We start from the raw sequence: 56,147 nt of genomic DNA, 5'->3' as shown, positions 1-56,147 counted from the left end.
ACCCTCGGCCGCAACGCCCACCTGGCCGACGTGGCCCAGGTCAGCGCCGACCTGCACGAACTACTGATGGAACGCGAGCAGCCGGCCACCTCCGGCGCGGAAGGACACTGATCATGCGGGTGTCGGTCTTCACCGAGCCGAACCGTGGCGCCAGCTACGACACCCAGCTCCGGTTCGCCCGGCTGGTCGAGGCATGCGGCTACGAGGGCTTCCTCCGCGCCGACCACTACCAGTCGATGGGCGCCGACCCGGGCCTGCCCGGCCCGACGGACGCCTGGCTGACCCTCGCCGCCCTGGCCCGGGAAACCGAGCGGATCCGGCTCGGCACCCTGGTGACGTCGGCCACGTTCCGCCTGCCCGGTCCCCTCGCGGTGATGGTCGCGCAGGTCGACCAGATGAGCGGTGGCCGGGTCGACCTGGGCATCGGCGCCGGCTGGTACGAGCGCGAGCACACCTCGTACGGCATCCCGTTCCCGGCCGTCGGCGAGCGCTTCGACCGGCTGGCCGAGCAGCTTGAGGTGCTCACCGGCTTGTGGGCGACCCCGCCCGGCCAGACCTACAGCTTCACCGGCGACCACTACCGGCTGGTGGACGCTCCCGCCCTGCCCAAGCCGGTGCAGGTGCCCGGGCCGCCGATCATCGTGGGCGGGCGCGGCCCCAAGCGCACACCCGAACTGGCCGCCCGGTACGCCGACGAGTTCAACATGCCGTTCAAGTCCGTGGCCGCCACCGCCGCGGCGTACGACCGGGTGCGCGAGGCGTGTGAACGCACCGGACGGACCGAGTCCGGGCGCGCCCCGCTGGTGCTCTCCGCCGGGATCGTCGTCGCCATCGGCCGGACCGACGCGGAGGCCCAACGTCGGGCCGCGCCCCTGCACGAGAAGAGCGCGTTGCCACCGGAGGACCCGGTGGTCGGCTCCCCAGCGCAGCTCGCGCAGCGGATCGGTGAGTTCGCCGCGATCGGCACCACGCGGGTCCACCTACGCCTGATCGACTTCGATGATCTCGACCACCTTGAGCTGATCGCCGCCGAGGTGCTGCCCCAACTGGACGGAGCACGATGACCGACGTGATCGACGGAACCGAACTCGGCCCGGTGGGTCAGGAGATCGTGTACGAGAACGACCGGGTCCGGGTCTGGCACATCCGGCTCGAACCGGGCGAGCGGCAGCCGCTGCACCGGCACGACCACCCCTATCTGGTGGTGGCGATCGAGGGCGCCAAGAACGTCGTACAGACGGTCGACGGGACCCGGATCGACGCCGACGAGCCCACCGGCGGAGTGGTCTACCGGGACCCGGGCGCGGTGCACATGCTGACCAATGTCGGGGATACGACTTACCTGGCCCGGCTGGTCGAACTCAAGTAGACCCGCCGATGGCCACCGGCGTGCCGCGCGGCGCGCCGGTGGCGATCGGGTGTACCAGGTGCGTAACGTGCCGGACATGGCCTTTCGGACCTGGGGCAGACTGCTGCTCACGGCGCTCGGGGTGAGCGTGCTGGCCGGAGCCGGCCAGCTCGGCGTCGCGTACGGTTTCGGCGTTGTTCGCCTGACCGGCGCATTCACCGGTACGACAGTCAACCAGTGGCCGGCCCAGCTCGTCTGGGTGGGCTGGTTCGCCGCGAACGCCGCCGTCGCCGGCGCCGTCGTGACCGGACGCCTCGCTCGCCGCGACGCCCCGACGGCCAGCACCGGCCGGCAACTGGCGGTCGCTGGCGCGGCAGCGCTCGGCGCCACAGTCATCGCCCCGCTCTGCATGCAGCCCGCCCGCGCCGCGGAGTTGATCTCCGTCGACCCGGTCTGGGCGGTGGGCATCTGCGCCGTGGTCGGCGCGGTGATCGGGGCGGGCGGGGCGATCGCCGTCCTGTTCCGGCCCGAGCTGGGCTGGAACATGGCCGCCGTGGCCGGCACGGTCTGGCTGCTGGCGCTGATCTCCGTCCTACCGTCGCTCGGCACCGCCGGCCCACTGCCCACCGTCCGACTCGGCGTACTGGAACCGAGCTGGCTCGACGACGACGCCGCACAGCGGCTGGCGCTTCTCCTGCTGCCCACCGTGGCGCTGCTGGCCGGCGCGGCGACCGCCGGGCTGGCTCGCTGGCGGGGCCAGGTTCCACTTGTCAGCGGGGCCACCGGCGTGGCCGGTCCGGTGCTCGTGGCGTTCGCCTACCTGACCGCCGGCCCGGGCGACGCGGTGGACCGCTACCAGGCCAGCCCCTACTACGGCTCGTTGATCGCGATCCTCGCCGGGGCACTCGGCGCGGCCGCCGCCGCGCTGCTGCGCTGGCCTGCGAACACGCGTACCACCGAACCGCAGGCCATCGAGCCCACCGCCATCCTGCGCCCGCTGCCCACCGGCCCGGCGCTGCCCAGCGCCGCGACCGACCGGGACACCACCGAACGCCCCGACACGGAGACGACAAACGCCGAGCTGGCCACCGCGCAGCCCGGCGGCGTCGTTGCGGGTCCGTGGGCGGCGGGCGACCCCAATGGCGTACGCACCGTCCCGGCCCACTGGGACTGGCCGGCGGCCACCGCGAGTGGCCAGCACGGGCCGAGTCCCGCCACTCCCCCGTCGCCGGCTGCTCCTTCCGCTGCCGCCGCTCCTTCGTCTCCTGCTGCCCCTTCGTCTCTGGCCGCCCCGACTCCGGCCGCAGACTGGCTGACCGCACCGACCGGCGAGTTCACCGCCAGCGGGCAGACTCCCCCGGCGCGCCGGGACGATGTCCCGGCCACGACCGAGCCGACGACCGAGCCCTCGGCCAGCACCGACGTCAGCCACGTCGCCGACGCCACCCCGACCAGCACCACGGCCGGACGCACCGACGCCGCGACCCCGACGGGTGGCCGAGCGGACGACGAGCCGGCCGGCAGCGCGGCAACGGGCACGAGCGGCAGGCCGACCGGTAGCGGACGCACCACCCGCAGGTCCGCCGCCCTCCCGACCAGCATGGGTGCACCCGGCACCGGCACGGCCAACCCGGACGCGCCAAGCGCCCGCACACCCGGCACTGCCGCGCCCCTCCCCACCACCGGCAGCACGGCCCGAACCAGCGCGGCCGTGAGCACCGGCAGTGGCCCGACGGCGACCGGCACCTCCCCGACTGGCACGGGCGCTTCCATTCCCCCCACCGCCGCCACGGGCACGGCTCCGTCAGGCGCGGCGATGACGGGCACCGGCACGACCAGCGCGGGCACGACCAGCGCGGACACGGGGTCGGGCACGGCCAGCACGGGCACGGGGTCGGGCACGACCAGCGCGGACACGGGGTCGGGCACGGGCACTGGGGCGACCAACGCGGGAACGGCCGACCACGGCACGCCCGAGGCGCCACTGACGATCAAGCCGCGTCGGACCCGCAAGTCGAAAGCCAACCCGGACGCCACCGCTTCCGACACGGCTGTCGACAGGTCCCCTGTCGACTCGGCAACCACAAACGGGACGACCACCAACGAGACCGCCCCGGGGGCGACGGTCACCCGCGAGGCGACCACCGGCCTCGCCGCGACGGGCACCCGGCCGGGCAGGTCCGCCGAGAGCACCGGCTCCGACGCGGCCACCGACACTCCGGTGGCCAGCCAGGGGAGCCTGGGTGACCGGTCGAGCTTGACCTCCGAGGTCGCCTCGGCTGCTGTTCCCGGCACGGCAGCAGCCGCCCACACCACCGCTACCGGCGCGAAGCCTGCACCGGCCACCCCCGTCACCGACTCGAAGCGAGCACCGGCCACCTCGGCGAGCGCCAGAGCCGGCACGAGGCAGACGCCGGCCAACCCGGAGTCCCCGACCACGGCAACCGACGCCACACAGACACCGACCACCGCGACCGGGGCGACACACGCACCGACCACCGCGACCAGCACGACGCAAGCACCGGCCGTACCCGCCACTGCCACCGGCCACGCCGGTGCGGAAGCCACTGCCACCGGCCACGCCGGTGCGGAAGCCACTGCCTCCCCGCGCGTCCTGAAGGCCGACCCGGGCAGCGAAGCAGCACCGGCCGACGCGACCTCCCCGACCAGCGATTCTGCAGTCACCGGGGCTCGTGGCACCGACGGCGCACGGCCCGCCGCCGAGGACGTTCCCACCGCCGGGTTGTTCGGGGCCACCGCCGCCAGTGACCCGGACGCGGACCGCTGGACGCCCGCCCCGTCGGGCTGGCCGGTCACCTCGACCTGGACGGTGCCACCGCAGGCATCCGAGCCGGGTGCAACGGCATCGGAGGGGTCGAGCGTGCCCGGCGAACCGACCGGGCCGACGCCCAGGCCCCGGCATCGCGCACCCTTGCCGGACCTGAGCCGGGCCGGCACCTGGAACGCATTCGACACCTCTCGGCGCGGCAGGTCGGCGGGATCACAGGACAGCGCGACGGCACGGACAGCGCCGACCGAGTCCAGCGCGACGACAGCGCCCGCCGAACACCCGGGTCCAACGCAGTTCCCGGGCACGGTGGGCGCGCCCTCCGGTGCAACCACCACAGACGCCACCACCAGCGGCGCAACTACCAACAGCGCCACCACCAACAGCGCCGCCACCAACAGCGCCGCCACCAACAGCGCCGGCACCAACAGCGTCGCTGCCGCCGGCACCACCATGAGCAGCGCCACCACCAGCGGCCCCACCACCGACGGTGCCGCCGGCACGGGCACCGGCGATGTGGCAACTACCGACGCCACGTCGGCGGTGCCGACGCCCCCGGAGGTGGCAGAGCAGCCCTCACGGCGAGGGCGGCTCGGCGGGCTGTTCCGCCGCAACCGGTCCCGCGCCGACGAGGAGAGCCCGAATACGTCCGAGGCGGCGGAACCGCTCGCGACTCAGGACGAGGAATTCGTCGACTGGGTGGCCGGTCTGAGCAAGCCGGTGTCGGACAATGAGCCCGAGCAGGAGAACGGCCGCCGGTCGTTGCGCTCCACCGGTCGACACCACCGCGACTGACCAACCACGACTGGCTCCACCGCGCCGCGCAAACACACCGGCCGGTCACCGCCTGATCGACTCGGGTTCACGGAAACCGGGCTATCCCAGCGACCCGGACACCCCGACATCCATGAACCCGAGTCGATCACCCGCGACGCTCCGGGGATGGGCCCAAGTGGGTCAGGCGAGCGGTAGGTAGACCCGGCCGCCGCCGGAGACGAACTCCTCGGACTTGTCCTTCATGCCGCGGGCCGCGTACTCCTTGAGCTCTTGGGTGATCTTCATGGAGCAGAACTTCGGGCCGCACATCGAGCAGAAGTGCGCGGTCTTCGCCGGCTCGGCGGGCAGGGTCGCGTCGTGGTACGAGCGCGCCGTCTCCGGGTCCAGTGAGAGGTTGAACTGGTCCTCCCAGCGGAACTCGAACCGCGCCTTCGACAGGGCGTCGTCCCAGGCCTGCGCGCCTGGGTGCCCCTTGGCCAGGTCGGCCGCGTGTGCCGCGATCTTGTACGCGATCACGCCCGCCTTCACGTCGTCGCGGTCCGGCAGGCCGAGGTGTTCCTTGGGGGTGACGTAGCAGAGCATCGCCGTGCCGAACATGCCGATCATCGCGGCGCCGATCGCCGAGGTGATGTGGTCGTACGCGGGCGCGATGTCGGTGGTCAGCGGACCGAGCGTGTAGAAGGGTGCTTCGTGGCACCACTCCTGCTGAAGGTCCACGTTCTCCTTGATCTTGTGCATCGGTACGTGGCCGGGGCCCTCGATCATCACCTGGACGTCGTACGCCCAGGCGATCTTCGTCAGCTCGCCGAGGGTGCGCAGCTCGGCGAACTGCGCCTCGTCGTTGGCGTCGGCGATCGAGCCGGGGCGCAGCCCGTCGCCGAGGGAGAACGTCACGTCGTACTTCGCGAGCAGAGCGCACAGCTCCTCGAAGTTGGTGTAGAGGAAGTTCTCCTCGTGGTGCGCCAGGCACCACGCCGCCATGATCGAACCGCCTCGGGACACGATCCCGGTCACCCGGTCCACGGCCAGTGGCACGTACGGCAGGAGCACGCCGGCGTGCACCGTCATGTAGTCCACGCCCTGCTCGGCCTGCTCGATCACGGTTTCCCGGAACACCTCCCAGCTCAACTTCACCGGGTCGCCGCCGACCTTCTCCAGCGCCTGGTAGATCGGCACCGTCCCGATCGGCACCGGCGAGTTCCGCACGATCGCCTCACGCGTCTCGTGGATCCGCTTGCCCGTGGACAGGTCCATCACGGTGTCCGCGCCCCAGCGGGTGGCCCAGGTCAGCTTCTCCACCTCCTCGGCGACCGACGAGCTGACCGCCGAGGTGCCGATGTTGGCGTTCACCTTGACCAGGAACGCCTTACCGATGATCGCCGGCTCGCACTCCGGGTGGTTGACGTTGAGCGGGAGCACCGCCCGACCGGCGGCGATCTCGGCCCGCACGAGTTCCGGGTCGACGTTCTCCCGGATCGCCACGAACTCCATCTCCGGGGTCACCACACCGGCCCGCGCGTACGCGAGCTGGGTGGGCCGGCGACCGTCCACCCCGACGAGCGGTGTGCCCGCGCCCCGCACCGGCGCCACGTCACCCCGCTCGGCGATCCACGGCCCGCGCAACGCGGGCAGTCCCACCTCCGGGTCCGAACCCGGGCCGGACGTGTCGTAGAGCCGCACCGGCGGCAGGTCTCCGGTCAGCCCCACCTCCGCGAACGGCACCCGGACATCCGGCCGCGAACCCTCGACGTACACCTTGCCTCGTGCGTGCATGACAGCCTCCCTGGTGATCAAGCGGACCAGCCGAAGTGGTTCAACGGCCCGCGTCCCGCGCCCAGCTCCCAGCCCCGCGCGCCGGTCAGCGCACGGAGCACGTACTCCTTGGCGGCACCCACGGCGGTCGGCACCGGGTCGCCCAGGCCGAGCCGCACCGCGATCGCCGCCGAGAACGAACACCCGGTGCCGTGGGTGTGCCGGGTGGTCACCCGGGGTGCGCGCAACAGGGTGGTGACGCCGCCGCCGTGCAGCACGTCGACCGCCTCGCCCCCGTCGAGGTCCCCGCCGGTGACCACCACGTACTCCGGGCCGCCGGCAACCAGGGCCTCGGCGGCCACGACCATCGCGGCCACGTCGTCCACCGGGCGTCCGGTGATCGCCGCGGCCTCCGCGCAGTTCGGGGTCGCCACCCTGGCGTACGGCAGCAGCCGCTCCACCGCGCCCACCACGCCGAGCCGGTGACCGCTCGTGGCGACCAGCACCGGGTCGACGACGAGCTGAGGCAGCCGGCCGTCCTGGGCCGCCTCGGCCACCACGTCCGCGATCGCCGGGGTGCCGAGCATCCCCGTCTTCGCCGCGCGGACTGCGAAATCGGTGAGGACGCTGTCCAGCTGCTCGACGACCGTGCGCGGGGGCAACGGCAGCACCGCGTCGACACCCCGGGTGTTCTGCGCGGTGACAGCCGTGAGGACACTGGTGCCGTACGTGCCCAGCGCCGCGAAGACCTTGAGGTCGGCCTGGATGCCTGCGCCGCCGCCGGAGTCCGAGCCGGCGATGGTGAGGATGGTGCTCGGGGTCATCTTCCCTCGCCTGTGGTTGCGGTTGGGGGCTGCGGCCGACCGTGCCCACTCCGGGCGGTCAGGCTTGATCCCTGCGTGGGCACGGTCGGCCGCAGCCCTGACCTGGAGACCTTGGTGACCTCGCGCCGGGTTTGGGCCAGCACAGGGGTGACCGCCTCTTGAAAAGCGCTGGTCAGGGTGGCGGCTGTTTCGGCGGGGTCTTCTGCTCGCATGAGCGCGCCGAGCACTGCCACTCCGGTGGCTCCTGCTTGGACGCAGGCGGTTACCTGGTCCGGGGTTTCCACTCCGCCCAGAGCCAGCAGGGGTACGGGGCTGGCGTTGACCAACTTGCGTAGGCCGTCTGGTCCCAGGGGTGGGCCGTAGCCCGGTTTGGTCTTGGTGGGCCAGATTGGGGAGATGGTGGCGTAGTGCTCGGTGGTCAGCCGGTTCAGCTCGGCTTCGTCGTGGCAGGAGCGGCCGACGAGCGGGTGGGTTGGTGGCGGGTACGGGCCGGCGGCGGGCAGGTGCACGGCGTCGCCGCCGAGCGGGTCGGGGCCGGCCACGACGAGGGTTCCGCCGACGTCGGCGAGGATCGCGCGCAGGTCGGCGGCGAGGGCGTTGCGTTCGGCGCGGGGCAGGTCCTTCTCCCGCAGCACCACCCAGCGCGCTCCCCCGGCCACAGCCCCCGCGACGACCTGATCGAGCCCGCGGGAAGCGGCCAGCCGATCGGTCAGGACGACGACCCCCGACGGGATCTTGGAAGGAATGGGCCCCTCCAGGGGCAGCTTGCTTCCAAGATCTGTGGGCGGCACCAAGCCGGTCACAGGTCGGGTCTTCCCTCGTCGGGGGTGGAGGCTAGGGCGTGGAAGCGGCGGGCGATCCGGCCGGCACTGGCGGCCAGGCGTCCGGCCTCGACCGCGTACCGCATCGCGGTGGCCATCGCCACCGGATCGGCGGCCCGGGTGACCGCGCTCGCCAGCAGCACCCCGTCACAGCCCAACTCCATGGCCAGCGCCGCGTCGGACGCGGTGCCGATGCCGGCGTCGAGGATCACCGGCACGTGCACAACCTGCCGGATGAGTCGAATGTGGTGCGGGTTGCCGATACCGAGCCCCGAGCCGATCGGGGAGCCGGCCGGCATCACCGCGGCGCAGCCAACGTCGGCGAGGCGGCGGGCGAGCACCGGGTCGTCGCTGGTGTACGGCAGCACGGTGAAGCCGTCGGCGACCAACTCCTCGGCGGCGCGGAGCAGCTCCACCCCGTCGGGCAGGAGGGTCCGCTCGTCACCGATCACCTCCAGCTTGACCCAGGCGGTGTCGAACGCGTCCCGGGCCAGCCGGGCCACCTTCACCGCCTCGGTCGCGGTGTGGCAGCCGGCGGTGTTCGGCAGCAGGCGTACGCCGCACCGGTCCAGCAGCTCCAGCAGCCCGCCGGCTGAGCCCGGGGCCGTGCCCACCCGGCGCAGCGCCAGGGTGACCATCTCGGTGCCGGACGCCCGGATCGCCTGCTCCAACACGTGCAGGTTCGCGGCGCCGCCGGTGCCGAGGATCAGCCGTGAGGTGAAGGTCTCCCCACCCAGCTCGAACGACACGCCGCTCACCCGCCCTGGGCCGCGGTGAGCACCTCGACCCGGTCGCCGTCGCGCAGCACGCGGGCCGGCCAGCCGGTCCGGGGCACCACCTCACCGTTGACCGCGACCGCCACCCCACGTGGGTGCGGCACGATGTCGCGGACCAGGTCCGCCACGGACGCGCCAGCGGCGACGCTGCGCCCGGACCCGTTCACCGTCAACTCCACAGGTCCCCCTCCATCGTCGGTTCAGGTCCGCCCGACGCGGGGCCGCCGAAGCGGTCGGCCCGGAAGGGCGTGAGCAGCGGATCGGGTACGCCGCCGAGCACCAGGTCGGCGATCAGGTCGGCGGTGATCGGGGTGAGCACGATGCCGTGCCGGTGGTGCCCGGTGGCGGCCAGGACGTCCGGTCGGTCGGGCAGCGGCCCGAGGATCGGCGCGTTGTCCGGGGTGCCCGGGCGCAGCCCGGCGATCGCCTCGACCAGGTCGTACTCGGCCAGTTCGGGTAGCAGGTCGACCCCGGCGCGCAGCAGTCGCTGGACCGCGCCGGCGGTGACAGTGGTGTCGGAGCGCTCCTCGACGGTCGCGCCGAGCACGACCTCACCGTCGGTGCGGGGCACCAGGTAGACGTGCTCGCCGTCGGCGTACCCCCGGATCACGTGCCGGAAGCCCGGCGCGACGCCGTCGGGCGCGCGGAGTCGGAGGATCTGGCCCTTCACCGGCCGCACCGGCAGGCCGGTGAGCGCGGCAGCCCCGCAGCCGGCGGCGACCACGGTGACCTTGGCGTCCACATCGGACAGGTTTCGGACCGGCTGTGGCACGAGCACCGCGCCGGCTCGCTGCGCGGCCGCGCGCAGCGCCGGCACCAGCAGCCGGGGGTCGACCTGGTGGTCGGTGGGCGCGAGGGCGCCGCCACGCACCCGTGGGGCCAGCGCCGGTTCGCGGTCGCGCAGCTCGCTGGGGCGCAGCGGCGTCACCGGCAAACCCAACCCCTGCTGGTACGCCCACAGGCGACGCGCCTCGGCCAGGTCGTCGCCGGTGAGCCCGACCATCAGGGTGCCCTCGGTCCGGTAGCCGATCTCGACTCCGGTGGTCTCGGTCAGCTCGGCGGCGAACGTCGGCCAGCGGGCGGCGGACGCCAGCAGCAACCCGGTCAGCTCCCGTTCACCGAAGTACGCCTCGGCGACCGGGGAGAGCATGCCGGCGGCCACCGCCGACGCCCCCGAGCCGGGTACCGGATCGTGCACCACCACCCGGAGCCCTCGCGCGGCGCAACGCCACGCGATCGCCAGCCCGATCGGCCCCGCCCCCACCACTGCCACGTCCGGCCGGACCCGGTCGCTCGACGGCGGTGACGGGGACCGGCCGGTCAGCACGTCAGGGCCTCGATCAGCTCGGCGGTGGCCCGTGCCGGGTCGGCGGCGGCGGAGACGGCGCCGACCACCGCCACCCCGTACGCCCCGGCGGCCCGCAGCGCCGGCACCCGGGCGGCGGTCACTCCGCCGATCGCGATGACCGGGACGTCGACGGCGTCGACGACGGCGCGTACCCCGGCGGGCCCGATGGGATCCGGCAGGCCGGTCTTGGTGCTTGTGGTGTGGCACGGCCCGACGCCGAGGTAGCTGGCTCCCGCCGTGACGGCCTCGCTCGCGGTACCCGGGGCGCGGGCGGTGGCGCCCAGCACGCCGGTGGGGCCGAGCACCCGGCGGGCGGCGGCGACCGGCAGGTCGTCTGCGCCGACGTGCCCACCGGCGGCGCCCACCGCCAACGCCACGTGCAACCGGTCGTTGACCAGGCAGGTCGCCCCGTACGACACGCAGAGCGCCAGCACCCGCCGGGTCAGTTCGTACGCCTCGCGGTCGGTGGCGGAGTCCTCGACCCGGACCTGCACCACCAGCTCGGCGTGGGCCACGGTGAGGGCGGCGCGAACCACGGCGAGTGGGTCGCGACCGGGTCGGGTGTCGGTGATGAGATGCAATCGCCCCAGGGACGGCACGGCAACGCTCCTCCCTGCGCCGGCATTACCCGGATCAGGTTCGACGGTCGGGGGCTGTCAGCCCCCCTCTCAGCCCGGTACACCGGGCTCCCGTGGGTTACTTGCGTGTCACCGTACGACAGATCCGCCGGCCTGCCAAGGCGCGGGGGTCGGCGGCGGCCGGCGACCGGGCCACGCCAAAACGACCGAGATCCAATGGGGCACTTCATGCGGTCCTGTTCGGAATGTCGCCCCCCGTTGCAGAACCGTTACCCGTCCGCATCTTGCCCGACATCGAGCCAGCCGAATTAATTTGTTCAGCGATTCGACAAAATGTCGGTGGAGGCACCTTGGCAGGGTGTGACCACCGGCTCCATCAGGGACGGCCTTCGGCGAGCCGACTCCCGCGATCTCTGTCACTACGACACAGGAGGCGGCGTGTCCCGTTCTCGTCGTGCCCGTTTACCCATCACCGCAACCCTGATCTCCCTGGCCATGGCCTCGACCACCCTGTTCGGCGCGCCTGCCCAGGCGGCCGCCCAGGTCCCCCCACGGGATGCGAAAGCCGCAGCCCCGGTCAGCCAGGTGGCGCCGAAGGCGCCAAAGGCCGCAGCCGATCCCTTCTCCGTCCTCGTCTTCTCCAAGACCGCCGGCTTCCGGCACGACTCCATCCCCACCGGCATCGCCGCCATCCAGCAGCTCGGCGTGGCCAACGGATTCACCGTGGACAACTCCGAGGACGGCGCCGCATTCAACGACGCCAACCTGGCGAAGTACAAGGCGGTGATCTGGCTCTCCACCACCGGTGACGTGCTCAACGCCGACCAGCAGGCGGCGTTCGAGCGCTACGTGAAGGCCGGCGGCGGTTACGTCGGCATCCACGCCGCGTCGGACACCGAGTACAGCTGGGCCTGGTACGGCGACCTGGTCGGCGCGTACTTCGCCAACCACCCGCAGAACCAGCAGGCCACGGTCAAGGTGGAGGACCACGCCCACCCGTCCACCGCCGGTTTGCCGGACCGCTGGTCCCGGTTCGACGAGTGGTACAACTACCAGACCAACCCCCGGCCGGACGTCCACGTGCTGGCCAGCCTGGACGAGAAGAGCTACACCCCCGGCGCCGGCGCGATGGGTGCGGACCACCCGGTCTCCTGGTGTCAGGACTACGACGGTGGCCGATCCTGGTACACGGGCCTGGGGCACACCCGGGAGTCGTACGCCGAGCCCGAGTTCCTCTCCCACCTGCTCGGCGGCATCCGCACCGCGGCAGGTGTCGAGAACGCCGACTGCGGCGCCTCGAAGACCTCGAACTTCGAGAAGGTCACGCTGGACAGCAACACCAGCAACCCGATGGAGTTGGACATCGCCCCCGACGGGCGGGTGTTCTACATCGAGCGCGACGGTCGCGTGCAGATCGTGAAGCCGGACACCGGCAACACCGTCACCGCCGTCGACCTGGACGTCTTCACCGGTAACGAGGACGGCCTCATCGGCATCCGGCTCGACCCGGACTTCGCCACAAACAACTGGGTGTACCTGTACTACGCCCCGAACGACGGGGTCACCCGCAACCTGCTGTCCCGTTTCACGGTCACCGGCGACACCATCAACCTCGCCAGCGAGAAGCAGGTGCTGCGGGTCGACACCCAACGCAACACCTGCTGCCACGCCGGCGGCAGCATGACCTTCGACGGCGACGGCAATCTCTACCTGGCCACCGGTGACAACACCAACCCGTTCGAGTCGAACTCGTACTCGCCGCTGGACGAGCGGGCGGGCCGCCAGGACTACGACTCGCAGCGCACCTCCGCGAACACGAACGACCTGCGCGGCAAGGTGATCCGGATCCACCCGGAGGACGACGGGACGTACACCGTTCCGTCGGGCAACCTCTTTGCTCCGGGCACCGAGAAGACCCGTCCCGAGATCTACGCGATGGGCTTCCGTAACCCGTTCCGGATCGGCACCGACCCGAAGACCAACACGCTGTACGTCGGCGACTACGGGCCGGACGCCAACACGGACAACCCGAACCGGGGCCCCCGCGGCCTGGTCGAGTGGAACGTCGTCACGCCGGGCAACTACGGCTGGCCGTACTGCACGGGCACGAACGAGGCTTACAACGACTACACGTTCCCGTCCGGCCCGAGCGGCGCGAAGTTCGACTGCGCGGCGCCGGTGAACAACTCGCCCAACAACACCGGCCTGACCAACCTCCCGCCGGTGGTCCCGGCGACAGTCGACTACGGGTACGCCGGTGACGCGCGTTACCCGGAGATCGGTGGCGGCGGTGCCCCGATGGGCGGCCCGGTCTACCGGTACGACGCCGACCTCAACTCCAACCGCAAGTGGCCGGCGTACTACGACGGCAAGGCTCTGCTCGGCGAGTGGAACCAGAACAAGATGTACACCATGCAGGTGACCGCCGACGGCAAGTCGTTGGTGGACATCAACCAGCTGCTCACCGGCATGAGCATGATCCGGCCGATGGACTTCGAGTTCGGCCCGGACGGCGCGCTGTACCTGATCGAGTGGGGCAGCGGCTTCGGCGGCAACAACGACAACTCCGGTGTCTACCGGATCGACTACACCGCCGGTGACCGCGCGCCGATCGCGGCGGCGTCCGCCAACCCGACCTCGGGTCCGGCGCCGTTGACTGTCACCTTCTCCAGCGCCGGCTCCCGGGACCCGGACGGTGGCACGCTCACCTACGCCTGGACCTTCGGCGACGGGCAGACCTCCACCGAGGCCAACCCGACCCACACGTACGCGACGGCGGGCAACTTCACCGCCCAGCTCACCGTCACCAACCCCAAGGGTCGTACGGCGGTGGCCAACGTGCCGGTCACCGTGGGCAACACCGCCCCGACGGTCACCATCGAGTTCCCGCCGGACGGCGGGTTCTTCAACTGGGGCGACCAGGTCCGGTACACCATCAAGGTGACCGACCCCGAGGACGGGGAGATCGACTGCGACCGGGTGGGGCTGCAGGTGCTGCTCGGTCACGACGAACACGCCCACCCGCTGGAGCAGCACACCGGTTGCACCGGCACCGTCCAGACGTCGCTCGCCTCCGGGCACGGCGCCGAGGCGAACGTCTTCGCGGTCTTCGAGGCCACCTACACCGACAAGGGCGGTGCCGGCGGTGCCGGCGCCCTGACCGGCCGGCAGATCGAGGTCCTTCAGCCGAAGCAGAAGCAGGCCGAGTACTTCACCGCCACCGGGCGTGCCCCGGTGAGCACCGGCGGCGGAGACGCCGGCGTGCAGCGGGAGGCCGGCGCCGACACCGCAGGTGGCGGCCAGAGCATCGCGTTCATCGAGGACGGTGACTGGTGGTCGGTCGCCCCGGCGAACCTGACCAACATCACCGAGATCCGGTTCCGGGCCGCCTCCGCCGCCGCTGGCGGTCGGATCGAGGTCCACGCCGGTGCGGTTGACGGACCTGTGGTCGCCACGGCCGTCGTACCGTCGACCGGCGCGTGGCAGACGTACACGGACGTGAGCGCACCGGTCACCGGTGCCGCGAGCGGCTCGCTGTACTTCGTGGCGCGCGATCCGAACGGCGGAACGGGTTCGCTGTTCAACGTCAACTGGATGGACTTCGTCGGCCGCGGTGTCACCGAGAACGGGCCGCCGGCAGTCAGTGCCACGGCCACCCCGGCCACCGGCACCGCACCGGTCACCGTCGCCTTCGACGGCACGGCCACCGACGCCGAGGGCGACACCCCGCTGACGTACGCCTGGGACTTCGGTGACGGAGGCTCGGCGACCACCCTGGACGCCAGCCACACCTACACCAACCCGGGCACCTTCACGGCCACCCTCACGGTGACCGACAGCAAGGGCGCCAAGTCGTACGCCACAGTGCCGGTGCGGGTCGACGCGCCGGACACGTCCTGCTTCGGGGCGCGTTCGGACGACTTCAACGGCAACGCCCTCGACAAGGACCGCTGGACCAGCGTGATCCGGGAGAACCAGCTCTACTCGCTCAGTGGCGGCGCGTTGCGGCTGCCCACCGGCGTGGGTGACCTCTACGGCGCACGCAACGACGCCACCAACCTGGTGCTCCAGGCGGCCCCGACCGGGGCGTGGGAGATGACCACAAAGGTCACCCTCCCGGTGACGGCCAACTACCAGCAGGCCGGCGTTCTGGTGTACGGCGACGACGACAACTACGCCAAGCTGGACCTGCTGTACAACGGCAGCCGGCGGGTGGAGTTCATCCGGGAGACGGCGGCCACGCCTCGCAACGAGGCTGCCGACGCCACCGCCGCACCGGCGGGTGACACCGTGTACCTGCGGATCACCAGCGACGGGACGAACCTGACCGCGTCCGCCTCGGGCGACGGGCAGACCTTCACCCCGGTCGGCCGTTCGGCCGCGCTCGCCGGCATCACCAACCCGCGGATCGGGGTCTTCGCGCTCAACGGAGGCACCGAGGCGCCGGTTGTCGACGCCGCGTTCGACTCGTTCCAGGTCACGCCGGACGCCCCGGCCGGACCGGTCGACCCGTCGGACGAGTTCACCGGCAGCACGCTTGACAAGTGCCGGTGGGACGCCGTCACGCGGGAGGACCCGAGCGGTTACCGGGTCACCGATGGCGCACTGCGGATCGACGTGCCCAACGGTGACATCTACGGCACCGACAACACCGGGCCGAAGAACTTCATCCTCCAGACCGCGCCCTCGGGCGACTGGACCCTGGAGACGACTGTCGACGGCAGTCTGCTGAACGAGCAGTACCAGCAGGCCGGTCTGCTCGTGCAGGCCGACGACGACAACTACCTGAAGCTCGACTTCATCGCGGACAACCAGGCCGGCCAGGCGGTGACGCGGCGGATCGAGTTCCGCAGCGAGATCGCCGGGGTGGTCCAGAACCCGCAGCCCGAGGCGGGCAACCTGACCTCGGCGGTGTGGCACCTGCGGCTGGCCCGCACGGGCGACACGTTCACCGCGTCGTACTCGGCCGACGGGACGACCTGGACCGCGTTGCCGACGCTTACCAACAGCGCGGTCGGGGCCACCCCGAAGGTGGGGCTGTTCACCCTCGGCGCCAACCAGACGGCGTCGAAGACCGCCTCGTTCGACTACTTCCGGCTCAGCACGAAGGTGGCCGACGAGACCGCGCCGGTCACCACCTCGGCGGTTTCCGGCACCCCGACCGACGGGTGGCACACCGGGCCGGTGACGATCACGCTCACCGGGGCCGACGAGGCCGGCGGTAGCGGGCTCGCCGGTACGGAGTACCAGCTGGACGGGGCCACCACCTGGACGGCCTACACCGCTCCGGTGGCGGTCAGCGGGGACGGCGAGCACGAGCTTCGGTTCCGCTCGACGGACAAGGCCGGCAACGTGGAGGCGACGAAGACCGTCTCGGTCAAGATCGACGCCACCGCGCCGGTGACCTCGGCGACGTTCGCTCCGGCGAACGACGCCGGCTGGCACAACGGGACCATCCCGGTCGTGCTGGCCGCGACCGACGCCGGTTCCGGCGTCAAGACGGTGGAGTGGTCGCTGGACGGTGGCGCGTGGACGCCGTACTCGGCGCCGGTCGAGGTGACCGGTGACGGGCAGCACGAGCTGCTGTTCCGCTCGACGGACAAGGCGGGCAACGTCGAGACGCTGAAGTCGGCGGTGCTGCGCATCGACGGCAGCAAGCCGACGCTGCTGGTGTCCGGTCTCGCCGACGGCCAGCTCTACGGCGACAGCCAGGACGTCCGGGTGGCCTGGCAGGCCGTCGACCCGTCCTCGGGCATCGCCAGCGTGGTCGGTCAGCTCGACGGCCAGGCGTACGCCAGCGGCACTCTGCAGGCCATGTACGACCTGTCGCTCGGCCTGCACGAGCTGACCGTTACCGCGACCGACAAGGCGGGCAACAAGACCACCTCGACGGTCCGGTTCTTCGTCACCACCTCGTTCCGGGACATGCAGAGTCTGCTGGACCGGTTCAAGGCGACGGGGCGGCTCTCGACCAAGGCGCACAAGCAGCTGTCGAACAAGCTCGACGCTGTTCGCGCGTCCGAGGCGGCCGGCGACGACAAGGCGGCGGTCCGGCAGCTGACCGCGTTCCGGACGCTCGCCTCCGACGCCACGTTGGTGTCTGAGGCGGAGGTCCGCGACGTCCTGATCCGGGACGCCGACGCCATGATCGTTCGGCTCGGCGGCGCGGCCAGCAAGGCCGGGGTCAAGGCGAACGACGGTGACTCGGTCAAGGGCACCGGGCGGCTCGGTGGCGATGCCACCCGGCTGGCACCCGGTCGCCAGCTCTGATCCGACGAGGCCCCTCCCCGGCGCTGCGGCGTCGGGGAGGGGCCTCCCTCATCGGTAGTGAGGAGATGTCCGTGACGCGTATCCGCACGGTGTTGGCCGCCGTGTTCGTCGGACTGGCCCTGACCCTGTTCGCCGCCGCCCCGGCGGCGGCCCAAGCAGCTCAGGCCGCCCAGGCCGACAAGCTCAAACTCACGGTGGCTGGCGACGGGGCTCAGGGCGTCACCATCCAGGCCAGCTACGCCGATGGTCGCCGGCTGGAGCAGGTGGTGCGGCTGGTCCTCACCGCCACCGGCCCGGACGGGCAGCGGGTCGGGCCGGTGCAGTTGGAACCGCAGCCCGAGGGGAACGGTTTCTACAGCAGCGGCCCGGTGCTCTCCACCGGCACCTGGAAGGTGACTGTGAACTCCCCGGCTCCGCTGAAGAGCAAGGCCACCGCCACGGTGCAGGCGAAGGCGGCACAGTCACCGCCGGCGCCCAAGCCGGTCGCGGTGACCGAGCCGGCGGACGGCGGCGGAGCGGACTGGTGGCCGTTCGCGGCGGCCGGTCTCGTGCTCGTCGCCGCCGCCATGGGCGTGGCCATGCTCTTCGGCCGCCGCCGCACCGACTGACCAAACAGCATCCAACGAACGGGCCGGGCCGCGACGAGCGGCCCGGCCCGCTCTCGTCGGATCGGCTGGTGATCGACTCGGCATCCTTGAGGTCGGGGCTTCCCGGACCGCAGGTCACCCCGACTTCAAGGAACGCGAGTGGATCATGCCTGGCGCACGCCCAGCGCACGCCTCGCCCCGCTCAGAGGACGGCGCGCAGCGCCGCCAGGTCGTCGTCGCTGGGCTCCCAGGTGCCGGCGGCGGCGTTGGCACGCACCTGCTCGGCCGTGGTGGCGCCGGCGATCACCGAGGTCACCGCCGGCTGGGCGGCCAGCCCGCCGATCGCCACCTGGAGCATCGTCAGACCCCGCTCGGCCGCGTACGCCTCGATCGCCTCGATGGTGTCCCAGTCGGCCGCGGCGAGCCGCTCCGCGTACCGGCCACCACCGGAGAGCCGGCTGCCGGCCGGCGGCTGCCCCTCGCGCTTGTACTTGCCGGTGAGCAGACCGTTGGCGAGCGGGAAGAACGGCAGCATGCCGAGGCCGAACCGCTCACACGCCGGGATCACCTCGGCCTCCACCGAGCGCTCCACCAGGCTGTAGTGGTTCTGCGCGCTGATGAAGCGGGACCGACCGTTGGACGAGGCGACCCAGTCCGCGTCGGCGATCTGCCAGCCGGCGAAGTTGGAGTTGCCCAGGTAGCGGACCTTCCCGTCCCGAACCAGGTCGTCCAGGGCGGCGAGGGTCTCGTCGATCGGGGTGCCCGGGTCGGGCTCGTGCATCTGGTACAGGTCGATGTGGTCGGTGCCGAGCCGGCGCAGCGACGCCTCCACCGCGCGGGCGATGTAACGCCGCGCGCCACGCGCGCCGTAGTCCGGCCCGTTGAGGCCGTTCATGTCCATGCCGAACTTGGTGGCCACCACCACGTCGTCCCGGCGTCCCTTGAGCGCCTGCCCGAGCAGCTCCTCGGAGCTGCCCTGCGGCTCACCGTAGATGTCGGCGGTGTCGAAGAGGGTGATCCCGGCGTCCAGGGCGGCGTCCACCACGGCCCGGGTGCCGTCGAGGTCGAGCTTGCGGCCGAAGTTGTTGCAGCCGATGCCGACCACGGACACCACGAGCCCGGAGTCGCCCAGCCGGCGATAGGTCATCTCAGTCACGAGATCCACCCTATGCCCGCCGACCGCGGGCCATCTCGGCGGCGGCTCAGCCGACCACTTCGGTGACCAGCTCACCCTGGTAGTACAGGCCCAGGTCCCAGTCGGAGTCGGGGCGGTGCTCGCCGCGTGCCCGGCTGCCACCGAGCGCCACGGCGACCACTCCGTCGACTGCGCACAGCCGGTCGGGCAGGTGGGTGGGGATCACCCGACGTCCCAGACCGGTTCCGGGGTCTCCACCACCTCGCTGTCGCCTCGGAACAGCACGAACCTGTCGAAGGAGCGGGTGAACCAACGGTCGTGGGTGACCGCGATGACCGTCCCCGCGAAGGCGTTCAGGCCCGCTTCGAGAGCTTCCGCGCTGGCCAGGTCGAGGTTGTCGGTGGGCTCGTCGAGCAGCAGCAGGGTCGCCCCGGACAACTCCAGCAGCAGCACCAGGAACCGGGCCTGCTGTCCGCCGGAGAGCGTGCCGAAGCGTTGGTCGCCCTGCGCGGCCAGCTCGTAGCGACTGAGCACTCCCATCGCCGCGTGCCGGTCCATCCCGGTGCGGTGCTCGTCACCCCGCCAGAGGATCTCGACGAGCGTCTTGGACATCAGCTCCGGCCGGTCGTGGGTCTGGGAGAAGTGCCCGGGGCGGACCCGGGCGCCGAGGCGTGCGGTGCCGTCGTGCGCCACCGGGGCGAGCGCCGCCGCCCCGTCGACCGGCCCGTTCGCCGGGTCCGGGTCGGTGCCGCCGCGGGCCAGCAGCCGCAGGAAGTGCGACTTGCCGGTGCCGTTGGCACCGAGCACCGCCAGCCGATCGCCGTACCAGATCTCCAGGTCGAAGGGGAAGGTCAGGCCGTCGAGCTCCAGCTGCTCGCAGACGACCGCGCGCTTGCCGGTCCGCCCGCCGCTGAGGCGCATCCGGATGTCCTGGTCCTTCGGCGGTACGGGCGGCGGCCCGGCCTCCTCGAACTTGCGCAACCGGGTCTGCGCGGCCTGGTAGCGCGAGGCCAATCCGTCGTTGTACGCGGCCTTCTGCTTGTACATCAGCATCAGCTCGCGCAGCTTCTGGTGCTCCTCGTCCCAGCGCCGACGCAGCTCGTCGAGGCGGGCGTGGCGAGCCACCCGAGCCTCGTGCCAGCTGGCGAAGCCGCCCGGGTGCACCCAGGCGCTGCCACCCTCGACGGCAACCACCCGGTCGGCGCTCTGAGCCAGCAGCTCACGGTCGTGCGAGACGTAGAGCACCGACTTCGTCGACTCGCGCAGTCGCGCCTCCAGCCATCGTTTGCCGGGCACGTCGAGGAAGTTGTCCGGTTCGTCGAGCAGCAGCACCTCGTCCGGGCCGCGCAGCAGCAACTCCAGGGCGAAGCGCTTCTGCTGCCCCCCGGAGAGGGTGCGCACCGGCCGGTCCCGGACGGCGTCCCAGGGCTGGCCGAGCACGATTGTCGCGACGGTGTCGAAGAGCACCTCGACGTCGTACCCGCCGGCCTCGCCCCAGGCGCCGAGCGCATCGGCGTACGCCAGCTGGGCCTTGCCCGCGGCGTTGCTGAACTTGCCGTGGGCCTCGGCCGTCCGCATGGCCGCCTCGGTCTCGCCGAGCCGGCGGCCGGCGTCGCGCAGCGCCGGCGGGGCCAGCGACAACGCCAGGTCGGCGAGTGTCGACTCATCACCGATCATGCCGATGAACTGGCGCATCACGCCCAGCCCGCCGGCCCGGGCGACGACGCCGCTGCGCACCGGCAGGTCGCCGGCGACCATCCTCAGCAGCGTCGTCTTTCCCGCGCCGTTCGGCCCGACCAGGGCGACCTTGCTGCCCTCACCGACCCGGAACGACACGTCGGCGAAGAGTTCCCGACCGTCGGGCAGGATGTGCCCGACCGCTGCCACGTCCACGTATCCCACGCCGGGATCCTGCCCCAGTGAGGGTCGGGGAGCATATCCAATTACCGGGTGACGCGCAGCACCCGGAAGCCCTTTTGGCTGGCGTACCGCTCGACCTGCCAGCTCTGCTCGGTGAGCCAGCGTTGCAGCGAGTCGCCGCCGAGGTGTCGGGCGACGACCAACCAGCCGACGCCGTCCGGGGCGAGTCGGGGCAGCCAGCGCAGCAGCAGGTCGTGCAGCCCGTCTTTGCCGATCCGGATGGGTGGGTTCGACCAGAGCTGGGCGAAGCGGACGTCGTCCGGAACGTCGTCCGGTGCGCTGACCCGGACCCGGTCGGCGGCACCGATCCGGGCCGCGTTGGCGGCGGTCAGCTCGCGGGCCCGGGCGTTGACGTCGACGGCCCAGATGGTGCTCGTGGGCGCGAGGTCGGCCAGCACGCAGCTGATCGGTCCGAATCCGCAGCCGAGGTCGAGCAGGTCGCCGCTGGTGTCGGCGGCGGGCAGCTCGGCCTTGCGCAGGAGCACGGCGGTGCCCGGGTCGAGCCGGCTGGCGGAGAAGACCCCGCCGGCCGAGGTGAGCCGGTAGTCGCGGTCGGCGACGGAGAACTCGACCTCGCGCGCCGGGGCGTCGCTGGTGGGCTGAGCGGTGAAGTAGTGGTCGCCGGTCACGCGGCAATTCTCGCATCGGCCCGGGGACGGTCGTCGGCGCGATCCTCTTCTCCACGGACCCGGCGCGGCGCACGCCCACATTTACCCAATATTACCCCCTAAAGGGACAATGCCTCCTACTCTGGGCGACATGGTGTATCGGTACCAGTCCGATGAGGACGCTTTCGAGGAGTACCCGGAGCCCGGGTCCGATCTGTCGGCGCTCGGCGCCGGTCCGCCCCCGCCGGCCGGGCCGTCACCGTCGCGCTTCCCCGCGCCCTCGCTGCCCCGGCCGAACCAACTCTCGCTGCCATCGTCGCAGCCGGTGCCGACTCGTGCCGACATCCCACCCGCGCCGCCCCGCAGCCAGATCTACACCTCGGCGACACCGATGGAGCCGCCCGCCCGACGCGGCGGCGGCCGACTGTGGCAGGTACTGATCGGCGGCGCAGCCGTTCTGGTGCTGCTCGCCCTGTGCGGCCTCGGTGCCGCCGCGCTGCTCATCGACCGCGACGACCAGCCACAGAACAACCCGACGTACCAGCCGAACGCCGCCCCCACATCGGCCGCGCCGGAACGGCTGACCCTCGACTCCCGGGACACCGACCAGGCTCCGCTCACCGCCAAGGAACTCTTCCCCGGCAAGGAGCTGAAGCTCACCGACGGTCAGCCGAGTTATCAGGTACTCAAGACCCAGTCCAGCGGCAGTTGCGCAGTCGCCGCCACCGACGAGGTCGCCGACCTGCTGGTCCGGCTCGGCTGCAACCAGGTCGTCCGGGCCACGCTGAGCACGCCCGACGACAGCCACCTGGTCACCGCCGGCCTGTTCAACCTCACCGACAAGGTCAGCGCGGAACGAACCCGAGACCGGCTCCGGCAACTGCTCGACGAGCGGCAGGGCCGATTCCGTGGCCTCACCGCCGACGACGTCGACGGCACCGACGTCCTGGCCAGCGCGCCGGCACGTGTCGGCTGGCAGGTCCGCGGCCACTACCTGGCGTACGCCCTGGTGGTTCGCAAGGACGGAGCGGCGGTCAAGGCGGGTGACGCCAAGGTCCGCGAGATCCTGTTCGACATGATCGAGCTGCACCTCAGCCGGGGCGTGCTACAGAGCCGGGCCGACGGTGGCACCGCCGCACAACCCACGGCGGCCCCGACCGGCAGCACCGCGAGCCAGGGCAGCGACGGCGGCCTGCCGGGCGACTGACCCCGCAGGCGGTCAGCCCTCGATCGGGACCCGCAACCGGCGGGTGAGGGTGGCGCGGTGGGCGTACTCGGCCGGATCGGTCGGGTAGCCGACGGCGACCAGGGTCAGCCCGCGCGCGGGGGCCACGGTCACCTCGCTGGACCGCTCCCGCTGGGTGAGCAGAGTGCCCGGCCACTCGACCGGGCGGCGGCCGTCCCCGGCCACCAGCATGGCCCCCACCAGGCTGCGCACCATCGCCTGGCAGAACGCGTCGGCCTGCACGGTGGCGACCAGGATGCCGTCCGGGTCGCGACGCCAGTCCAGCCGGGTCACCTCGCGCAGCGTGGTGGCGTGCTCCTTGCGCCGGCAGTACGCGGCGAAGTCGTGCTCCCCCACCAGCCCGGTCGCGGCGGCGTTCAGCGCGGCCAGGTCCAACGGCTTCGGCCAGGCCAGCACCTCGTGCCGGCGCAGCGGCTCGGCGCCGAAGGGCGCATCGGTGACCCGGTACTCGTAGCGCCGGAAGGTGGCCGAGAACCGGGCGTCGAAGTCGGCCGGCACCTCGGTCATCGCCCGTACGCGCACGTCGGTGGGGAGCAGCCGGGCCAGGCGACGCAGCAGCCGCCCCTCGTGCTCGCGCCACACGTCCACCGGCAGGTCCAGGTGGCACACCTGCCCCGTGGCGTGCACCCCCGCGTCGGTCCGTCCGGCCACCGTCAGACCGGTGGCCGTACCGACGCCGAGGACCAGGTCCAGGGTTTCGACGAGCACCCCCGCGACGGTGCGCCGGGTCGGCTGGGCTGCCCAGCCGGAGAAGTCGGTGCCGTCGTACGAGACGTCCAGCCGCAGCCGGATCCGCTCGTCCACCCTCGTACCTCCTGTTACGGGTCGGGCCCGACACCCCGATGGGGTGCCGGGCCCGACAATGCCCTTGATCAGGCCTTGTTCTCGGTGGCCTCGTCGCTGTCCTCGCGGGCGGCGTCGGTGTCACCGGACGCCGACACCGGCGCCTCGGAGTCCTGGTCGGCCGGAGCCGACTGCGGGGCCTCGTCGGCCGGGGCGAGCGCCTCGACCTTGTCCTGCTGCGCGGCCTTGCGGGCGGCGGTCTTCTTGTTCGCCTTCGGCTCGGCGACCTGAAGCTCCTCCACCAGCTCGATGATGGCCATCGGCGCGTTGTCACCCTTGCGCGGACCGGTCTTCACGATCCGGGTGTAACCGCCGGGGCGGTTGGAGTACCGGGGCGCGATCTGGTCGAACAGGGCGTAGACCACGTCCTTGTCCTTGACGACACCCAGCACCCGACGCCGCGAGGCGAGGTCACCGCGCTTGGCCTTGGTGATGAGCTGCTCGGCCAGCGGGCGCAGCCGCCGGGCCTTCGTCTCGGTGGTCTGGATCTTGCCGTGCTGGAACAGCGCGGTCGCCAGGTTGGCGAGCATCAGCCGCTCGTGCGAGGGGCTGCCGCCGAGGCGGGGGCCCTTGGTGGGCGTGGGCATTTTTGGTGCTCCTCAGTTGTGGCGGCAGCGCGGACTAGAGCTGCTCGGTCTCGCGGTAGTCGTCGGTGTCGTAGTCGGCCTCGCCGAAGGTGTCCACGACGTGCGCCGGGTCGAAGTTCGGAGCCGAGTCCTTCAGCCCGAGACCCATCCCGGCGAGCTTCATCTTGACCTCGTCGATCGACTTCTGACCGAAGTTGCGAATGTCGAGGAGGTCGGCCTCGGTACGCCCGATGAGCTCACCAACGGAGTTGATGCCCTCGCGCTTGAGGCAGTTGTAGGAGCGGACGGTGAGGTCCAGCTCCTCGATCGGCAGGGCAAGGTCCGCCGCCAGCTGGGCGTCCTGCGGGGACGGCCCGATGTCGATGCCCTCGGCGGTCTCGTCCAGCTCCCGGGCCAGACCGAACAGCTCCACGAGCGTCGAACCGGCGGAGGCCAGCGCGGTACGCGGACCCATCGACGGCTTGGTCTCGACGTCGATGATCAGCCGGTCGAAGTCGGTGCGCTGCTCGACACGGGTCGCCTCGACGCGGTAGGTCACCTTCAGCACCGGCGAGTAGATCGAGTCGACCGGGATCCGGCCGATCTCGGCGCCGGACTGCTTGTTCTGCGCCGCCGTCACGTAGCCCCGGCCCCGCTCGACGGTCAGCTCCATGTCGAGCCGACCCTTGCCGTTCAGGGTGGCGAGCTTGAGATCCGGGTTGTGCACCGAGACACCGGCCGGCGGCTGGATGTCGCCTGCGGTCACGTCGCCCGGACCCTGCTTGCGCAGGTACATGCTGACCGGCTCGTCGTGCTCGGAGCTGACGCACAGCTCCTTGATGTTCATGACGAGCTCGACCACGTCCTCCTTGACACCGGGGATCGTGGTGAACTCGTGCAGCACACCGTCGATCTTGATCGAGGTGACGGCCGCGCCCGGGATCGACGACAGCAGCGTGCGCCGCAGCGAGTTACCCAGGGTGTAGCCGAAGCCCGGCTCCAGCGGCTCGATGGCGAACCGGGACCGGGTCTCGTTGATCGACTCCTCGGAGAGGGAGGGTCGCTGGCTGATGAGCATCTTTTCTCTTCTCTTCCGGGGCGCCCGCTATTTGACGCCCACGACACAAACTGTTCCGGTGGCCCGCCCCGAGGGGCGGGCCACCGAACGAGCTCGGACTACTTGGAGTAGAGCTCGACGATCAACTGCTCCTGGACCTGCGTGTCGATGACCTGCCGGGCCGGGAGGGAGTGCACGAGCACCTTCATCTGGCTCGGGATGGCCTCAAGCCACGCCGGAACCGTCCGCGAGCCGGCCTGAGCCTGCGCGACGATGAACGGGGTGAGCTCCTTGCTCTTGCCCCGAACCTCGATGATGTCGTGCTCCTTGACGCGGTACGACGGGATGTCGACCTTCTTGCCGTTCACCGTGAAGTGACCGTGCTTGACCAGCTGGCGGGCCATGTCCCGCGAGTGGGCGTAGCCGGCCCGGTAAACGACGTTGTCCAGCCGCGACTCGAGGATCTGCAGGAGGACCTCACCGGTCTTGGCCTGCTTGCCAACGGCTTCCTCGTAGTAACCGCGGAACTGCTTCTCCAGCACGCCGTAAACCCGGCGGGCCTTCTGCTTCTCACGGAGCTGGAGCAGGTACTCCGTCTCCTTGGTGCGGCCGCGGCCGTGCTGCCCGGGCGGGAACGGCCGGGACTCGAACGGGCACTTCGGACCATCGCACTTGCTGCCCTTGAGGAACAGCTTCATCTTCTCCCGCCGGCAACGGCGGCAGTCTGCACCGGTGTAACGAGCCATCTCTCTCTACCTCTCAGACCCGGCGACGCTTCGGCGGACGGCACCCGTTGTGCGGCTGCGGGGTGACGTCGGCGATCTGCCCGACCTCGAGGCCCACGGCCTGCAGCGAACGGATGGCGGTCTCCCGGCCGGAGCCGGGACCCTTGACGAACACGTCGACCTTGCGCATGCCGTGCTCCATGGCGCGACGCGCGGCAGCCTCGGCGGCCAGCTGCGCGGCGAACGGAGTCGACTTGCGGGAGCCCTTGAAGCCGACCTGGCCGGCGGAGGCCCAGGAGATGACCGCACCGGTCGGGTCCGTGATGGACACGATGGTGTTGTTGAACGTGCTCTTGATATGCGCCTGCCCGTGGGCGACGTTCTTGCGTTCCTTGCGCCGGACCTTCTTTACAGCGGCTCCGGCACGAGCCTTCGGTGGCATAAGTCTGTGCGCTCCTAGTTGACTTTCCGGATCGGGTTGCGGCCCGCCCTACCTCGGCGACGGCCGACCCCGTCATCCGGTCAAGAACTACTTCTTGCCGGGCTTCTTCTTGCCGGCGACGGTCCGCTTCGGGCCCTTGCGGGTCCGTGCGTTGGTCTTGGTCCGCTGGCCACGCACGGGCAGACCCCGGCGGTGCCGGATGCCGGCGTAGCAGCCGATCTCAACCTTGCGGCGGATGTCAGCGGCGACCTCGCGGCGCAGGTCGCCTTCAACCTTGTAGTTGCCCTCGATGTGGTCGCGGAGCTGCACGAGCTCCTCGTCCGTGAGGTCCCGAGCGCGCTTGTCCGGCGAGATGCCGGTGGCGGCGAGTGTCTCCAGGGCGCGGGTGCGACCGACCCCGAAGATGTAGGTGAGCGCGATCTCCAACCGCTTTTCGCGGGGGAGATCCACGCCGACTAGACGTGCCATGTGCGGGCGTACTCCTCGTGATGTGTGGCGGAGGTGTGGACCCGTCCCACCCCGCTACCGGCCGTCCCGTCTTTCCGACGCGGTGAGCGCCGGCGACCGGGATCGGTCGCTGCCCGAGCGGGCCCCGGCCTCCGACCGGGGGTCAGCCACGCTGAGGTACGTCTGGCGTACCGCTCGCGGCTGGGACGAGCATGTGTGATGTGTGTGTCGCTGCGGATCTACCGGGACCAACGCCACCCGGCCGTGTTCCGGCCGGAGGGGCTGAGTCAGCCCTGGCGCTGCTTGTGGCGCGGGTCGCTGCAGATGACCATGACCCGGCCGTGCCGGCGGATAACCCGGCACTTCTGGCAGATCCTCTTGACGCTCGGCTTGACCTTCACGGTTGCCTTACTTCCCATCTGGCCCGGGGACGCGTTCTACGCGACACCGGACGTCGAAGACGGACACGGGACTTCCCGGCCGTCGTCAGGACTACTTGTAGCGGTAGACGATGCGCCCGCGGGTCAGGTCGTACGGCGAAAGTTCGACGACGACCCGGTCCTCCGGAAGGATGCGGATGTAGTGCTGCCGCATCTTGCCGCTGATGTGAGCCAACACCTTGTGGCCGTTCGCGAGCTCCACCCGGAACATGGCGTTCGGCAGGGGCTCGATGACCCGACCCTCGATCTCAATGGCTCCGTCTTTTTTCGGCATGTCCTCCGCTGTCCTGACGTCGATTGCTCCGGGCGGCCCACAACGTCTTACACGGAAATCTGATCAGAATCAGAAGCCCGCGCCAGCCGCGGCTCCAGCTCCCACCGAAGCGCAGGGTGGGCATGCCGGAGTGGACGCTGTGCGCCGATCTGAAAGTGTACGCCCGCCTGCAGCCCGCCGCCAAACCGACCACCCACCGACCCGCGCGGCGCCCCAAACAACCCCACCCCAAGCACCGTTGATCATGAAGTTGTTGTCACGACACGCCGTCGCCGGTGGCGATAACTTCATGATCAACGGGGCGGGCGGGGGTGGAGTCAGAGGGTTGGTGGAGGGTTGTCCGGTTCGGCGGCGCGCTTTGCCCGCTTGCGCTCTCGGCGGCGTTGGCGCTTTTCGGCCTGGCGCTGGGGCTCTTTCGCGGCCAGCCCCGTGAACGTGCGGACCACCAGCACCGCACCCCATGGCCCCGCCACCCAGCCCGGCCAGAAGTAGAGCAGTTCCTGGCTGAGCACCGACGTCACCGCCCACATGGTCACCACGATGGCGATCACCCGCAGGTACGGGAGCCACACCTCGGCCAACCAGCGGGCGGTGACGCCCCCGGTGAGGGCCGGGCCGGGCTGGTCACCCAGCAGGCCCACGGTCGGCACGGCGGCCGGCGCCAGGCCCGACCGCTGCGCTGGCGTCACCGGCGGCAGGTCGGTGAGCAGGACCTCCAGGTCGGCGTACGTGCGTGCCGCGTAGGCCCGCTGCAACCGCTCGTCGTACTCGTGCAGATCCAACCGGCCCTCGTCCAGGGCCACCCGCAACCGGTCGGCCACCGCCGCGCGGTCCGAGTCCGCGGCTCGCATCCCGTCGCGCCCGTCCATGACGGCAAGCATGCCACCGTCGCGCCAGTCCCGTCCGACCCCCAACGTCGGTCGATCATGAAGTTGTTGCCCGCCGCACCGGCGTGTCAGGGCAATAACTTCATGATCATCGGACGGGGTGCGAAGCTAGGGGGTTTTTGTGGCTGCTGGTTGGCGTGCGGTTACCAGATCGCCCAGGCGGGTTCGGCCGCCGTCGAACGCGGTGAGCACCCAGACGCCGTCCGGCAGCAGAGCCATCGAGTGCTCCACGTGCGCGGCCACCGAGCCGTCCCGGGTGACGACCGTCCACCCGTCGGCCAGCTCGGCCGTACGCGGGGACGCCATGGTGATCATCGGCTCGATGGCCAACGCCATGCCGGGAACCAGTCGCGGCCCCTTGCCCGGCCGACCATGGTTGAGCACGTGCGGGTCCTGGTGCATCTCGGTGCCGATGCCGTGCCCGCCGTAGCCGTCGACGATGCCGTACCGGCCGCCCTTGCGAACGGCGGTCTCCACGGCGTGCGAAATGTCGGTGAGGCGGCCCTTGCCGCTGGCCGCGCCCCGGGCGGCGGCGGCGATGCCGGCCCACATCGCGTCCTCGGCGACCTCGGCCATCTTCAGCAGCGCCGGGTCGACGTCGCCGACCCCGACCGTGATCGCGGAGTCGCCGTGCCACCCGTCCAGCACCGCGCCGCAGTCGATGGAGATCAGGTCACCGGCCCGGAGCACCTGCTTCGGCGACGGGATGGCGTGCACGACCTGCTCGTTGACCGAGGAGCAGATCGACGCCGGAAAACCGTGATAACCCTTGAACGACGGAACGCCACCCGCCTCGCGGATGGTCGCCTCGGCGATGGCGTCCAGATCGGCGGTGCTCACGCCGGGGGCAACAGCCTCCCGCATTCGGCGGAGCGCCTCGGCCACCACCAGCCCGGCGGCCCGCATCTTCTCGATCTGGTCAGGGGTCTTCAGCTGGATGTCCAGCTGGGGACGACGCATGGAGCGGTTACCTTTCGTTGCCGAACAGCGGGGCACATAACGCGTACCCCGCTGTTCGCACTCTATCCGCCGTGGCCCGGCCGGACCTCAGCCGCCGTACGACCGCAACGCGTCGATGGCCCGGGTGGTGACGTCCTCCACCGGCCCGGTGGCGTCGATCCCGACCAGCTTGCCCTGAGCGCCGTAGTAGTCGACCAGGGGTGCGGTCTTCTCGCTGTACTCACGAAGCCGCGTGGCGATCGTCTCCGGCTTGTCGTCGTCGCGCTGGAACAGCTCGGCGCCGCACCTGTCACAGATGCCCGGCCGGGTGGTGGCGTCGAACTCGACGTGCCAGATCTTGCCGCAGCCCCGGCAGGTACGCCGACCGGAGAGCCGCCGGATCACCTCGTCGTCGTCGACGACCAGCTCCAGGACCAGATCCAGGGCGGTGCCCAGATCGGCGAGGAGCTTGTCCAGAGCGGCCGCCTGCGGAGTCGTCCGCGGGAAGCCGTCGAGCAGGAAACCCTCGCTGGCGTCGGGCTCGGCCAGCCGGTCCCGGACCATGTTGATGGTGACCTCGTCCGGGACCAGCTCGCCTGCGTCCATGTACCGCTTCGCCTCGACACCGAGCGGCGTGCCCTGGGTGACGTTCGACCGGAAGATGTCTCCGGTCGAAATCTTCGGCACCGAGAGGTGCGCGGCGATGAACTCGGCCTGTGTGCCCTTGCCCGCCCCCGGCGGGCCAACCAGAACGAGTCTCATCTACCGCAGGAACCCTTCGTAGTTCCGCTGCATGAGTTGGCTCTCGATCTGCTTCACGGTCTCCAGACCGACGCCGACCATGATGAGCACAGCGGTGCCGCCGAACGGGAAGTTCTGGTACTGCTGGTTGTCCAGCCAGATGAAGAAGAAGTTCGGCAGGATCGAGATGACGCCGAGGTAGATCGCGCCCGGCAGGGTGATCCGGCTGAGGATGAAGTCGAGGTAGTCGGCCGTCGGCTTGCCCGGGCGGATACCCGGCACGAACCCGCCGTACTTCTTCATGTTGTCCGCGACCTCGGTCGGGTTGAACGTGATCGAGACGTAGAAGTACGTGAAGAAGATGATCAGCAGGAAGTAGACCGAGATGTAGATCGGGCTGCTCGGGTTGACCAGGTTGTTCTGGATCCACGACTGGGTCTTGCCCGGGTCGGTCTGGTCGAAGAACTGCAGCGCCAACTGCGGCAGGTAGAGCAGCGACGACCCGAAGATGACCGGGATCACACCCGCCTGGTTGACCTTGAGCGGGATGTAGGTCGAGGTGCCGCCGTACATCCGCCGGCCGATCATCCGCTTGGCGTACTGCACCGGGATCCGGCGCTGCGCCTGCTCGATGAAGGTGACCGCGGTGATGACCACCAGGACCAGCGCGATGACCAGGGCGAACATGTCCCAGCCCTTGCTGGTCTTGATCTGCCAGCCCTCGCTGGGCAGCCGCGCCGCGATCGAGGTGAAGATAAGGACGGACATGCCGTTGCCGACGCCGCGGTCGGTGATCAGCTCACCGAGCCACATGACCATGCCGGTGCCGGCGGTCATCGTCATCACCAGGATGGCCAGGGTCAGCCAGTCCGGGATGCCGGTGCCGGTGGGGATGATCGGGAACTGGTCGCACTTGTTCTGGAACAGCTGCCCCGAGCGGGCCAGGGCCACGAAGGCCGAGGCCTGCAGCACGCCGAGACCCAGGGTCAGGTAGCGCGTGTACTGGGTGATCTTCGCCTGACCGGCCTGGCCCTCCTTGCGGAGCTGCTCCAGGCGGGGGATCACGACGGTCAGCAGCTGCAAGATGATCGACGCGGTGATGTAGGGCATGATGCCCAGCGCGAAGACCGAGAGCTGTAGCAGCGCTCCGCCGGAGAAGAGGTTGAGCAGGTTCACCACCCCGGTGGTGTCACCCTGGATGGTGTCGAGGCACTTCTGCACGTTGCCGTACGAGACGCCCGGGCTGGGGAGCGTTGCACCCAGCCGGTAGACCGCGATGATGCCTACTGTGAACAGCAGCTTCTTGCGCAGGTCAGGCGTACGGAACGCACTGAGAAAGGCGGACAGCAACTTCTTCCTCCTGCGCGAGGCGGGCCGCCGGTGATCCCTGGCGGGTCGGGGTGGATCACGGGCGAGTGCCCGCAATCCATGGCTGGGATGGGACTCTAACAGCCTCACCCCGGTCCGGGCAGATGCGCCCGACTACATAAATCGATTCCGATGTTACCGGGCGCTCGAGGCCCCAGGCACACCATGGCGCCCGCCAGTTGCTCTCAACTGGACGGGCGCCATGGTCGTACGCCTTACAGCTCGGTGACGGAGCCGCCGGCGGCAGCGATCTTCTCCTTGGCCGACGCACTGAACGCATGCGCAGACACCTGGAGCGCCACACCGCCGAGGTCCCCGGTGCCGAGGACCTTGACCGGGTGACCCTTGCGGACCGCGCCGGACTCGACGAGCTCCAGCGGGCCGACCTGACCACCATTCGGGAACAGCTCAGCGAGTCGGTCCAGGTTGACCACCTGGAAGACCACCTTGAACTTGTTCTTGAAGCCCTTCATCTTCGGCAGGCGCATGTGGATGGGCATCTGCCCACCCTCGAACGCCGCCGAGATGTTCTTGCGAGCCTTGGAACCCTTGGTACCGCGACCAGCGGTCTTGCCCTTGGAACCCTCACCGCGACCCACACGGGTCTTCGCGGTCTTGGAACCGGGCGCCGGGCGCAGGTGATGCACCTTGATCGTCATTACTCGACCTCCTCGACCTTCACGAGGTGGCTCACAGTGAAGATCATGCCGCGGATCTCGGGCCGGTCCTCCTTGACCACCACGTCGTTGATCCGCTTGAGACCGAGCGAACGCAGCGACTCACGCTGGTTGTGCTTGGTCCCGATACCGGACCGGAGCTGGGTGACCTTCAGGCGTGCCATCAGCGCGCCACCCCCGCACGCGACGCCAGCATGGCAGCCGGCGCGACGTCCTCCACCGGCAGACCACGACGCGCCGCGACCTGCTCGGGGGACTCAAGCCCCTTCAGGGCCGCCACGGTGGCGTGCACGATGTTGATCGGGTTCGACGAGCCGAGGCTCTTGGAGAGCACGTCGTGGATCCCGGCGCACTCCAGCACGGCACGCACCGGTCCACCGGCGATGACACCCGTACCGGCCGAGGCCGGCTTGAGCAGCACCACACCAGCGGCGTCCTCACCCGTCACCGGGTGCGGGATCGACTGACCGATCCGCGGAACCTTGAAGAAGTGCTTCTTGGCCTCCTCGACACCCTTGGCGATGGCCGCAGGCACCTCCTTGGCCTTTCCGTAGCCCACGCCGACCGTGCCGTCGCCGTCGCCCACGATCACCAGGGCGGTGAAGCTGAAGCGACGACCACCCTTCACGACCTTGGCGACGCGGTTGATCGCGACGACCCGCTCAAGGTGCGGGGTCTTCTCGACGGGCGCGTTTCCGCGGCCGCCCTCACGGCGGTTGTCGCGGCGACCACCCTCGTTGCCACCGGACCCGCCGCCACGGCGCTGTTGACCTGGCATCAGCAGCCTTCCTTCTCTCTCGTGACGGGGTTGTTAGAACTCGAGCCCGGCTTCGCGGGCGGCGTCGGCAAGCGCGGCGACTCGCCCCGCGTACCGGTTACCACCGCGGTCGAAGACGACCTTGGAGACGCCGGCGGCCTTGGCCCGCTCGGCGAGCAGCGCGCCCACCTTGCCAGCCAGGGCGCTCTTGTCGCCCTCCGCACCGCGCAGCGAGGCGTCCAGGGTCGACGCCGACGCCAGGGTGTGACCCTTGGTGTCGTCGACGACCTGGGCGACCATGTGCCGCAGCGAGCGGGTGACGACCAGGCGCGGACGCTCGGCCGTACCGCTGACGTTCTTGCGGACGCGGAAGTGTCGACGCGCACGCCCAACGGCGCGCTTGGCGGCGACACCGCGGCGGCGCTTGAGCAGCGTGGCGCTCACTTCTTACCTGCCTTTCCAGCCTTGCGGCGGATGACCTCGCCCTGGTACTTGACGCCCTTGCCCTTGTAGGGCTCCGGCGGGCGGATCTTCCGGATGTTGGCGGCGACCTCACCGACCTGCTGCTTGTCGATGCCAGCCACGTGGAACAGGGTCGGCCGCTCCACCGTGAAGGTGATGCCCGCCGGGGCGGGGACGACCACCGGGTGCGAGAACCCGAGCGCGAACTCGAGGTCCGAACCCTTGGCGGTGACCCGGTAACCGGTGCCGGCGATCTCCAGGCTCTTGCGGTAGCCCTCGGTGACCCCGACGATCATGTTGGCAACCAGCGTACGGCTCAGGCCGTGGAGTTCCTTGGCCTTGCGCTCGTCGTTCGGCCGGTTGACGCTCAGCTGCCCATCCTCGGCCCGCTCGACCGTGATCGGCTCGGCGAGGGTGTGCTGGAGCTGGCCCTTGGGGCCCTTGACCTTGACGGTCTGCCCGTCGATCGTGATGTCGACGCCGGCTGGCACCGGGATCGACTTACGTCCAATTCGCGACATTTCTACCTGTCTCCCGTTACCAGACGAAGGCGAGGACTTCCCCGCCAACACTCCGCTTGCGGGCCTGCCGGTCGGTCAGCAGCCCCTGGGACGTCGAAATGATCGCCACGCCCAGCCCACCGAGCACCCGCGGGAGCCCGTCCGACTTGGCGTACACCCGGAGACCGGGCTTGGACACGCGCTTGATGCCGGCCAGGCTCCGCTCGCGGTTCTGGCCGTACTTCAGCTCGACGACCAGTCGCTTGCCGACGGCACCCTCCTCGGGCTCCTCGACCGACCAGGTGGCGATGTAACCCTCGGCCTTCAAGACCTCGGCGATGTTCGCCTTGATCTTGGAGTAGGGCATCTTCACCTGATCGTGGTACGCCTGGTTGGCGTTACGCAGACGCGTGAGCATGTCTGCGATCGGGTCGGTCATCGTCATGGATTTCGTCAGCCTTTCTCGCCGGGGTTCCCGGGGCATCAGCCCCGGGCCTACGGCGAAGAGCAATACCTAATCGGTGCAGGAGTTCCCGGCCGACGGCCGGGACGCGGTCGCCCTTACCAGGAAGCCTTGGACACGCCCGGCAGCTCACCACGGTGAGCCATCTCCCGGATGCAGACCCGGCAGAGCCCGAACTTGCGGTAGACCGCCTTCGGACGCCCGCACCGCTGGCAGCGGGTGTACGCGCGAACCGAGAACTTCGGCTTCGCGGCCGCCTTGATGATCAGCGCCTTCTTGGCCATCTCAGTTCTCCTTGAACGGGAAGCCCAGGAGCTTGAGCAGCGCCCGTCCCTCGTCGTCGGTCGTGGCGGTCGTGACCACCGTGATGTCCATGCCCCGCTGGCGATCGATCCGGTCCTGGTCGATCTCGTGGAACACCGACTGCTCGGTCAGACCGAACGTGTAGTTGCCGTGCCCGTCCAGCTTGCGCCCGTCCAGGCCGCGGAAGTCGCGGATACGCGGCAGCGCGATGGAGAGCAGCCGGTCCATGAACTCCCACATCCGGTCGCCGCGAAGGGTGACCTTCGCGCCGATCGGCATGCCCTCGCGGAGCTTGAACTGCGCGATGGACTTGGTCGCCCGCCGCACCTGCGGCTTCTGACCGGTGATCGTGGCGAGGTCGCGGACCGCACCGTCGATCAGCTTGGCGTCGCGAGCAGCCTCACCGACACCCATGTTGACGACGATCTTGACCAGCCGCGGCACCTGCATGGGGTTGCCGTAGCTGTTCTGCTCACGCAGCTGGGCCGCGATCTCGTTGCGGTACCGCTCCTTGAGGCGCGGCATGGTCTTTTCGGTAGCCGTGGTCATCACAGGTCCTTACCGGTGCTACGCGCGATGCGGACCTTCTGGCCGTTGTCGTCGAACCGGTAACCGACGCGGGTCGGCTTGCCGTCGGAGTCCAGGACCTGCACGTTCGAGACGTGGATCGGGGCCTCCTGAGTGACGATGCCGCCGGTCTTGGCGCCACGCTGGGTGGTGCTGATTCGGGTGTGCTTCTTGACCCGGTTCACGCCCTCGACCAGGACCTTGTCCTGCCGCGGGTAGGCCGCAATGACCTTGCCCTTGGCGCCCTTGTCCTTGCCGGCGATGATGACGACCGTGTCGCCCTTCTTGACCTTCACGGTCACAACACCTCCGGCGCGAGGGAAATAATCTTCATGAACCGCTTGTCCCGCAGCTCCCGGCCCACCGGGCCGAAGATGCGGGTACCACGCGGGTCCCCGCCGTCCTTGATGATGACGGCGGCGTTCTCGTCGAAGCGGATGTACGAGCCGTCCGGACGCCGCCTCTCCTTGGCCGTGCGAACGACGACAGCCTTGACGACATCGCCCTTCTTCACACCGGCACCCGGGATCGCGTCCTTGACCGTGGCCACGATGACGTCGCCGATGCTCGCGTAGCGCCGACCCGAGCCACCGAGAACCCGGATGCAAAGGATCTCCCGAGCACCCGTGTTGTCGGCGACGCGCAGTCGCGACTCCTGCTGAATCACGTCTATCTCCTATGTCTGCCGGTTCTCCGGCCGCCGGAGCGGCCGGAGCCTGGCGGAACCTACGCCCGACGCAACGCCGGGCTCGAGCCTTCGCTACTTGGCCTTTTCCAGGATCTCCACGATCCGCCAACGCTTGGTGGCGCTCAGCGGCCGGGTCTCCATGATGAGAACCCGGTCACCGGTGCCAGCGGCGTTCTGCTCGTCGTGCACCTTCAGCTTGGCCGTACGGCGCATGATCTTGCCGTACAGCGCGTGCCGAACCCGGTCCTCGACCTCGACAACGACGGTCTTGTCCATCTTGTCGCTGATCACCAGGCCCTCGCGGACCTTGCGGCGCGACCGCGCGGCGGCGGTGGCGGTCTCTTCGGTCATGATGCAGTCACCTCAGTCGGCGCGGCCGAGAGCCCCAGCTCGCGCTCACGCATGATCGTGTAGATCCGGGCGATCTCCCGGCGGATGACCTGCAGCCGCCGGTTGTTGTCCAGCTGCCCGGTTGCGGCCTGCACGCGGAGGTTGAACAGCTCCGCCTTGGCCTCCCGCAGCTTCGTGACCAGCTCCTCTTCGGAGAGCTCACGCAGCTCGGTCGCCTTAACGCCCGCTGCCATCAGGATTCACCCACTTCGCGCGTAACAATGCGGCACTTCATCGGGAGCTTGTGGATCGCGCGACGCATGGCCTCTCGCGCGGTCTGCTCGTTGGGGAAGGACATCTCGAAGAGAACCCGCCCCGGCTTGACGTTGGCGACCCACCACTCGGGCGAACCCTTACCGGAACCCATCCGGGTCTCGGCAGGCTTCTTGGTGAGGGCCTGGTCCGGGAAGATCGTGATCCAGACCTTGCCACCACGCTTGATGTGGCGAGTCATCGCGATACGTGCCGACTCGATCTGCCGGTTCGTCACGTACGCCGGCTCGAGAGCCTGGATCCCGAACTCGCCGAACACCACCCGGTTACCACCCTTGGACGCGCCACTGCGGTCCGGGTGGTGCGGCTTGCGGAAGCCCTTCGGAGGCTTGCGCGGCATCAGCATCTGTCAGCCCTCCTGCTGCGTTTCTGCCGGAGCAGCAGTGGCGGCGACAGCTGCGCTGTCGACCGGCTCGCCGCTCGGCGTCTCGGCCTGCTGCGCGATGGTGGTCGCAGCAGCCCGACCGGCCTCGGTGCCACCAGCCGTGGTGCCGGACGAACCCGACCGGCCACGACGCGGACGCTCGGGACGGTCGCCACGCTCACCACGACGCGGGCGGGACGGACCGGCCTCGGCCGGAGCCTCCCGGCCGCCCATGACGGCGTCGCCCTTGTAGATCCAGACCTTCACACCGATCCGGCCGAACGTGGTACGGGCCTCGAAGAAGCCGTACTCGATGTTGGCCCGCAGCGTGTGCAGCGGAACCCGGCCCTCACGGTAGAACTCGGTCCGGCTCATCTCGGCGCCGCCGAGGCGACCCGAGACCTGAACCCGGATGCCCTTGCAGACCGGGTTCTTCATCGCCGACTGCATGGCCTTACGCATCGCCCGACGGAAGCTGACCCGGCTGGACAGCTGCTCGGCCACGCCCTGCGCGACAAGCTGGGCGTCCGACTCGGGGTTCTTCACCTCGATGATGTTCAGCTGAACCTGCTTGCCGGTGAGCTTCTCGAGCTCTCCGCGGATCCGGTCGGCCTCCGCACCCTTACGGCCGATGACGATGCCCGGCCGGGCGGTGTGGATGTCGACGCGGACCCGGTCGCGGGTGCGCTCGATGTCGACCTTGGAAATCCCGGCACGCTCGAGGCCCTTGGACATCATGCGGCGGATCTTGACATCCTCGCCGATGTAGTCCTTGTAGAGCTTGTCCGCGAACCAGCGGGACTTCCAGTCGGTCGAGATGCCGAGCCGGAACCCAGTGGGGTGAACCTTCTGACCCATTACTCGGCGTCCTCCGTCTTGCTCTGCGCTTCGGCCGGTGCGGCCTCCGTGGCCGGGGCGGCCTTCTTCGCCGCGGCCTTCCTCGGCGCTGCCGGCGCGACCGCTTCGACCGCCACAGTGATGTGGCAGGTGCGCTTGCGGATTCGGTACGCCCGACCCTGCGCCCGCGGCTGGAACCGCTTCATCGTCGGGCCCTCGTCCACGAAGGCCTCGCTGACGAGCAGCGCGTCGGGGTCCAGCCGCTCGTTGTTCTCCGCGTTGGCGATCGCGCTAGCGAGCACCTTGTACACCTGCTCGCTCGCAGCCTGCGGCGCGAACTGCAGCACCGTGAGCGCCTCCTTCGCGGGCAGGCCGCGGACGAGGTTGACCACCCGGCGCGCCTTCATCGGCGAGATGCGCACGTGCCGCGCAACCGCCCGCGCGCCCGGAAGCACCGGAGCGTCGCCCTTTCCTGGCATCGCTGTAACCCCTTGTTCCCTCTATCCGTATGCCCGCGGCGTCAGCGCCGACGGCTCTTCCGGTCGTCCTTCTCGTGACCCTTGAACGTGCGGGTCAGCGCGAACTCGCCGAGCTTGTGCCCGACCATCGCCTCGGTCACGAACACCGGGACGTGCTTGCGTCCGTCATGCACGGCGATCGTGTGCCCCAGCATCTCGGGGATGATCGTCGAGCGCCGCGACCAGGTCTTGATCACGTTCTTGGAACCCTTGTCGTTCTGAACTTCCACCTTCTTGAGCAGGTGGTCGTCGACGAACGGGCCCTTCTTCAGGCTGCGAGGCATGTCTTATCTCCCTCAGCCGCGCTTACGCGTGGCGTAGCGGCGGCGGACGATCAGCCGGTCACTCGGCTGGCCCTTACGGCGGGTGCGGCCCTCGGGCTTACCCTGCGGGTTGACCGGGTGGCGACCACCGGAGGTCTTACCCTCACCACCACCGTGCGGGTGGTCGACCGGGTTCATGGCGACACCACGGACGGTCGGGCGCTTGCCCTTCCACCGCATCCGGCCGGCCTTACCCCAGTTGATGTTCGACTGGTCGGCGTTGCCGATCTCGCCGACGCTGGCGCGGCAGCGCACGTCGACACGCCGGATCTCACCGGACGGCATACGAAGGGTCGCGTACGCGCCCTCACGGCCGAGCAGCTGGATGCCGACGCCTGCGGAACGGGCCAGCTTGGCCCCGCCACCCGGACGCAGCTCCACGTTGTGGATCGTGGTACCGACCGGGATGTTGCGCAGCGGCAGGTTGTTACCCGGCTTGATGTCGGCGCCCGGACCGGACTCGACGCGGTCGCCCTGCTTCATGTCCTTCGGCGCGATGATGTACCGCTTCTCGCCGTCGGCGTAGTGCAGCAGCGCGATGCGCGCCGTGCGGTTCGGGTCGTACTCGATGTGAGCGACCTTCGCCGGCACGCCGTCCTTGTCGACCCGCTTGAAGTCGATCAGACGGTACTGACGCTTGTGACCGCCGCCGTGGTGTCGCGTCGTGATCCGGCCGTGGGCGTTACGCCCGCCCTTCTTCGGCAACGGAGCCAGCAGCGACTTCTCCGGCGTGGACCGGGTGATCTCGGCGAAGTCAGCGACGCTGGAGCCACGTCGGCCCGGCGTCGTCGGCTTGTACTTACGGATAGCCATTGTCTACACCCCTCAGCTGACCGGGCCGCCGAAGGCCTCGATACGGTCACCGTCAGCCAGCTTCACGATCGCCCGCTTGGTCGCCTTGCGCTGACCGAAGCCGGTCTTGGTGCGCTTGCGCTTACCCTGGCGGTTGAGCGTGTTGACCGTCAGGACGCGGACGTTGAAGATCTGCTGGATAGCGATCTTGATCTCGGTCTTGTTCGCGTCCGGGTGCACCAGGAAGGTGTACCAGTTCCGGTTCAGCTCGCTGTAGCTCTTCTCCGAGACGACCGGCGCCACGATGATGTCGCGCGGGTCGGCGATGGTGCTCACTTGCCACCCTCCTCGGTGGTCTCGGCGGGCACGCCCAGGAACTCGTCGAGGGCGTCCTTGGTGAAGACCACGTCGTCGGCCACCAGCACGTCGTACGTGTTCAGCTGGCCGGACTCGATCAGGTGCACGCGCGGCTCGTTGCGCAGCGACACCCAGTTCAGCTCGTCGGTGCTGCTCAGCACGACCAGGACCCGACGGGCCTCGGTGAGCTTGGTCAGCGTGGCCAGGGCCGCCTTGGTCGACGGCTTCTCGCCCGAGACGAACGCCTCGACGACGTGCACCTGCCCGGCGCGTGCCCGGTCGGAGAGGGCACCGCGCAGCGCGGCGGCCTTCATCTTCTTCGGGGTCCGCTGGCTGTAGTCGCGCGGCACGGGACCGTGCACGACGCCACCGCCGGCGAACTGCGGCGCGCGGATCGAGCCCTGCCGGGCGCGACCGGTGCCCTTCTGCTTGTACGGCTTCTTGCCGCCACCGGCGACCTCGCCGCGGGTCTTGGCCTTGTGCGTGCCCTGTCGGGCCGCCGCGAGCTGGGCCACCACGACCTGGTGCATCAGCGCGACGTTGGCCTGCACGTCGAAGATGTCCGCCGGCAGCTCGACCGAGCTGCTGGTGGTGCCTTCGACGGTGCGCACGTCAACGGTGGTCACTTGGCCGCACCGCCCTTCTTCACCTTGCTCTTGGCCGCGGTCCGGACCAGAACCAGCGCGCCCTTGGGGCCAGGAATGGCACCCCGGACGAGCAGCAGGTTGTTCTCGGTGTCGACCGCCTGGACGGTGAGGTTCTGCACGGTGTACCGGACGCCACCCATGCGGCCGGCCATCCGGGTGCCCTTGAAGACACGACCCGGAGTGGCGCAGGCGCCGATGGAGCCGGGCGAACGGTGCTTACGCTCGACACCGTGACCGGCGCCCAGGCCGTGGAAGCCGTGCCGCTTCATCGGGCCGGCGTAACCCTTGCCCTTGGTCTTGCCGGTGACGTCGATGGTGACGCCGACCGGGAACTCCTCGACCGTGACTTCCTGGCCGAGCGAGTATTCCCCAGCGTCAGTGGTGCGCAGCTCGACGATGTGCCGGCGCGGCGCCACGTCCGCCTTGGCGTAGTGCCCGCTGACCGGCTTCTTGACCTTGCGCGGGTCGATGGTGCCGTACGCCAGCTGGACCGCTGAGTAACCGTCCTTCTCGGCGCTACGAACCTGGCTGATGACGCACGGGCCGGCCTCGACCACGGTCACGGGAACAACACGGTTGTTGTCCCAGACCTGGGTCATGCCGAGCTTGGCGCCCAGGATCCCCTTGACTTGCCTGTCCATTTGTCCGGTCCCTACAGCTTGATCTCGATGTCGACGCCAGCCGGCAGGTCGAGGCGCATGAGCGAGTCGACCGTCTTCGGGGTCGGGTCGATGATGTCGATCAGCCGCTTGTGCGTGCGCATCTCGAAGTGCTCGCGCGAGTCCTTGTACTTGTGCGGCGAGCGGATAACGCAGAAACGGTTGATCTCCGTGGGCAGCGGCACCGGGCCCGCGACCTGCGCCCCGGTGCGCGTCACCGTCTCGACGATCTTCCGAGCCGAGGAGTCGACGACCTCGTGGTCATAGGCCTTGAGCCGGATGCGGATCTTCTGTCCCGCCATGGTGGCTTCTGTTCCTTCTCTCGATGCCGCTGTGTTGCGGGCGCCTGTACCGGCTGGCACAGGCCCACTTCGCCGACCCCCGCGGTCGGGCGTGTCGCGCCCTCGGGGCGAGCTCCGCCCCGTGGTTCCGGAGTGGTGCTGACCGCGCGGTGGGTCAAGGCGCCGATCGCATTACCGCGACCTGAACGCCGTGCGAGGGTGGTTGGCGACTGGGCCGCCAACCACCCTACGCTCGACTGCCTCGCCACCCGGAGGTTCAGCGCATGCCGAACACAGGCGACGAACTGTCTTTACGCAACCTGACTAGTATGCCGCACGACCGGCGGCGGGTCTAATCGGGGTTACCTAGCTCACTTGTTGATCTTGGTGACGAACCCGGCGCCGACGGTACGGCCACCCTCGCGGATCGCGAACTTGAGGTTCTCCTCCATGGCGATGGGCTGGATCAGCTTCACCGACATGGACGTGTTGTCACCCGGCATGACCATCTCGGTGCCCTCGGGGAGGGTGACGACACCGGTGACGTCCGTGGTCCGGAAGTAGAACTGCGGGCGGTAGTTCTGGAAGAACGGGGTGTGGCGGCCGCCCTCCTCCTTGGAGAGGATGTAGACCGTCGCCTCGAACTCCGTGTGCGGGGTGTTCGAGCCCGGCTTCACGACGACCATGCCGCGCTCGACCTCGTCGCGCTTGGTGCCACGCAGCAGCAGGCCGACGTTCTCGCCTGCGCGGGCGTCGTCCAGGGTCTTCCGGAACATCTCGATCGCGGTGACCTTGGTCTTGAAGCTCTTCTCCTTGATGCCGACGAGCTCAACATCCTCGTTCGGCAGGAGAACGCCGCGCTCCACGCGACCGGTGACGACGGTGCCACGACCAGTGATCGTGAAGACGTCCTCAACCGGCATCAGGAACGGCTTGTCAACCTCGCGCTCCGGCTGCGGGATCGAGGTGTCGACAGCGGTCATCAGGTCCAGCAGCTTGCCGGTCCACTCGGGGTCACCCTCGAGGGCCTTCAGCGCCGAAACCCGAACGACCGGCAGGTCGTCACCCGGGTACTCCTGCGAGGAGAGCAGCTCACGAACCTCGAGCTCGACGAGCTCCAGGAGCTCCTCGTCATCGACCATGTCGCTCTTGTTGAGCGCCACGACGATGTACGGCACACCGACCTGACGGGCCAGCAGCACGTGCTCGCGGGTCTGCGGCATCGGGCCGTCGGTCGCCGCGACCACCAGGATCGCGCCGTCCATCTGCGCGGCACCGGTGATCATGTTCTTGATGTAGTCGGCGTGCCCAGGGCAGTCGACGTGCGCGTAGTGCCGCGACTCGGTCTGGTACTCGACGTGCGCGATCGAGATCGTGATGCCGCGGGCCTTCTCCTCCGGCGCCTTGTCGATCTCGTCGAACGGCGTGTAAGGGTTCAGGTCCGGGTACTGGTCGTGCAGGACCTTGGTGATGGCCGCCGTCAGCGTCGTCTTACCGTGGTCGATGTGACCAATGGTGCCGATGTTGACGTGCGGCTTAGTCCGCTCGAACTTAGCCTTCGCCACTGGTGTCCTCCTGTGGACTTCTTGGTTCGTACGCCCGGCGCGCCGGTCGGCGCTTAGGACTCTGTCGACAGCCTTTCCGGCCTGACGGCCGGAGAGCCTTTGTGGGTTCTGCGGCGATGAAGCCTACAGGCCCGGTCTCACGCGATCCGATCGTGGTGGCCGCGGGCGGGTGGAACCTCCCGCGACCAACCACGAATCACCTGCTCAGGGCGCTACTCGCCCGTTGCCTTTGCGATGATCTCCTTCGCGACGCTCTGCGGAACCTCGGCGTAGGAGTCGAACTGCATGCTGTAGCTAGCCCGGCCCTGGGTCTTCGACCGCAGGTCGCCGACGTAGCCGAACATCTCCGACAACGGCACCAGGGCCCGGACGATGCGGGCGCCGCTGCGCTCCTCCATCGCCTGGATGATGCCGCGCCGGGAGTTGAGGTCACCGATGACGTCACCCATGTTCTCCTCAGGAGTGGTGACTTCAACGGCCATCATCGGCTCGAGCAGTGCCGGATCGGCCTTGCGGGCCGCGTCCTTCATCACCATCGAGCCGGCGATCTTGAATGCCATTTCCGACGAGTCGACCTCGTGGTACTGGCCGTCCAGCAGGGTCAGCTTCACGCCGACCAGCGGGAAGCCCGCCAGGATGCCGTACTGCAGCGCGTCCTGCGCACCGGCGTCCACCGAGGGGATGAACTCCCGGGGGATGCGGCCGCCGCTGACGGCGTTGGCGAACTCGTAAGTCGGCGAGTCGTTGTCCAGCGGAAGCGGCTCGACGCTCACGATGACGCGGGCGTACTGGCCGGAACCACCGGTCTGCTTCTTGTGGGTGTACTCGACCTTGTCCACCTTGCGGCGGATGGTCTCGCGGTACGCCACCTGCGGCTTGCCGACGTTCGCCTCGACGTTGAACTCGCGGCGCATCCGGTCGACCAGGATGTCCAGGTGCAGCTCACCCATGCCGGAGATGACCGTCTGACCGGTCTCCTCGTCCAGTTGGACGCGGAAGGTCGGGTCCTCCTCGGCCAGGCGCTGGATGGCCGTGCCCAGCTTCTCCTGGTCGGACTTGGTCTTCGGCTCGATCGCCACCGAGATGACCGGCTCCGGGAACGTCATCGACTCCAGGATGACCGGGTTTGCCGGGTCGGAGAGAGTGTCGCCGGTGGTGGTCTGCTTGAGACCCTGCACGGCGATGATGTCGCCGGCCTGCGCCGACGGACGCTCTTCCCGCTTGTTGGCGTGCATCTGGTAGATCTTGCCGATCCGCTCCTTGCGGTCCTTGGTGGAGTTGACCACCTGGGAGCCGGAATCGAGCGTGCCGGAGTAGACCCGCACGTAGGTGAGCTTGCCCAGGTGCTTGTCCGTCTGGATCTTGAAGGCCAGGCCGGAGAAGGGCTCCGAGTTGGACGGCTTACGCAGCAGCGGGGTCTCGCCGTCGGTGGCCGTACCCTCGATCGCCGGAACGTCCAGCGGCGACGGCAGGAAGTCGACCACGGCGTCGAGCATGGGCTGGACGCCCTTGTTCTTGAACGCCGAGCCGCAGAGCACCGGGTTGGCCTTGCCGGCGATGGTGGCACGCCGGATGGCGGCCTTGATCTCCTCGACGGAGATCTCGTCGCCTTCCAGGTACTTCTCCATCACCGCGTCGTCGACGTCGGCAAGGGTCTCCATCAGCTTCTCGCGCCACTCGGCTGCGGAGTCGGCCAGCTCGGCCGGGATCTCCTCAACCGCGTAGTCCTCACCCTTCTGGGTCTCCCCGCGCCAGGTGAGCGCGCGCATGCCGATCAGGTCGACGACACCGATGTGGTCACCCTCGAGCCCGATCGGGATCTGGAGCACCAGCGGGGTGGCGTTCAACCGGTCGATCATCATCTGCACGCAGCGGAAGAAGTCGGCGCCGGTCCGGTCGAGCTTGTTGACGAAGCACATACGCGGGACGTTGTACTTGTCGGCCTGCCGCCAGACGTTCTCCGTCTGCGGTTCCACGCCGGCGACACCGTCGTAGACCGCGACCGCACCATCCAGGACCCGCAGCGACCGCTCGACCTCGACCGTGAAGTCGACGTGGCCAGGCGTGTCGATGATCTGGATCGTGTGGTCTTTCCACTCACACTTGGTAGCAGCGGAGGTGATGGTGATACCACGCTCCTGCTCCTGCTCCATCCAGTCCATGACGGCAGCGCCCTCGTGGACCTCACCGATCTTGTACGTGATGCCGGTGTAGAACAGGATTCGCTCGGTGGTCGTGGTCTTACCGGCATCGATGTGCGCCATGATGCCGATGTTGCGTACCTTGGCGAGCGCGTCTGCGGCGGCCACTTCAATCCCTACTTATCGTCGTCTCGACTCAACTGGTGGCGGTTCCGGCGCCCGGAGGCGCCGGAACCAGGGTGTTACCAGCGGTAGTGCGCGAAGGCCTTGTTCGACTCGGCCATCTTGTGCGTGTCCTCGCGCCGCTTGACGGCGGCACCGAGGCCGTTGCTCGCGTCCAGCAGCTCGTTCATCAGCCGCTCGACCATGGTCTTCTCGCGCCGGGCGCGGGAGTACGTGACCAGCCAGCGCAGGCCCAGGGTGGTCGCCCGGGTCGGGCGGACCTCGACCGGAACCTGGTAGGTGGCGCCACCGACACGACGGCTGCGCACCTCGAGGGTCGGCTTGACGTTGTCCATCGCCCGCTTGAGGGTGACGACCGGGTCGGTGCCGGACTTCTCGCGGCAGCCCTCGAGGGCCGCGTACACGATGGACTCGGCGAGCTGACGCTTGCCGCGGAGCAGGATCTTGTTCACCAGCTGGGTGACCAGCGGCGAGTTGTACACCGGGTCAGCGACCAGTGGCCGCCGCGGAGCGGGTCCCTTACGCGGCATGTCAGCTCTTCTCCTTCTTCGCGCCGTAACGGCTGCGCGCCTGCTTGCGGTTGCGGACACCCTGGGTGTCCAGCGAGCCGCGAACGATCTTGTAACGCACGCCGGGGAGGTCCTTCACCCGGCCACCGCGAACGAGCACGATCGAGTGCTCCTGCAGGTTGTGACCGACGCCGGGGATGTAGGCGGTCACCTCGATCTGGCTGCTGAGCTTCACGCGAGCGACCTTGCGCAGCGCCGAGTTCGGCTTCTTCGGGGTGGTGGTGTACACGCGGGTGCACACGCCGCGCCGCTGAGGGGAACCCTTCAGCGCCGGGGTCTTGGTCTTGGTCGTCTTCGCCTGGCGGCCCTTTCGGACCAGCTGCTGGATCGTGGGCACCGGGTTTCTCCGCTCCCTTCGGCCGCATCGCGGCCGCGCCGTCTGCTCGTTAGCCGGCCTGATGACCGGCTCTCCTACATTCCGACCAGGGTCACCTTGCGGAGACCCCGGCACCCGCGGTCGGGCGTGTCGCCCTCGTCACGGCCCCGTTGCGACGCTTTCGCGTGCGTATCGGGTTTGTCACCGGCGCGCGGGTCGCCCCGCCCCGGATCATTGGCTTGTCGTGCCGCCGCCCGTAGGCCGGAAACAGCGCACGCACGAGTTGCCCGGGCATGCCCGGGCACAAGGGGAAAGAGTACCTACCACAACCGCCCAGGTCAAAACGGAATGGCCCGGCGACTTCTCACACCCGCCGGCCGGATCTCGTCCTGCCCCGTCGCCCGCGATGGGCACCTACGAATACAAGTGTACCGGCTTCCCCGCAGAAGCACCCATCGCCCCCGGGCGGACCGGAAGCCTTCCGCGGGACCCCCCGTCAGGTGCCGGATCTGCCGGTGATCAGCCTCACGTCAGGGTGAGAAGCAGCGCCAGACCCAGGCCCAGCACGCTGAGCAGCGCCCCCGTCGCGCCGCAGCTGATCCCGGCCGTCGCGAGCCCCCGGCCGGTGAACTGGACCCCGGAGGGCGCGGCCGGCCGGCGGATCTGCCGCCGGCCGAGCAGCCCGATGACGACCGCCGCCCCGCCGGCCAGCACACCCAGCACGGCGAACGCTCCGGAGGCCCAGGCCCCGCCGTCGTTCTTGAAGGCCACTCCGAAGCAGATGACCAGCAGCGAGACCAGGACCGAGGCGATCCCCGCCACCAACGCCCCGATGGCGAGCCCGGAGGTGACCGGTGCCACGTCCAGGTGGACGACACCGAACGGCGTACCCGAAACCGCCTCCACCCGCTTCGGCGGCCGACGCTTGTCGTCGGTGGGCGGCGCTACCGAAGACCCCGGCGCGCCACCCCACCCGGCAGGGTGCCCCGGCGGCGGACCCCACCCGGGCGGACCTGCAGGACCGGACGACGGCGGACCCCACCCCGGCGGCGGTCCGGGATTGGACCCCGGCGGACCCCAGCCGTACGGCACACCCGGCCCGGACGACGGCGGGCCCCAGCCGTACGGCACTCCCGGTCCACCTGCCGGCGGGCCCCAGCCCGGTGGCATGCCAGGCCCGGACGACGGCGGGCCCCAGCCGGGCGGCATGCCGGGCCCGGACGACGGCGGGCCCCAGCCCTGCGGGGTCGAGGTCGGCGCGCTGGAGACCGGGTACGGCTGGTCGGAACCGGGCGCCGTGGTCGGACCCCAGCCGGGGTCCGGCGCGCCCGGGGAGGACGCCGGCGGGTGTGGCTCGCCGCTCGGACCCGGTCGCGCCCGGTCACTCGGCTCGGACGGAGGCACCGGCGGGTCCGGCGGGCCGGCCGGTTCGTCCGCAGGGGGCCGCGCCGGTTCCGTCACGAGGTCCTCCTGTCGAAAGGCCGCCGCCACACGGCGGACACCGGCCAGGCTACCGCCGCGAGCGCCGCCACCCGCGCCGGGCGCGGCCACTGACGGCTCAGTCCATGTTCGCCGGGTAGTCGTGACCGAACGGGGCGCCGGCCAACCGGACCACCCCGACGACCACTGCGGCCACCACGCTGACCGCGACCAGCACCAGGCCGGTCCAGGCCATCCACTCCCCCCGTCGCAGCCAGACGCTGCCGGTCAGGAAACCCCCCGAGGCGTACGCCTCACGGCGTGCCTGCCGGGCCAGTTGCAGGGCCACCGTCGCCGGCACCACACCACCGATGAACAGGCCGGTCAGCATGCCGAGCAGGCCCAGCGCGAAGACCGCCCGTGCCTTCGTGGCGCGGGCCGGGTCCGGGTCCAGCGGGTGGCGCAGGCCCTGCTGGGCGACGGTCACCTGCCCGGGTGCTGTCGTCATCCCCCCATCATGCCGAACCCGACCCGGGGGTGGGTGGGCACGGACACGACGAGGCCCCCGGCTTTCACCGGGGGCCTCGTCGTGTGACTGGTGCTTAGCGGTACGACCCGAAGTCGAAGTCGTCCAGCGGCACGGCCTGCCCGCTGGCCGGCCCGAAGCCGTAGTCGGTCTCCGGGTAACCGGTCATCGAGTAGACCTTGGCCTTGGCCTCCTCGGTCGGCTCGACCCGGACGTTGCGGTACTTGCTGATGCCGGTACCAGCCGGGATGAGCTTTCCGATGATCACGTTCTCCTTGAGGCCGACCAGCGAGTCGCTGCGCGAGTTGATCGCAGCGTCGGTCAGCACCCGGGTGGTCTCCTGGAAGGAGGCCGCCGAGAGCCAGGAGTCGGTGGCCAGCGAGGCCTTGGTGATACCCATCAGCACCGGACGACCAGCGGCGGGCTCGCCGCCCTCCGAGACGAGCCGGCGGTTCTCCGACTCGAACAGCGCCCGGTCGACGAGCACACCCGGCAGGAACTCGGTCGAGCCGGAGTCGATGACCGTCACCCGCTTGAGCATCTGGCGGATGATGATCTCGATGTGCTTGTCGTGGATGAGCACACCCTGCGAGCGGTAGACCTCCTGGACCTCACTGGTCAGGTGGACCTGGACCGCCCGCGGACCCATGATCCGCAGCAACTCGTGCGGGTCGATGGTGCCCTCGGTCAGCTTCTCGCCGACCGCGACGTGACCGCCGTCGTGGGTACGGAGCTTGACCCGCTTCGAGATCTTGTCGTAGACGATCTCTTCGCTGCCGTCGTCCGGCACCACGATGATCTTGCGCGAGCGCTCGCCGTCCTCGATCCGGATCCGACCCGGGGTGTCGGCGATGGGCGCCTTACCCTTCGGGACCCGAGCCTCGAAGATTTCCTGAACACGCGGCAGACCCTGGGTGATGTCCTCACCCGCGACACCACCGGTGTGGAAGGTACGCATCGTCAGCTGCGTACCGGGCTCACCGATGGACTGGGCGGCGATGATGCCGACCGCCTCACCGATGTCGACCGACTTACCGGTCGGCAGCGACCGGCCGTAGCAGGCCGCGCAGACGCCCAGCTTCGACTCGCAGGTGAGCACGCTGCGCACCCGGACGGTCTCCACACCAGCGGCGACGATCTTGTCGACCCCGATGGAGTTGATGTCCTGACCGCGCTCGGCGACCACGGTGCCGTCCGGCCCCTTGATGTCGTCGGCGAGGGTACGGGCGTGCACGCTGGTCTCGGCGTGGGTGTGGACGACGAGCTTGCCGTCCAGCTTCTCGCCGATCTGCATCGGGATCGCCCGGTCGGTGCCGCAGTCCTCTTCGCGGATGATGACGTCCTGGGAGACGTCCACCAGACGACGGGTCAGGTAACCCGAGTCGGCGGTCCGCAGCGCGGTGTCGGCGAGACCCTTACGGGCACCGTGCGTGGAGATGAAGTACTCCAGCACGGACAGACCCTCCCGGTAGCTGGCCTTGATCGGCCGCGGGATGATCTCACCCTTGGGGTTGGCCACCAGACCACGGATCGCCGCGATCTGCCGGAGCTGGAGCAGGTTACCGCGAGCACCCGAGTTGATCATCTTCCACAGTGGGTTCTCCTGCGGCAGCGCGGTGTCCATCTCCTTGGCGACCTCGTTGGTCGCCTTGGTCCAGATCTCGATGAGCTCGCCGCGACGCTCCTCGGCGGTCATCAGACCACGCTGGTACTGCTTGTCGATCTGGTCGGCGTCCTTCTCGTACTTCGCCAGGATCTCCGCCTTGCGCGGCGGAGCGATGACGTCCTCCATGCCGATCGTCACGCCGGACCAGGTGGCCCAGTGGAAACCGGCCTCCTTGAGCCCGTCCAGGGTGGCGGCCAGCGCCACCTTGGGGAAGCGCTCGGCGAGGTCGTTGACGATCGCGGAGAGCTGACCCTTGCGGATCTCGTAGTTCACGAAGCGGTAGCCCTGCGGCAGCGTCTCGTTGAACAGCACCCGACCCAGTGTGGTCTCCACGGTCAGCGGGTCACCCTCGACCCAGCCCTCCGGGGCGGTCCACGCCTCGGAGCCGTTGCCGTTGTCGACACCGACGACGTCACGCAGGCGGATCTTCACCGGCGCCTGCAGGTGCAGCTCGCCGTTGTCGAAGGCCATCCGCGCCTCGGCGTCCGAGCTGAACGCCCGGCCCTCGCCCTTCTCACCGGCGGTGAGGTGGGTGAGGTGGTACAGACCAATGACCATGTCCTGGGTAGGCATGGTGACCGGCTTACCGTCGGCCGGCTTGAGGATGTTGTTCGACGACAGCATCAGGATCCGTGCCTCGGCCTGAGCCTCGGCGGACAGCGGCACGTGCACCGCCATCTGGTCACCGTCGAAGTCGGCGTTGAACGCGGTGCAGACCAGCGGGTGGATCTGGATCGCCTTGCCCTCGACCAGCTGCGGCTCGAAGGCCTGGATGCCCAGGCGGTGCAGGGTCGGTGCACGGTTGAGCAGCACCGGGTGCTCGCCGATGACCTCTTCCAGCACGTCCCACACGACCGGGCGCTGACGCTCGACCATCCGCTTGGCGGACTTGATGTTCTGCGCGTGGTTGAGGTCGACCAGCCGCTTCATCACGAACGGCTTGAACAGCTCCAGCGCCATCTGCTTGGGCAGACCGCACTGGTGCAGCTTGAGCTTCGGGCCGACCACGATGACCGAACGGCCGGAGTAGTCGACGCGCTTGCCCAGCAGGTTCTGGCGGAACCGGCCCTGCTTGCCCTTGAGCATGTCGGACAGCGACTTGAGCGGGCGGTTACCCGGGCCGGTGACCGGCCGGCCGCGACGGCCGTTGTCGAACAGCGCGTCGACGGCCTCCTGGAGCATCCGCTTCTCGTTGTTGACGATGATCTCGGGCGCGCCGAGGTCGATCAGCCGCTTGAGGCGGTTGTTCCGGTTGATCACGCGGCGGTACAGGTCGTTCAGGTCGGAGGTCGCGAAGCGGCCACCGTCGAGCTGCACCATCGGGCGCAGATCCGGCGGGATGACCGGGACGCAGTCCAGCACCATGCCGAGCGGCGAGTTGCGGGTGTTCAGGAACGCCGCGACGACCTTGAGCCGCTTGAGCGCCCGGATCTTCCGCTGGCCCTTGCCGGACCGGATGGTCTCGCGCAGGCTCTCGGCCTCGGCGTCGAGGTCCATGTTCTGGACCAGCGCCTTGATCGCCTCGGCGCCCATGGAACCGGTGAAGTACTCACCGAACCGGTCGCGCAGCTCGCGGTAGAGCAGCTCGTCGGTGACCAGCTGCTTCGGCTCCAGCTTGCGGAAGGTGTCCAGCACCTCGTCCAGGCGGTCGATCTCGCGCTGGGCCCGGTCGCGGATCTGGCGCATCTCGCGCTCTCCGCCCTCCTTGACCTTGCGCCGGACGTCCGCCTTGGCACCCTCGGCCTCCAGCTCGGCCAGGTCGGCCTCGAGCTTGGCGGCCCGCTTCTCGATCTCCGAGTCGCGGCTGTTCTCGGACTGCCGCTTCTCGGCCAGGATCTCGTTCTCGATCGTCGAGAGGTCACGGTGACGCGACTCCGCGTCCACGCTCGTCACGACGTACGAGGCGAAGTAGATGATCTTTTCGAGGTCCTTGGGGGCGAGGTCCAGCAGGTAGCCCAGCCGGCTCGGAACGCCCTTGAAGTACCAGATGTGGGTCACCGGAGCGGCGAGCTCGATGTGCCCCATCCGCTCACGGCGGACCTTGGAGCGAGTCACCTCGACGCCGCAGCGCTCACAGATGATGCCCTTGAACCGCACGCGCTTGTACTTACCGCAGTAGCACTCCCAGTCCCGCTGCGGACCGAAGATCTTCTCGCAGAAGAGCCCGTCCTTTTCCGGCTTCAGGGTGCGGTAGTTGATCGTCTCAGGCTTCTTGACCTCGCCGTGCGACCACTGACGGATGTCGTCGGCGGTGGCGAGACCAATGCGCAGCTCGTCGAAGAAGTTGACGTCGAGCACTATGTCCCCTATGTCGTCGTCTGTACTGCTAATTCTCGGGTGGGGTCGGGGGCCGGCGAGCCGGCCCCCGACCGCTCACCTCAGACCTCTTCGACCGAGCTCGGCTCGCGCCGGGACAGGTCGATGCCCAGCTCCTCTGCGGCCCGGAACACCTCGTCGTCGGTCTCGCGCATTTCCAGGGCCACACCGTCGCTGGAGAGCACCTCAACGTTGAGGCACAGCGACTGCAGCTCCTTGAGCAGCACCTTGAACGACTCCGGGATGCCCGGCTCCGGGATGTTCTCGCCCTTGACGATGGCCTCGTAGACCTTCACGCGGCCGAGCACGTCGTCGGACTTGATCGTGAGCAGCTCCTGCAGGGCGTAGGCAGCGCCGTACGCCTGCATCGCCCAGCACTCCATCTCACCGAAACGCTGACCACCGAACTGCGCCTTACCACCCAGCGGCTGCTGCGTGATCATCGAGTACGGGCCGGTCGAACGAGCGTGGATCTTGTCGTCGACCAGGTGGTTGAGCTTCAGGATGTAGACGTAGCCGACCGCGATCGGGTCCGGCAGTGGCTCACCGGAACGACCGTCGAACAGCTGCGCCTTGCCGGTACGCCCGATCAGCTGCTTGCCGTCCCGGTTGGGCAGGGTCGACTCGAGCAGACCGGAGATCTCCTCCTCGCGGGCACCGTCGAAGACCGGGGTGGCCACGTTGGTGTCGCCCACGGACTCGTGCGCGTCGATCGAGCGCAGCTGACGCTTCCAGTCGGCGTCGTCACCCTCGACCTTCCAACCGGTCTTGGCGACCCAACCGAGGTGGGTCTCCAGAACCTGGCCGATGTTCATCCGGCTCGGCACACCGAGCGGGTTGAGCACGATGTCGACAGGGGTGCCGTCCTCAAGGAACGGCATGTCCTCGATCGGCAGGATCTTGGAGATGACGCCCTTGTTGCCGTGCCGGCCGGCGAGCTTGTCGCCGTCCTGGATCTTGCGCTTCTGGGCGACGTAGACCCGGACCAGCTCGTTGACACCCGGCGGCAACTCGTCGCCGTCCTCGCGGGAGAACGTGCGCACACCGATGACCGTGCCGGTCTCGCCGTGCGGCACCTTCAGCGAGGTGTCCCGAACCTCACGCGCCTTCTCACCGAAGATCGCGCGGAGCAGCCGCTCCTCCGGGGTCAGCTCGGTCTCGCCCTTGGGCGTGACCTTGCCGACCAGGATGTCACCGGGGACGACCTCGGCGCCGATCCGGATGATGCCGCGCTCGTCGAGGTCAGCGAGCATTTCCTCGCTGACGTTCGGGATGTCGCGGGTGATCTCCTCCGGACCGAGCTTGGTGTCCCGGGCGTCGACCTCGTGCTCCTCGATGTGGATCGAGGTGAGCACGTCCTGCTGCACGAGGCGCTGCGACAGGATGATCGCGTCCTCGTAGTTGTGGCCCTCCCAGCACATGAACGCCACCAGCAGGTTGCGTCCGAGTGCCATCTCGCCCTCGTCGGTGCACGGACCGTCGGCGATGACCTGACCGGCCTCGACGCGGTCGCCCTCGAAGACCACCGGCTTCTGGTTGACGCAGGAGCCGGCGTTGGAGCGGCGGAACTTGTGCAGCAGGTACGTCCGGCGGTGGCCGTCATCCTGGTGGATGGTGACGTAGTCGGCGCAGAGATCCTCGATCACACCGCCGACCTCGGCGACCACCACGTCGCCAGCGTCGACCGCGGCCCGGTACTCCATGCCCGTACCCACGAGCGGCGCCTCGGCCTTGACCAGCGGCACCGCCTGGCGCTGCATGTTCGCGCCCATCAGTGCCCGGTTGGCGTCGTCGTGCTCGAGGAACGGGATCATGGCGGTCGCGACCGAGGTCATCTGCCGGGGCGAGACGTCCATGTAGTCGACGGCACCGGGGACGACGTCCTCGGTCTCGCCGCCCTTACGACGGCAGAGCACCCGCTCCTCGGCGAACGTGCCGTCAGCCTTCAGGCGCGCGTTGGCCTGAGCCTTGACGAACCGGTCCTCCTCGTCCGCGGTCAGGTAGTCGATCTGGTCGGTGACCCGACCCTCGACGACCTTCCGGTACGGCGTCTCGATGAAGCCGAACGGGTTGACCCGGGCGAAGGTGGACAGCGCGCCGATCAGGCCGATGTTCGGGCCTTCCGGCGTCTCGATCGGGCACATCCGGCCGTAGTGGGACGGGTGCACATCGCGGACCTCGAAGCCGGCCCGCTCCCGGGACAGACCACCCGGGCCGAGCGCGCTCAGCCGACGCCGGTGGGTCAGGCCCGCCAGCGGGTTGGTCTGGTCCATGAACTGGGACAGCTGGGACGTCCCGAAGAACTCCTTGATCGCCGCCACCACCGGGCGGATGTTGATCAGGGTCTGCGGGGTGATCGCCTCGACGTCCTGCGTGGTCATCCGCTCGCGGACGACACGCTCCATCCGGGACAGGCCGACCCGAACCTGGTTCTGGATCAGCTCGCCCACGGTACGGAGACGCCGGTTGCCGAAGTGGTCGATGTCGTCGGCCTCGTAGCCGTCCTCACCGGCGTGCAGCCGGCACAGGTACTCCACGGTGGCGACGATGTCGTCCTCGGTCAGCGTGCCGGTGGTGATCGGCACGCCGACTTCGAGCTTCTTGTTGAACTTGTAGCGCCCGACCTTGGCGACGTCGTACCTCTTCGGGTTGAAGAAGAGGTTGTCGAGCAGGGTCTGGGCGTTCTCGCGCGTCGGCGGCTCGCCAGGGCGCAGCTTGCGGTAGATGTCGAGCAGTGCCTCGTCGGCGCCGGCGATGTGGTCCTTCTCGAGCGTGGTCATCATCAGCTCGGACCAGCCGAACTTCTCACGGATCCGCTCGGCCGACCATCCGATGGCCTTGAGCAGGACCGTGACGGCCTGCCGACGCTTGCGGTCGATACGTACGCCGACCGTGTCGCGCTTATCGATGTCGAACTCCAGCCAGGCACCCCGACTCGGGATGACCTTGACGCTGGAGAGGTCGCGGTCGGAGGTCTTGTCCGGCTGCTTGTCGAAGTACACGCCCGGAGACCGGACGAGCTGGCTGACCACGACGCGCTCGGTGCCGTTGATGACGAAGGTGCCCTTGGGCGTCATCATCGGGAAGTCACCCATGAACACCGTCTGGCTCTTGATCTCGCCAGTGGTGTTGTTGGTGAACTCCGCGGTCACGAAGAGCGGAGCGCAGTAGGTCAGGTCCTTCTCCTTGCACTCCTCGATCGAGGCCTTGACCTCGTCGAAGCGCGGCGCCGAGAAGGAAAGCGACATGGTGCCGGAGAAGTCCTCAATGGGACTGATCTCTTCAAGGATCTCCGCGAGACCCGAGCGTGCGTGCGGGTCGTCCGCCGACCGGCCCTGCCAAGCCTCGTTGCCGACGAGCCAGTCGAAGGACTCGTTCTGGATGGCAAGGAGGTTGGGGACCTCGAGGTGTTCGGTGATCCTGCCGAATGAAACTCGGCGGGGAGCGAATGCGCTCGACGTACGACTGGTCTTCGCAGGGCGGGAAGCTGCCAAGATGCGTCCTTCCGAGGACCGGTGCTGCAGAACGGCTGGTACGCGTGCACTCCAATGACCCCACCAGAAATATCCGTAAACGGACATTTCCGAGCAGGGGTCAAGTCGGAAGGCAGCGCAAACTAGCAGTGTAGCCGAGAGGCTAACCGCTGTCCAGCCCACCCCGCAGGTTGTTTGCGGAGCGTGCCTCGGCCCCCGTCAACCGGGGTCTGCCGGGCCGCTCTGAACGCAACTCCCCACTGGGCCGCTCGGGTTACCGCGGCCGATGGTGCCGCCGCTGTCATACCCACGTCGTGGCCGTCGCAAGCGCGGTGTCTTGCTGGTGTCAGCGTGCCTGGCAGCCCCGGGCCGCGTCAAGGGCCGGTATTCCCCTTGCCCCGTGTTTCCCTCGGGAGAGCGACCCGCCGCCCTCGTTCCGGTCGACGGCGCGGCTGGTCGGAGCCCAGCTCAGGGCCGATCGGAGCCAGCTCCACCAATACGGCGGGGGGGGGTGAGAGTAGGGTAAACCCCCCCCCCCCACCCCGGGGCCGTGGGCCCCCCCCCCGCCCGCCGCCCCCGGGGGCCCCCCCACAACCCCCCCCCACCCC

At 69.5% G+C, this 56,147-nt stretch carries 59 protein-coding genes and 1 riboswitch (1 of these 60 running past the window's edge); of the genes, 7 read left to right on the top strand and 52 right to left on the bottom strand.

Annotation, left to right across the window (positions count from 1 at the left end):
- The 4 genes from ACLQ3B_RS16845 to ACLQ3B_RS16830 all read left to right on the top strand — a co-directional run.
- A protein-coding gene (locus ACLQ3B_RS16845) for an ABC transporter ATP-binding protein (protein WP_425781644.1) crosses the window boundary here: on the top strand, window positions 1-111 show its 3' end. It extends 675 nt beyond the left edge of the window; only the last 111 of its 786 coding nucleotides appear in the window; its start codon lies beyond the left edge, outside the window; it ends in the stop codon at window positions 109-111.
- 2 nt (window positions 112-113) lie between these two features.
- On the top strand, window positions 114-1,064 hold the full coding sequence (locus ACLQ3B_RS16840; protein WP_425781643.1) for an LLM class F420-dependent oxidoreductase: 951 nt from the start codon (window positions 114-116) through the stop codon (window positions 1,062-1,064).
- Window positions 1,061-1,369 carry a cupin gene (locus ACLQ3B_RS16835; RefSeq protein ID WP_030329959.1) on the top strand — a complete coding sequence of 103 codons (309 nt, stop codon included), beginning with the start codon at window positions 1,061-1,063 and terminating at the stop codon, window positions 1,367-1,369. The genes ACLQ3B_RS16840 and ACLQ3B_RS16835 overlap by 4 nt, the downstream gene beginning before the upstream one ends.
- Before the next feature lie 76 nt (window positions 1,370-1,445).
- Window positions 1,446-4,931 (top strand): hypothetical protein, encoded by a 3,486-nt coding sequence (locus ACLQ3B_RS16830; RefSeq protein WP_425781641.1) that lies wholly within the window; start codon window positions 1,446-1,448, stop codon window positions 4,929-4,931.
- 162 nt (window positions 4,932-5,093) lie between these two features.
- Here the strand turns inward: ACLQ3B_RS16830 and thiC are convergent, their stop codons facing one another.
- From thiC to thiE, 7 genes are all read right to left on the bottom strand, one after another.
- The gene (thiC, locus tag ACLQ3B_RS16825; protein ID WP_425781639.1) at window positions 5,094-6,686 is read right to left on the bottom strand and encodes a phosphomethylpyrimidine synthase ThiC; all 1,593 of its coding nucleotides are present in this window, start codon (window positions 6,684-6,686) and stop codon (window positions 5,094-5,096) included.
- Between the two features lie 17 nt (window positions 6,687-6,703).
- Window positions 6,704-7,489: a bifunctional hydroxymethylpyrimidine kinase/phosphomethylpyrimidine kinase gene (gene thiD, locus ACLQ3B_RS16820; RefSeq protein WP_425781638.1), complete on the bottom strand. Its 786-nt coding sequence runs from the start codon at window positions 7,487-7,489 to the stop codon at window positions 6,704-6,706.
- Window positions 7,486-8,223, bottom strand: a complete 738-nt coding sequence (locus ACLQ3B_RS16815; RefSeq protein ID WP_425781713.1) for a thiamine phosphate synthase — start codon at window positions 8,221-8,223, stop codon at window positions 7,486-7,488. The genes thiD and ACLQ3B_RS16815 overlap by 4 nt, the downstream gene beginning before the upstream one ends.
- A 65-nt stretch (window positions 8,224-8,288) precedes the next feature.
- The gene (locus tag ACLQ3B_RS16810; RefSeq protein ID WP_425781637.1) at window positions 8,289-9,068 is read right to left on the bottom strand and encodes a thiazole synthase; all 780 of its coding nucleotides are present in this window, start codon (window positions 9,066-9,068) and stop codon (window positions 8,289-8,291) included.
- Complete coding sequence (thiS, locus tag ACLQ3B_RS16805) at window positions 9,065-9,265, bottom strand: sulfur carrier protein ThiS (RefSeq protein WP_425781636.1); 201 nt, start codon at window positions 9,263-9,265, stop codon at window positions 9,065-9,067. The genes ACLQ3B_RS16810 and thiS overlap by 4 nt, the downstream gene beginning before the upstream one ends.
- Complete coding sequence (gene thiO, locus ACLQ3B_RS16800) at window positions 9,256-10,410, bottom strand: glycine oxidase ThiO (protein ID WP_425781712.1); 1,155 nt, start codon at window positions 10,408-10,410, stop codon at window positions 9,256-9,258. Before thiO ends, thiS begins: the two co-directional genes overlap by 10 nt.
- Window positions 10,407-11,033: a thiamine phosphate synthase gene (thiE, locus tag ACLQ3B_RS16795; protein WP_425781635.1), complete on the bottom strand. Its 627-nt coding sequence runs from the start codon at window positions 11,031-11,033 to the stop codon at window positions 10,407-10,409. The genes thiO and thiE overlap by 4 nt, the downstream gene beginning before the upstream one ends.
- Window positions 11,028-11,137, bottom strand: a riboswitch (TPP riboswitch). It overlaps the preceding gene by 6 nt.
- Before the next feature lie 370 nt (window positions 11,138-11,507).
- Between thiE and ACLQ3B_RS16790 the strand changes: the two genes are divergently transcribed.
- Complete coding sequence (locus tag ACLQ3B_RS16790; RefSeq protein ID WP_425781634.1) at window positions 11,508-17,282, top strand: ThuA domain-containing protein; 5,775 nt, start codon at window positions 11,508-11,510, stop codon at window positions 17,280-17,282.
- A 71-nt stretch (window positions 17,283-17,353) separates the two neighbouring features.
- Window positions 17,354-17,890, top strand: coding sequence for a hypothetical protein (locus tag ACLQ3B_RS16785; RefSeq protein WP_425781632.1), 537 nt, complete (start codon window positions 17,354-17,356; stop codon window positions 17,888-17,890).
- A 181-nt stretch (window positions 17,891-18,071) separates the two neighbouring features.
- On the opposite strand, the gene ACLQ3B_RS16780 is transcribed toward ACLQ3B_RS16785, so the two are convergent.
- From ACLQ3B_RS16780 to ACLQ3B_RS16765, 4 genes are read right to left on the bottom strand one after another with little or no spacing between them, the layout of a single operon-like run.
- A complete protein-coding gene (locus ACLQ3B_RS16780; RefSeq protein WP_425781630.1) occupies window positions 18,072-19,034 on the bottom strand; it encodes an aldo/keto reductase in 963 nt (320 codons plus the stop codon).
- Window positions 19,035-19,071: 37 nt separating this feature from the next.
- Window positions 19,072-19,230 (bottom strand): nucleotidyltransferase domain-containing protein, encoded by a 159-nt coding sequence (locus ACLQ3B_RS16775; RefSeq protein WP_425781628.1) that lies wholly within the window; start codon window positions 19,228-19,230, stop codon window positions 19,072-19,074.
- Complete coding sequence (locus tag ACLQ3B_RS16770) at window positions 19,227-20,906, bottom strand: ABC-F family ATP-binding cassette domain-containing protein (RefSeq protein ID WP_425781627.1); 1,680 nt, start codon at window positions 20,904-20,906, stop codon at window positions 19,227-19,229. Before ACLQ3B_RS16770 ends, ACLQ3B_RS16775 begins: the two co-directional genes overlap by 4 nt.
- Before the next feature lie 41 nt (window positions 20,907-20,947).
- On the bottom strand, window positions 20,948-21,553 hold the full coding sequence (locus tag ACLQ3B_RS16765) for a class I SAM-dependent methyltransferase (protein WP_425781625.1): 606 nt from the start codon (window positions 21,551-21,553) through the stop codon (window positions 20,948-20,950).
- Between the two features lie 130 nt (window positions 21,554-21,683).
- Here ACLQ3B_RS16765 and ACLQ3B_RS16760 point away from each other — a divergent pair, with 130 nt between their 5' ends.
- Window positions 21,684-22,739, top strand: a complete 1,056-nt coding sequence (locus ACLQ3B_RS16760; RefSeq protein ID WP_425781623.1) for a hypothetical protein — start codon at window positions 21,684-21,686, stop codon at window positions 22,737-22,739.
- Between the two features lie 12 nt (window positions 22,740-22,751).
- Here ACLQ3B_RS16760 and truA read toward each other — a convergent pair whose 3' ends face one another.
- From truA to ACLQ3B_RS16555, 41 genes are all read right to left on the bottom strand, one after another.
- Window positions 22,752-23,582 (bottom strand): tRNA pseudouridine(38-40) synthase TruA, encoded by an 831-nt coding sequence (gene truA, locus ACLQ3B_RS16755; RefSeq protein ID WP_425781621.1) that lies wholly within the window; start codon window positions 23,580-23,582, stop codon window positions 22,752-22,754.
- A 68-nt stretch (window positions 23,583-23,650) separates the two neighbouring features.
- Entirely contained in the window at window positions 23,651-24,208 is a 558-nt protein-coding gene (gene rplQ / locus ACLQ3B_RS16750; RefSeq protein WP_425781619.1) for a 50S ribosomal protein L17, read from the bottom strand.
- A 34-nt stretch (window positions 24,209-24,242) separates the two neighbouring features.
- Entirely contained in the window at window positions 24,243-25,265 is a 1,023-nt protein-coding gene (locus ACLQ3B_RS16745; RefSeq protein WP_007465227.1) for a DNA-directed RNA polymerase subunit alpha, read from the bottom strand.
- A 98-nt stretch (window positions 25,266-25,363) separates the two neighbouring features.
- Window positions 25,364-25,990, bottom strand: coding sequence for a 30S ribosomal protein S4 (gene rpsD, locus ACLQ3B_RS16740; RefSeq protein WP_238679500.1), 627 nt, complete (start codon window positions 25,988-25,990; stop codon window positions 25,364-25,366).
- Between the two features lie 13 nt (window positions 25,991-26,003).
- Window positions 26,004-26,411, bottom strand: a complete 408-nt coding sequence (rpsK, locus tag ACLQ3B_RS16735) for a 30S ribosomal protein S11 (protein WP_030329919.1) — start codon at window positions 26,409-26,411, stop codon at window positions 26,004-26,006.
- Between the two features lie 87 nt (window positions 26,412-26,498).
- Window positions 26,499-26,879 carry a 30S ribosomal protein S13 gene (rpsM, locus tag ACLQ3B_RS16730; protein ID WP_030329917.1) on the bottom strand — a complete coding sequence of 127 codons (381 nt, stop codon included), beginning with the start codon at window positions 26,877-26,879 and terminating at the stop codon, window positions 26,499-26,501.
- A 266-nt stretch (window positions 26,880-27,145) separates the two neighbouring features.
- A complete protein-coding gene (gene rpmJ / locus ACLQ3B_RS16725) occupies window positions 27,146-27,259 on the bottom strand; it encodes a 50S ribosomal protein L36 (protein ID WP_088952025.1) in 114 nt (37 codons plus the stop codon).
- A 91-nt stretch (window positions 27,260-27,350) separates the two neighbouring features.
- Window positions 27,351-27,572 (bottom strand): translation initiation factor IF-1, encoded by a 222-nt coding sequence (infA, locus tag ACLQ3B_RS16720; protein WP_007073013.1) that lies wholly within the window; start codon window positions 27,570-27,572, stop codon window positions 27,351-27,353.
- Window positions 27,573-27,889: 317 nt separating this feature from the next.
- Window positions 27,890-28,441 (bottom strand): DUF1707 SHOCT-like domain-containing protein, encoded by a 552-nt coding sequence (locus ACLQ3B_RS16715; RefSeq protein ID WP_425781617.1) that lies wholly within the window; start codon window positions 28,439-28,441, stop codon window positions 27,890-27,892.
- Between the two features lie 126 nt (window positions 28,442-28,567).
- Window positions 28,568-29,419, bottom strand: a complete 852-nt coding sequence (map, locus tag ACLQ3B_RS16710) for a type I methionyl aminopeptidase (protein WP_425781615.1) — start codon at window positions 29,417-29,419, stop codon at window positions 28,568-28,570.
- 87 nt (window positions 29,420-29,506) lie between these two features.
- A complete protein-coding gene (locus ACLQ3B_RS16705; protein WP_088950228.1) occupies window positions 29,507-30,160 on the bottom strand; it encodes an adenylate kinase in 654 nt (217 codons plus the stop codon).
- Window positions 30,161-31,489 (bottom strand): preprotein translocase subunit SecY, encoded by a 1,329-nt coding sequence (secY, locus tag ACLQ3B_RS16700; RefSeq protein ID WP_357763957.1) that lies wholly within the window; start codon window positions 31,487-31,489, stop codon window positions 30,161-30,163.
- 233 nt (window positions 31,490-31,722) lie between these two features.
- Window positions 31,723-32,166 (bottom strand): 50S ribosomal protein L15, encoded by a 444-nt coding sequence (rplO, locus tag ACLQ3B_RS16695; RefSeq protein WP_030329906.1) that lies wholly within the window; start codon window positions 32,164-32,166, stop codon window positions 31,723-31,725.
- Entirely contained in the window at window positions 32,166-32,348 is a 183-nt protein-coding gene (gene rpmD, locus ACLQ3B_RS16690; protein WP_007465262.1) for a 50S ribosomal protein L30, read from the bottom strand. The genes rplO and rpmD overlap by 1 nt, the downstream gene beginning before the upstream one ends.
- Complete coding sequence (gene rpsE, locus ACLQ3B_RS16685; RefSeq protein WP_007465263.1) at window positions 32,348-32,962, bottom strand: 30S ribosomal protein S5; 615 nt, start codon at window positions 32,960-32,962, stop codon at window positions 32,348-32,350. The genes rpmD and rpsE overlap by 1 nt, the downstream gene beginning before the upstream one ends.
- Window positions 32,963-32,995: 33 nt before the next feature.
- Window positions 32,996-33,385 (bottom strand): 50S ribosomal protein L18, encoded by a 390-nt coding sequence (gene rplR, locus ACLQ3B_RS16680; protein ID WP_091402381.1) that lies wholly within the window; start codon window positions 33,383-33,385, stop codon window positions 32,996-32,998.
- Complete coding sequence (rplF, locus tag ACLQ3B_RS16675) at window positions 33,382-33,924, bottom strand: 50S ribosomal protein L6 (RefSeq protein ID WP_091402383.1); 543 nt, start codon at window positions 33,922-33,924, stop codon at window positions 33,382-33,384. Before rplF ends, rplR begins: the two co-directional genes overlap by 4 nt.
- A 16-nt stretch (window positions 33,925-33,940) precedes the next feature.
- Window positions 33,941-34,348: a 30S ribosomal protein S8 gene (gene rpsH / locus ACLQ3B_RS16670; RefSeq protein WP_007465270.1), complete on the bottom strand. Its 408-nt coding sequence runs from the start codon at window positions 34,346-34,348 to the stop codon at window positions 33,941-33,943.
- A 116-nt stretch (window positions 34,349-34,464) separates the two neighbouring features.
- On the bottom strand, window positions 34,465-34,650 hold the full coding sequence (locus ACLQ3B_RS16665) for a type Z 30S ribosomal protein S14 (RefSeq protein WP_007465272.1): 186 nt from the start codon (window positions 34,648-34,650) through the stop codon (window positions 34,465-34,467).
- Between the two features lies 1 nt (window position 34,651).
- Window positions 34,652-35,218: a 50S ribosomal protein L5 gene (rplE, locus tag ACLQ3B_RS16660; RefSeq protein ID WP_425781612.1), complete on the bottom strand. Its 567-nt coding sequence runs from the start codon at window positions 35,216-35,218 to the stop codon at window positions 34,652-34,654.
- On the bottom strand, window positions 35,218-35,538 hold the full coding sequence (gene rplX / locus ACLQ3B_RS16655) for a 50S ribosomal protein L24 (RefSeq protein WP_030489591.1): 321 nt from the start codon (window positions 35,536-35,538) through the stop codon (window positions 35,218-35,220). The genes rplE and rplX overlap by 1 nt, the downstream gene beginning before the upstream one ends.
- Window positions 35,535-35,903 carry a 50S ribosomal protein L14 gene (gene rplN / locus ACLQ3B_RS16650; protein WP_007465279.1) on the bottom strand — a complete coding sequence of 123 codons (369 nt, stop codon included), beginning with the start codon at window positions 35,901-35,903 and terminating at the stop codon, window positions 35,535-35,537. Before rplN ends, rplX begins: the two co-directional genes overlap by 4 nt.
- Before the next feature lie 93 nt (window positions 35,904-35,996).
- A complete protein-coding gene (gene rpsQ / locus ACLQ3B_RS16645) occupies window positions 35,997-36,275 on the bottom strand; it encodes a 30S ribosomal protein S17 (protein ID WP_030489590.1) in 279 nt (92 codons plus the stop codon).
- Window positions 36,272-36,508, bottom strand: coding sequence for a 50S ribosomal protein L29 (rpmC, locus tag ACLQ3B_RS16640; protein ID WP_007465283.1), 237 nt, complete (start codon window positions 36,506-36,508; stop codon window positions 36,272-36,274). Before rpmC ends, rpsQ begins: the two co-directional genes overlap by 4 nt.
- Window positions 36,508-36,933, bottom strand: a complete 426-nt coding sequence (rplP, locus tag ACLQ3B_RS16635) for a 50S ribosomal protein L16 (RefSeq protein ID WP_053653940.1) — start codon at window positions 36,931-36,933, stop codon at window positions 36,508-36,510. The genes rpmC and rplP overlap by 1 nt, the downstream gene beginning before the upstream one ends.
- A 3-nt stretch (window positions 36,934-36,936) precedes the next feature.
- Window positions 36,937-37,809: a 30S ribosomal protein S3 gene (rpsC, locus tag ACLQ3B_RS16630; RefSeq protein ID WP_196929471.1), complete on the bottom strand. Its 873-nt coding sequence runs from the start codon at window positions 37,807-37,809 to the stop codon at window positions 36,937-36,939.
- On the bottom strand, window positions 37,809-38,267 hold the full coding sequence (gene rplV / locus ACLQ3B_RS16625) for a 50S ribosomal protein L22 (protein ID WP_007465297.1): 459 nt from the start codon (window positions 38,265-38,267) through the stop codon (window positions 37,809-37,811). Before rplV ends, rpsC begins: the two co-directional genes overlap by 1 nt.
- A gap of 41 nt (window positions 38,268-38,308) precedes the next feature.
- Window positions 38,309-38,590 (bottom strand): 30S ribosomal protein S19, encoded by a 282-nt coding sequence (gene rpsS, locus ACLQ3B_RS16620; RefSeq protein ID WP_007465299.1) that lies wholly within the window; start codon window positions 38,588-38,590, stop codon window positions 38,309-38,311.
- Between the two features lie 12 nt (window positions 38,591-38,602).
- Window positions 38,603-39,442: a 50S ribosomal protein L2 gene (gene rplB / locus ACLQ3B_RS16615; RefSeq protein WP_088950237.1), complete on the bottom strand. Its 840-nt coding sequence runs from the start codon at window positions 39,440-39,442 to the stop codon at window positions 38,603-38,605.
- A gap of 12 nt (window positions 39,443-39,454) precedes the next feature.
- On the bottom strand, window positions 39,455-39,757 hold the full coding sequence (rplW, locus tag ACLQ3B_RS16610; RefSeq protein WP_007465304.1) for a 50S ribosomal protein L23: 303 nt from the start codon (window positions 39,755-39,757) through the stop codon (window positions 39,455-39,457).
- Window positions 39,754-40,404 (bottom strand): 50S ribosomal protein L4, encoded by a 651-nt coding sequence (rplD, locus tag ACLQ3B_RS16605; RefSeq protein WP_007465305.1) that lies wholly within the window; start codon window positions 40,402-40,404, stop codon window positions 39,754-39,756. The genes rplW and rplD overlap by 4 nt, the downstream gene beginning before the upstream one ends.
- On the bottom strand, window positions 40,401-41,066 hold the full coding sequence (rplC, locus tag ACLQ3B_RS16600; protein WP_425781610.1) for a 50S ribosomal protein L3: 666 nt from the start codon (window positions 41,064-41,066) through the stop codon (window positions 40,401-40,403). Before rplC ends, rplD begins: the two co-directional genes overlap by 4 nt.
- 11 nt (window positions 41,067-41,077) lie before the next feature.
- Window positions 41,078-41,386 carry a 30S ribosomal protein S10 gene (rpsJ, locus tag ACLQ3B_RS16595; protein ID WP_007073037.1) on the bottom strand — a complete coding sequence of 103 codons (309 nt, stop codon included), beginning with the start codon at window positions 41,384-41,386 and terminating at the stop codon, window positions 41,078-41,080.
- A gap of 350 nt (window positions 41,387-41,736) precedes the next feature.
- A complete protein-coding gene (gene tuf, locus ACLQ3B_RS16590; RefSeq protein ID WP_030489585.1) occupies window positions 41,737-42,930 on the bottom strand; it encodes an elongation factor Tu in 1,194 nt (397 codons plus the stop codon).
- 212 nt (window positions 42,931-43,142) lie between these two features.
- Window positions 43,143-45,239, bottom strand: a complete 2,097-nt coding sequence (fusA, locus tag ACLQ3B_RS16585; protein WP_308193421.1) for an elongation factor G — start codon at window positions 45,237-45,239, stop codon at window positions 43,143-43,145.
- Window positions 45,240-45,313: 74 nt separating this feature from the next.
- A complete protein-coding gene (rpsG, locus tag ACLQ3B_RS16580) occupies window positions 45,314-45,784 on the bottom strand; it encodes a 30S ribosomal protein S7 (protein ID WP_007465317.1) in 471 nt (156 codons plus the stop codon).
- A gap of 1 nt (window position 45,785) precedes the next feature.
- Complete coding sequence (gene rpsL, locus ACLQ3B_RS16575) at window positions 45,786-46,160, bottom strand: 30S ribosomal protein S12 (RefSeq protein ID WP_007465318.1); 375 nt, start codon at window positions 46,158-46,160, stop codon at window positions 45,786-45,788.
- A gap of 504 nt (window positions 46,161-46,664) precedes the next feature.
- A complete protein-coding gene (locus ACLQ3B_RS16570) occupies window positions 46,665-47,045 on the bottom strand; it encodes a hypothetical protein (RefSeq protein WP_425781608.1) in 381 nt (126 codons plus the stop codon).
- 652 nt (window positions 47,046-47,697) lie between these two features.
- The gene (locus ACLQ3B_RS16565) at window positions 47,698-48,066 is read right to left on the bottom strand and encodes a hypothetical protein (protein WP_425781606.1); all 369 of its coding nucleotides are present in this window, start codon (window positions 48,064-48,066) and stop codon (window positions 47,698-47,700) included.
- 94 nt (window positions 48,067-48,160) lie between these two features.
- Window positions 48,161-52,048 carry a DNA-directed RNA polymerase subunit beta' gene (locus tag ACLQ3B_RS16560; RefSeq protein WP_425781604.1) on the bottom strand — a complete coding sequence of 1,296 codons (3,888 nt, stop codon included), beginning with the start codon at window positions 52,046-52,048 and terminating at the stop codon, window positions 48,161-48,163.
- Between the two features lie 80 nt (window positions 52,049-52,128).
- Entirely contained in the window at window positions 52,129-55,560 is a 3,432-nt protein-coding gene (locus tag ACLQ3B_RS16555; RefSeq protein WP_425781603.1) for a DNA-directed RNA polymerase subunit beta, read from the bottom strand.
- Window positions 55,561-56,147 lie beyond the last annotated feature (587 nt).

The sequence above is a fragment of the Micromonospora sp. DT53 genome (genome assembly GCF_049841535.1).
In the GTDB taxonomy this organism is placed as follows: Bacteria; Actinomycetota; Actinomycetes; order Mycobacteriales; family Micromonosporaceae; genus Micromonospora.
Note: the sequence above shows the minus strand (reverse complement) of the source record. Positions and strands in the feature narration are given on the sequence as shown.

What these genes read in the sequence shown, in the direction of transcription:
- rpsQ (WP_030489590.1), bottom strand. Translation starts at nt 36,275, where the DNA reads ATGACCGAAGAGACCGCCACCGCCGCCGCGCGGTCGCGCCGCAAGGTC.
- rpsM (WP_030329917.1), bottom strand. Translation starts at nt 26,879, where the DNA reads ATGGCACGTCTAGTCGGCGTGGATCTCCCCCGCGAAAAGCGGTTGGAG.
- ACLQ3B_RS16835 (WP_030329959.1), top strand. Translation starts at nt 1,061, where the DNA reads ATGACCGACGTGATCGACGGAACCGAACTCGGCCCGGTGGGTCAGGAG.
- ACLQ3B_RS16745 (WP_007465227.1), bottom strand. Translation starts at nt 25,265, where the DNA reads ATGCTCATCAGCCAGCGACCCTCCCTCTCCGAGGAGTCGATCAACGAG.
- rplE (WP_425781612.1), bottom strand. Translation starts at nt 35,218, where the DNA reads ATGACCACGGCTACCGAAAAGACCATGCCGCGCCTCAAGGAGCGGTAC.
- rpsE (WP_007465263.1), bottom strand. Translation starts at nt 32,962, where the DNA reads ATGCCAGGTCAACAGCGCCGTGGCGGCGGGTCCGGTGGCAACGAGGGT.
- map (WP_425781615.1), bottom strand. Translation starts at nt 29,419, where the DNA reads ATGCGTCGTCCCCAGCTGGACATCCAGCTGAAGACCCCTGACCAGATC.
- rpsS (WP_007465299.1), bottom strand. Translation starts at nt 38,590, where the DNA reads ATGCCTCGCAGCCTGAAGAAGGGCCCGTTCGTCGACGACCACCTGCTC.
- rplP (WP_053653940.1), bottom strand. Translation starts at nt 36,933, where the DNA reads ATGCTGATGCCGCGCAAGCCTCCGAAGGGCTTCCGCAAGCCGCACCAC.
- rplB (WP_088950237.1), bottom strand. Translation starts at nt 39,442, where the DNA reads ATGGCTATCCGTAAGTACAAGCCGACGACGCCGGGCCGACGTGGCTCC.
- rplF (WP_091402383.1), bottom strand. Translation starts at nt 33,924, where the DNA reads ATGTCGCGAATTGGACGTAAGTCGATCCCGGTGCCAGCCGGCGTCGAC.
- ACLQ3B_RS16790 (WP_425781634.1), top strand. Translation starts at nt 11,508, where the DNA reads ATGGCCTCGACCACCCTGTTCGGCGCGCCTGCCCAGGCGGCCGCCCAG.
- rplO (WP_030329906.1), bottom strand. Translation starts at nt 32,166, where the DNA reads ATGACGATCAAGGTGCATCACCTGCGCCCGGCGCCCGGTTCCAAGACC.
- ACLQ3B_RS16565 (WP_425781606.1), bottom strand. Translation starts at nt 48,066, where the DNA reads ATGACGACAGCACCCGGGCAGGTGACCGTCGCCCAGCAGGGCCTGCGC.
- rpmD (WP_007465262.1), bottom strand. Translation starts at nt 32,348, where the DNA reads ATGGCACGCCTGAAGGTCACCCAGCTCCGGTCCGGTATCGGGACCAAG.
- ACLQ3B_RS16840 (WP_425781643.1), top strand. Translation starts at nt 114, where the DNA reads ATGCGGGTGTCGGTCTTCACCGAGCCGAACCGTGGCGCCAGCTACGAC.
- ACLQ3B_RS16830 (WP_425781641.1), top strand. Translation starts at nt 1,446, where the DNA reads ATGGCCTTTCGGACCTGGGGCAGACTGCTGCTCACGGCGCTCGGGGTG.
- rplQ (WP_425781619.1), bottom strand. Translation starts at nt 24,208, where the DNA reads ATGCCCACGCCCACCAAGGGCCCCCGCCTCGGCGGCAGCCCCTCGCAC.
- thiD (WP_425781638.1), bottom strand. Translation starts at nt 7,489, where the DNA reads ATGACCCCGAGCACCATCCTCACCATCGCCGGCTCGGACTCCGGCGGC.
- rpsH (WP_007465270.1), bottom strand. Translation starts at nt 34,348, where the DNA reads ATGACGATGACCGACCCGATCGCAGACATGCTCACGCGTCTGCGTAAC.
- thiC (WP_425781639.1), bottom strand. Translation starts at nt 6,686, where the DNA reads ATGCACGCACGAGGCAAGGTGTACGTCGAGGGTTCGCGGCCGGATGTC.
- rpsC (WP_196929471.1), bottom strand. Translation starts at nt 37,809, where the DNA reads ATGGGTCAGAAGGTTCACCCCACTGGGTTCCGGCTCGGCATCTCGACC.
- rpsG (WP_007465317.1), bottom strand. Translation starts at nt 45,784, where the DNA reads ATGCCGCGTAAGGGACCCGCTCCGCGGCGGCCACTGGTCGCTGACCCG.
- infA (WP_007073013.1), bottom strand. Translation starts at nt 27,572, where the DNA reads ATGCCGAAAAAAGACGGAGCCATTGAGATCGAGGGTCGGGTCATCGAG.
- rpmC (WP_007465283.1), bottom strand. Translation starts at nt 36,508, where the DNA reads ATGGCAGCGGGCGTTAAGGCGACCGAGCTGCGTGAGCTCTCCGAAGAG.
- rpsJ (WP_007073037.1), bottom strand. Translation starts at nt 41,386, where the DNA reads ATGGCGGGACAGAAGATCCGCATCCGGCTCAAGGCCTATGACCACGAG.
- rpsK (WP_030329919.1), bottom strand. Translation starts at nt 26,411, where the DNA reads ATGCCACCGAAGGCTCGTGCCGGAGCCGCTGTAAAGAAGGTCCGGCGC.
- ACLQ3B_RS16665 (WP_007465272.1), bottom strand. Translation starts at nt 34,650, where the DNA reads ATGGCCAAGAAGGCGCTGATCATCAAGGCGGCCGCGAAGCCGAAGTTC.
- rplC (WP_425781610.1), bottom strand. Translation starts at nt 41,066, where the DNA reads ATGGACAGGCAAGTCAAGGGGATCCTGGGCGCCAAGCTCGGCATGACC.
- rplV (WP_007465297.1), bottom strand. Translation starts at nt 38,267, where the DNA reads ATGCCAGGAAAGGGCGACGCTCCGGTGCTTCCGGGCGCGCGGGCGGTT.
- ACLQ3B_RS16760 (WP_425781623.1), top strand. Translation starts at nt 21,684, where the DNA reads ATGGTGTATCGGTACCAGTCCGATGAGGACGCTTTCGAGGAGTACCCG.
- rpsD (WP_238679500.1), bottom strand. Translation starts at nt 25,990, where the DNA reads ATGGCTCGTTACACCGGTGCAGACTGCCGCCGTTGCCGGCGGGAGAAG.
- ACLQ3B_RS16705 (WP_088950228.1), bottom strand. Translation starts at nt 30,160, where the DNA reads ATGAGACTCGTTCTGGTTGGCCCGCCGGGGGCGGGCAAGGGCACACAG.
- ACLQ3B_RS16715 (WP_425781617.1), bottom strand. Translation starts at nt 28,441, where the DNA reads ATGGACGGGCGCGACGGGATGCGAGCCGCGGACTCGGACCGCGCGGCG.